The 45,000-nt window shown below is 55.6% G+C and carries 40 protein-coding genes (1 of these 40 only partly in view); 22 read left to right on the top strand and 18 right to left on the bottom strand.

Annotation, left to right across the window (positions count from 1 at the left end; all coding sequences use genetic code 11):
- On the top strand, positions 1 to 103 hold the 3' end of the coding sequence (locus JYB85_RS00200; protein WP_207380563.1) for a gamma carbonic anhydrase family protein. It extends 446 nt beyond the left edge of the window; 103 of the gene's 549 nt are visible here — the last part of the coding sequence; its start codon lies beyond the left edge, outside the window; its stop codon occupies positions 101 to 103.
- A gap of 2 nt (positions 104 to 105) precedes the next feature.
- On the opposite strand, the gene JYB85_RS00195 is transcribed toward JYB85_RS00200, so the two are convergent.
- Both JYB85_RS00195 and aroE read right to left on the bottom strand, forming a co-directional pair.
- Positions 106 to 363, bottom strand: coding sequence for a DUF1488 family protein (locus tag JYB85_RS00195; RefSeq protein WP_207380562.1), 258 nt, complete (start codon positions 361 to 363; stop codon positions 106 to 108).
- Positions 360 to 1,187 (bottom strand): shikimate dehydrogenase, encoded by an 828-nt coding sequence (gene aroE, locus JYB85_RS00190; protein WP_207380561.1) that lies wholly within the window; start codon positions 1,185 to 1,187, stop codon positions 360 to 362. The genes JYB85_RS00195 and aroE overlap by 4 nt, the downstream gene beginning before the upstream one ends.
- 130 nt (positions 1,188 to 1,317) lie before the next feature.
- On the opposite strand from aroE, the gene JYB85_RS00185 reads away from it, so the two are divergent.
- Positions 1,318 to 1,767 (top strand): group II truncated hemoglobin, encoded by a 450-nt coding sequence (locus tag JYB85_RS00185; protein WP_207380560.1) that lies wholly within the window; start codon positions 1,318 to 1,320, stop codon positions 1,765 to 1,767.
- Positions 1,768 to 1,772: 5 nt separating this feature from the next.
- On the opposite strand, the gene hemF is transcribed toward JYB85_RS00185, so the two are convergent.
- The 3 genes from hemF to JYB85_RS00170 form a co-directional block, all read right to left on the bottom strand.
- A complete protein-coding gene (gene hemF, locus JYB85_RS00180; RefSeq protein WP_207380559.1) occupies positions 1,773 to 2,690 on the bottom strand; it encodes an oxygen-dependent coproporphyrinogen oxidase in 918 nt (305 codons plus the stop codon).
- A 12-nt stretch (positions 2,691 to 2,702) separates the two neighbouring features.
- Positions 2,703 to 3,266 (bottom strand): L-threonylcarbamoyladenylate synthase, encoded by a 564-nt coding sequence (locus JYB85_RS00175; RefSeq protein ID WP_207380558.1) that lies wholly within the window; start codon positions 3,264 to 3,266, stop codon positions 2,703 to 2,705.
- Positions 3,267 to 3,368: 102 nt separating this feature from the next.
- The gene (locus tag JYB85_RS00170; RefSeq protein WP_207380557.1) at positions 3,369 to 3,932 is read right to left on the bottom strand and encodes a DNA topoisomerase family protein; all 564 of its coding nucleotides are present in this window, start codon (positions 3,930 to 3,932) and stop codon (positions 3,369 to 3,371) included.
- Between the two features lie 132 nt (positions 3,933 to 4,064).
- On the opposite strand from JYB85_RS00170, the gene JYB85_RS00165 reads away from it, so the two are divergent.
- Complete coding sequence (locus JYB85_RS00165) at positions 4,065 to 5,798, top strand: collagenase (RefSeq protein ID WP_207380556.1); 1,734 nt, start codon at positions 4,065 to 4,067, stop codon at positions 5,796 to 5,798.
- 58 nt (positions 5,799 to 5,856) lie between these two features.
- Here the strand turns inward: JYB85_RS00165 and JYB85_RS00160 are convergent, their stop codons facing one another.
- From JYB85_RS00160 to JYB85_RS00150, 3 genes are all read right to left on the bottom strand, one after another.
- Entirely contained in the window at positions 5,857 to 6,330 is a 474-nt protein-coding gene (locus JYB85_RS00160; protein WP_207325089.1) for a DUF494 family protein, read from the bottom strand.
- A 2-nt stretch (positions 6,331 to 6,332) separates the two neighbouring features.
- Complete coding sequence (gene dprA / locus JYB85_RS00155; RefSeq protein WP_207380555.1) at positions 6,333 to 7,349, bottom strand: DNA-processing protein DprA; 1,017 nt, start codon at positions 7,347 to 7,349, stop codon at positions 6,333 to 6,335.
- An 84-nt stretch (positions 7,350 to 7,433) separates the two neighbouring features.
- The gene (locus tag JYB85_RS00150) at positions 7,434 to 8,540 is read right to left on the bottom strand and encodes a LysM peptidoglycan-binding domain-containing protein (protein ID WP_207380554.1); all 1,107 of its coding nucleotides are present in this window, start codon (positions 8,538 to 8,540) and stop codon (positions 7,434 to 7,436) included.
- Between the two features lie 124 nt (positions 8,541 to 8,664).
- Between JYB85_RS00150 and def the strand changes: the two genes are divergently transcribed.
- From def to JYB85_RS00120, 6 genes are all read left to right on the top strand, one after another.
- The gene (gene def, locus JYB85_RS00145; RefSeq protein WP_207380553.1) at positions 8,665 to 9,168 is read left to right on the top strand and encodes a peptide deformylase; all 504 of its coding nucleotides are present in this window, start codon (positions 8,665 to 8,667) and stop codon (positions 9,166 to 9,168) included.
- Positions 9,169 to 9,183: 15 nt separating this feature from the next.
- Complete coding sequence (gene fmt / locus JYB85_RS00140; RefSeq protein WP_207380552.1) at positions 9,184 to 10,137, top strand: methionyl-tRNA formyltransferase; 954 nt, start codon at positions 9,184 to 9,186, stop codon at positions 10,135 to 10,137.
- Positions 10,134 to 11,414, top strand: coding sequence for a 16S rRNA (cytosine(967)-C(5))-methyltransferase RsmB (gene rsmB / locus JYB85_RS00135; protein ID WP_207380551.1), 1,281 nt, complete (start codon positions 10,134 to 10,136; stop codon positions 11,412 to 11,414). Before fmt ends, rsmB begins: the two co-directional genes overlap by 4 nt.
- A gap of 16 nt (positions 11,415 to 11,430) precedes the next feature.
- Positions 11,431 to 12,840, top strand: a complete 1,410-nt coding sequence (gene trkA / locus JYB85_RS00130; RefSeq protein ID WP_207380550.1) for a Trk system potassium transporter TrkA — start codon at positions 11,431 to 11,433, stop codon at positions 12,838 to 12,840.
- Positions 12,841 to 12,845: 5 nt separating this feature from the next.
- Positions 12,846 to 14,288 (top strand): TrkH family potassium uptake protein, encoded by a 1,443-nt coding sequence (locus JYB85_RS00125; protein WP_207380549.1) that lies wholly within the window; start codon positions 12,846 to 12,848, stop codon positions 14,286 to 14,288.
- A 72-nt stretch (positions 14,289 to 14,360) separates the two neighbouring features.
- On the top strand, positions 14,361 to 14,666 hold the full coding sequence (locus tag JYB85_RS00120; RefSeq protein ID WP_207321470.1) for an ArsR/SmtB family transcription factor: 306 nt from the start codon (positions 14,361 to 14,363) through the stop codon (positions 14,664 to 14,666).
- 162 nt (positions 14,667 to 14,828) lie between these two features.
- On the opposite strand, the gene hemG is transcribed toward JYB85_RS00120, so the two are convergent.
- The 4 genes from hemG to pepQ all read right to left on the bottom strand — a co-directional run bounded on the left by hemG (position 14,829) and on the right by pepQ (position 18,827).
- The gene (gene hemG, locus JYB85_RS00115) at positions 14,829 to 15,356 is read right to left on the bottom strand and encodes a menaquinone-dependent protoporphyrinogen IX dehydrogenase (RefSeq protein WP_207380548.1); all 528 of its coding nucleotides are present in this window, start codon (positions 15,354 to 15,356) and stop codon (positions 14,829 to 14,831) included.
- Entirely contained in the window at positions 15,356 to 16,813 is a 1,458-nt protein-coding gene (locus JYB85_RS00110; RefSeq protein WP_207380547.1) for a TrkH family potassium uptake protein, read from the bottom strand. Before JYB85_RS00110 ends, hemG begins: the two co-directional genes overlap by 1 nt.
- A 71-nt stretch (positions 16,814 to 16,884) precedes the next feature.
- Positions 16,885 to 17,505, bottom strand: coding sequence for a YigZ family protein (locus tag JYB85_RS00105; RefSeq protein ID WP_207380546.1), 621 nt, complete (start codon positions 17,503 to 17,505; stop codon positions 16,885 to 16,887).
- A gap of 2 nt (positions 17,506 to 17,507) precedes the next feature.
- The gene (pepQ, locus tag JYB85_RS00100) at positions 17,508 to 18,827 is read right to left on the bottom strand and encodes a Xaa-Pro dipeptidase (protein WP_207380545.1); all 1,320 of its coding nucleotides are present in this window, start codon (positions 18,825 to 18,827) and stop codon (positions 17,508 to 17,510) included.
- Between the two features lie 281 nt (positions 18,828 to 19,108).
- Here pepQ and fadB point away from each other — a divergent pair, with 281 nt between their 5' ends.
- From fadB to glyS, 7 genes are all read left to right on the top strand, one after another.
- On the top strand, positions 19,109 to 21,250 hold the full coding sequence (gene fadB / locus JYB85_RS00095) for a fatty acid oxidation complex subunit alpha FadB (protein WP_207380544.1): 2,142 nt from the start codon (positions 19,109 to 19,111) through the stop codon (positions 21,248 to 21,250).
- Positions 21,251 to 21,274: 24 nt separating this feature from the next.
- The gene (fadA, locus tag JYB85_RS00090; RefSeq protein ID WP_207380543.1) at positions 21,275 to 22,438 is read left to right on the top strand and encodes an acetyl-CoA C-acyltransferase FadA; all 1,164 of its coding nucleotides are present in this window, start codon (positions 21,275 to 21,277) and stop codon (positions 22,436 to 22,438) included.
- Between the two features lie 142 nt (positions 22,439 to 22,580).
- Positions 22,581 to 23,726 carry a GGDEF domain-containing protein gene (locus tag JYB85_RS00085; protein WP_207380542.1) on the top strand — a complete coding sequence of 382 codons (1,146 nt, stop codon included), beginning with the start codon at positions 22,581 to 22,583 and terminating at the stop codon, positions 23,724 to 23,726.
- Positions 23,727 to 23,820: 94 nt separating this feature from the next.
- A complete protein-coding gene (gene tusA / locus JYB85_RS00080) occupies positions 23,821 to 24,066 on the top strand; it encodes a sulfurtransferase TusA (RefSeq protein ID WP_207321462.1) in 246 nt (81 codons plus the stop codon).
- 169 nt (positions 24,067 to 24,235) lie between these two features.
- Entirely contained in the window at positions 24,236 to 27,421 is a 3,186-nt protein-coding gene (locus tag JYB85_RS00075; RefSeq protein WP_207380541.1) for an amidohydrolase family protein, read from the top strand.
- Between the two features lie 228 nt (positions 27,422 to 27,649).
- The gene (glyQ, locus tag JYB85_RS00070; RefSeq protein ID WP_207321460.1) at positions 27,650 to 28,555 is read left to right on the top strand and encodes a glycine--tRNA ligase subunit alpha; all 906 of its coding nucleotides are present in this window, start codon (positions 27,650 to 27,652) and stop codon (positions 28,553 to 28,555) included.
- Positions 28,556 to 28,568: 13 nt separating this feature from the next.
- Positions 28,569 to 30,638, top strand: a complete 2,070-nt coding sequence (gene glyS, locus JYB85_RS00065; protein WP_207380540.1) for a glycine--tRNA ligase subunit beta — start codon at positions 28,569 to 28,571, stop codon at positions 30,636 to 30,638.
- 41 nt (positions 30,639 to 30,679) lie between these two features.
- Here the strand turns inward: glyS and JYB85_RS00060 are convergent, their stop codons facing one another.
- Positions 30,680 to 31,732 carry an HDOD domain-containing protein gene (locus JYB85_RS00060; protein ID WP_207380539.1) on the bottom strand — a complete coding sequence of 351 codons (1,053 nt, stop codon included), beginning with the start codon at positions 31,730 to 31,732 and terminating at the stop codon, positions 30,680 to 30,682.
- A 240-nt stretch (positions 31,733 to 31,972) separates the two neighbouring features.
- Here JYB85_RS00060 and pxpB point away from each other — a divergent pair, with 240 nt between their 5' ends.
- Genes pxpB through pxpA form a run of 3 tightly spaced genes read left to right on the top strand, consistent with a single transcriptional unit; the run spans position 31,973 to position 34,250 of the window.
- Positions 31,973 to 32,617: a 5-oxoprolinase subunit PxpB gene (gene pxpB, locus JYB85_RS00055; RefSeq protein ID WP_207380538.1), complete on the top strand. Its 645-nt coding sequence runs from the start codon at positions 31,973 to 31,975 to the stop codon at positions 32,615 to 32,617.
- Positions 32,614 to 33,540, top strand: a complete 927-nt coding sequence (locus tag JYB85_RS00050) for a 5-oxoprolinase subunit C family protein (RefSeq protein WP_207380537.1) — start codon at positions 32,614 to 32,616, stop codon at positions 33,538 to 33,540. The genes pxpB and JYB85_RS00050 overlap by 4 nt, the downstream gene beginning before the upstream one ends.
- The gene (pxpA, locus tag JYB85_RS00045; protein WP_207380536.1) at positions 33,537 to 34,250 is read left to right on the top strand and encodes a 5-oxoprolinase subunit PxpA; all 714 of its coding nucleotides are present in this window, start codon (positions 33,537 to 33,539) and stop codon (positions 34,248 to 34,250) included. Before JYB85_RS00050 ends, pxpA begins: the two co-directional genes overlap by 4 nt.
- 50 nt (positions 34,251 to 34,300) lie before the next feature.
- Here pxpA and JYB85_RS00040 read toward each other — a convergent pair whose 3' ends face one another.
- On the bottom strand, positions 34,301 to 36,727 hold the full coding sequence (locus JYB85_RS00040; protein ID WP_207380535.1) for a choice-of-anchor B family protein: 2,427 nt from the start codon (positions 36,725 to 36,727) through the stop codon (positions 34,301 to 34,303).
- 1,039 nt (positions 36,728 to 37,766) lie between these two features.
- Here JYB85_RS00040 and JYB85_RS00035 point away from each other — a divergent pair.
- The 3 genes from JYB85_RS00035 to JYB85_RS00025 all read left to right on the top strand — a co-directional run bounded on the left by JYB85_RS00035 (position 37,767) and on the right by JYB85_RS00025 (position 38,817).
- Positions 37,767 to 38,198 (top strand): hypothetical protein, encoded by a 432-nt coding sequence (locus JYB85_RS00035; protein ID WP_207380534.1) that lies wholly within the window; start codon positions 37,767 to 37,769, stop codon positions 38,196 to 38,198.
- Between the two features lie 84 nt (positions 38,199 to 38,282).
- Positions 38,283 to 38,465 (top strand): hypothetical protein, encoded by a 183-nt coding sequence (locus JYB85_RS00030; protein ID WP_207380533.1) that lies wholly within the window; start codon positions 38,283 to 38,285, stop codon positions 38,463 to 38,465.
- On the top strand, positions 38,458 to 38,817 hold the full coding sequence (locus JYB85_RS00025) for a hypothetical protein (protein WP_207380532.1): 360 nt from the start codon (positions 38,458 to 38,460) through the stop codon (positions 38,815 to 38,817). The genes JYB85_RS00030 and JYB85_RS00025 overlap by 8 nt, the downstream gene beginning before the upstream one ends.
- 115 nt (positions 38,818 to 38,932) lie before the next feature.
- On the opposite strand, the gene gyrB is transcribed toward JYB85_RS00025, so the two are convergent.
- Genes gyrB through dnaA form a run of 4 tightly spaced genes read right to left on the bottom strand, consistent with a single transcriptional unit; the run spans position 38,933 to position 45,000 of the window.
- Positions 38,933 to 41,350, bottom strand: coding sequence for a DNA topoisomerase (ATP-hydrolyzing) subunit B (gyrB, locus tag JYB85_RS00020; RefSeq protein ID WP_207380531.1), 2,418 nt, complete (start codon positions 41,348 to 41,350; stop codon positions 38,933 to 38,935).
- A gap of 16 nt (positions 41,351 to 41,366) precedes the next feature.
- A complete protein-coding gene (gene recF, locus JYB85_RS00015) occupies positions 41,367 to 42,449 on the bottom strand; it encodes a DNA replication/repair protein RecF (protein WP_207380530.1) in 1,083 nt (360 codons plus the stop codon).
- A 47-nt stretch (positions 42,450 to 42,496) separates the two neighbouring features.
- Complete coding sequence (gene dnaN / locus JYB85_RS00010) at positions 42,497 to 43,597, bottom strand: DNA polymerase III subunit beta (RefSeq protein WP_207380529.1); 1,101 nt, start codon at positions 43,595 to 43,597, stop codon at positions 42,497 to 42,499.
- Between the two features lie 23 nt (positions 43,598 to 43,620).
- Entirely contained in the window at positions 43,621 to 45,000 is a 1,380-nt protein-coding gene (gene dnaA, locus JYB85_RS00005) for a chromosomal replication initiator protein DnaA (RefSeq protein ID WP_207321446.1), read from the bottom strand.

The raw sequence follows: 45,000 nt of genomic DNA, 5'->3' as shown, positions 1-45,000 counted from the left end.
GGCCCGCCCCTTGACCGAAGCCGAACTGGCGTTCCTGCCGCAATCAGCACTGAACTATGTGATCCTCAAAGACGAATACCTGGCAGAAACCCAACAGGCCTGAGATTAGAGCCTTATTTGCCCTTCCTCATCGAAGGCTTCGTCTTCGATGAGTGACTCGGCTTTATCTTCCAGATCAAAACGCACATCTTCAAACAGCTGCATTGCATTGGTTTCATCTGCCTGGGTCCCACTGAGTTTGGTTAATAGTGGCAGGCCAACCAAACAACCAATATTGACACCATTTTGTTGGGCAATGAATCTGACTTGCCGCTCGACAGGTAACCACTCAACCAAATCCGTGAAAATGATGCTTTGGTTCATTGTGCTTCTCCCTGATTGAGCTGTTGCCTGAGCAATGCCAGTACCGGCTCTACCTCAGGCCTGACACCGCGCCAAAGTTCAAAGCTTTCGGCCGCCTGCCCCACCAGCATGCCCAAGCCATCAATTACCTTTGCGGCACCTTGTTGTTTGGCCCAGCTATTAAAGCTGGTGCAGCCACTGCCATACATCATGTCATAACACACAGTTGCCGGACCTATGGCCGCTGGCGCCAGTGCCGGTACCGCCCCCTGCAAACTGGCGGAAGTGGAATTGATAACCAGGTCGAAAGCCCGGGTTGTCGCCATGGCATCGACAGCGACTATTGGCGAACCTGAAAACAAGGCTGCCAGCTCCAGCGCCTTGGCGTGGGTTCGGTTGCTGATGCTGATATGGGCGCCAGCCCTGAGCAGAGGCCCGAGCGCACCTCTGGCGGCACCACCGGCACCGAGCAACAACACCCTGGCTCCCTGTAAATCAACCTGCTGTCGACGCAGATCCGCTACCAGCCCCAAGCCATCGGTATTCTCACCCTGCAAACGCCCATCGGCACCAACAACCAGGGTATTAACGGCACCGGCCAGACGGGCATCGTCACTGAGGTCATCACACAGGGCAAAGGCCTGTTCCTTGAATGGCAGGGTGACATTGGCGCCCTGCCCCCCGGCGGCAATAAAACCGGCAAGGCAGTCCTTAAAGCCATCCTTAGGTGCCAGAATCGCTTGATAACTTATTTCTTCACCGGTTTGCTGTGCAAAGGCAGCGTGGATCTGCGGTGACTTGCTGTGGGCTATGGGATTGCCGAATACGGCGTATTTGTCTGTCATGAGCTGACTTGGGAATGGGTTCGTGCAGTCAGTCTACCGCGAGCCCGTTTACACGGGCAATGGCAGAACAAGGAGTAATTTTCATCGGCTTTTGGCTATACTGGGCGCCCATTTTTCGGTGAGTGTGTGAATGAACTGGTTTAAGAAATTGCTGCCCCAGAGGCCGGCATCCCAGACCGTCCATCAGGACGACAGGGATCCCAAGCAGTCCAATGCCTATGACATGATAGGCGGTGATAACACCTTAAAGGCCATTGCCCACAGTTTCTATCAGCGCATGCTGCAGGGAGACGATACCCGCGAGCTGTTGGCTGTGCATAGAGCCCCCCTGGCTCAGTCGGAGCAAAAACTATATGAATTCCTCAGCGGTTGGCTCGGCGGTCCACAACTGTTCCAACAAAAATATGGCCACCCCGCTCTGCGGGCCAGACACATGCCCTTTGCCATCGACGAGCAATTGCGGGATCAGTGGCTGATTTGCATGCGTTATGCGCTGGAGCAGCACATAACCAATCCCGATCACAGGCAGGTGATCTACCGGGCGATAGCTACCCTGGCAGATCACATGCGCAACCAGTAATAGGATCAGCCCAGGGCCAACCAATCTCTTGGTTTGAGATAATGCTCGTATAGCTTGGCTTCAGCCGTGCCAGCCTCGGGCACATAGGCATATTGCCAACGCACCAAGGGTGGCATGGACATCAGAATCGACTCGGTGCGGCCGCCGGTCTGCAGTCCGAACAGGGTGCCGCGATCGTATACCAGATTGAATTCCACATAACGGCCACGGCGGTACAACTGGAAGTCGCGCTCCCGTTCGCCAAATTCTGTGTGCTTACGCCTTTTGACTATCGGAGCATAGGCGGTGAGAAAACCCTTGCCAACAGCCTGCATAAAGTCAAAGCAGCGCTCAAAGCCCCACTCATTCAGATCATCGAAAAACAGTCCGCCGACACCACGGGTTTCATTGCGATGTGGCAGGAAGAAGTAGTCGTCGCACCATTTCTTGTATTTGGGGTAAACCTCATCTCCGAAGGGTTCGCACAGGGCTTTGGCATGTCTGTGCCACTCTATGACATCTTCCTCGAAGGGATAATAGGGCGTCAGATCGAAACCACCGCCAAACCACCATACGGGATCGGCCCCCTCTTTACGGGCAATAAAAAAACGCACATTGGCGTGGGTGGTAGGCACATAGGGATTGTTGGGGTGGATCACCAGGGAAACGCCCATGGCCTCAAAACTGCGACCCGCCAACTCGGGTCTGTGGGCCGTAGCCGATGCCGGCATGGCTGCGCCCGTCACATGGGAGAAGTTCACCCCGGCCTGTTCAAACACGGCCCCCTGGGTCAGCACCTTGCTGGTACCGCCACCGCCTTCGGCTCTCTGCCAACTGTCACTGACAAAAGTGGCCTTGCCATCCAACTTTTCCAGACCGGCACAAATGTCAGCCTGCAGCTGCAATAAAAACGCTTTTACCTCGTCGGCATTCGGAAGTCCCATGCTGTAATCCTTTTATCCTTGTCTGAAAATATGGCCGGTTTGAATATCAATGATGGTTGATGGCTGACGCGCTGTGCCCAGCTCCCCCAAGACCGCCGCCGCTATTTTACCGCTGAATTGAGTTTCCACTTCCGCCAGGGTCAGAGCAGGCTCCTCACCGGCAAGATTGGCACTGGTGGACACCAGAGGCTTGTCTATCGCATCACACATGGTTCTGACACCCGGATGGGCGCTGACCCGTACAGCTATGGCGCTGAAGCTGCCACGCAGCAAAGGGCTGACCTCGGCCTTTGCCGGAATGACAAAGGTGAAGGGGCCGGGCCATTTGGCTTGCGCTGCAATGAGTTGCTGCTCTGTCACTGCGGATAAATCCAGGTACGGAAGCAATTGCTCGAAGCGGCTGGCGATAAGGATCAGGCCTTTTTCCCAGGGCCTTTGCTTGACATCCAACAGCGCCTGAACGGCGCTCAGATTGTCAGGGTCGCATCCCAGTCCATACACAGCCTCTGTTGGATAGGCGATCACGCCGCCGGTGGCAATCACGTCAGCGATAGCCGACGGTTCGAGGTGAAGCATGTTATTACCTTGATTTTAAATTCAATATTGATAGAGATGCGACTTCATTATAGCGGCAAGCACTGTAAGCACCAGCATAAGCACCAGCGCAAAATAGACGGGCTAGAGTGGTCTTTTAAACTTGCACGGCTTATTGGGGCATTCCAACCTGAGTCCGGCGCTACCCTTGCGCTGCACCAGAATGCCGAAGCCACAATCGGGGCAGGACTCGGCAACAGGAGGGTAATTCACCAGGAACTTACATTTAGGGTAACAGCTACAGGCGTAAAAACCTTTGCCATACCTGTTGGTCCTGTGTTCCAGGGTCCCCAGCTTGCATTGGGGACAAGGCACAACCTCGGCCTCATCTGAATGATCCGGCTTTTCTATGTGATGGCACAGTGGATATTGGGTGCAACCGATAAAGATACCAAAACGACCGGATTTAACCGCCAACTCGTGGCCACATTCTGGACACTGGGATCCTTCAATGACTTGGGCCTCCATGGCTTCGTGTTGCACCAGGGGGCGGGTGTACTGGCAGTTGGGATAGTTGTTACAACCGATAAAGCTGCCATGTTTGCTGTGCCTGACCGACAGCTCACTGCCGCACTCGGGACAGAGCTCGTACTCTTTTTCCAGTGCGTGCTCGTGGGCACTGAAAAGGTCTGAATCAATTTTGGACATGGGAACCTCGCCACAGCAATAGCCGCTATTTTAGCAAGCTGTGCTGCTTCAGGGAAAGGTAAGCATTAACACTGGATCTCCCAACCGATGATGATATATTGCATGCAATATTCAAAAAGGAGATTGGATTGAATGAAAGGCAAGTTGCTTCTGCTTTTTTGTGGCACGTTCTGGCTGACGGCCTGTAGCCATCAAGGCTTAACCCACCAGCACCTCACAGCACCGGACCAACACCAAATCAAGTTGGCGCCTGACAGTCAACTATATTCCCGGACTAACTTCCAACAAGCCACAGCTGCCCTGGCTGATACCCGGGCCCCCGAGAAACTGCTCACTTATCTGCGGGCCTACAGCTATTTCGGCAACCCGGATCAGCTCACTGCTGCGGACTACCGCCAACTCGCGGCAGCCCTGCAGGCACTGAGCTACAGCCGACTGTTTCTAGACTCCCCCGGCAGCCAGGAACAACTGGCAGTGGTGAGCTATCGCTTCTTTGCCGATAAAGAACGCGGAGACGAGCTTGCCCCCATGCTTCCCATCTTGATAAACCAGTTGCGCCAGATTGCGCAGCAGGAGAGCTCGCTTGCCGGTGATTATGCCCTGTGGGAAACCCTGCGCGCCTTCGGCCTGTTGTTAAACGAAGCTCGCAAGCAGCCGGATAGCAGCCTGGCCAAAGTGTTGTTACAAGCCAAAGTCGACCAAGCCCTGCTCGACTTTGCCTCATCCACCCAAGCCATTGGCCGGGGTGAAGATTGGCCGTTGATGAACGCCTACTGGGCCCTTGGCCAATACCGCTTACTGCTGCCATCGGACCCGGAAGGAAAAGCGACCACAGAGGAGCTGCAACTGGACGCAGCCGTTGCCCAAATCGCCATGGCCGACGTGGCCAAGCGGGGCGATGCCGCCCGGGATGCTTATACCCTGGGATATCATGTCAATCGCTTCGGTGGTCGGCAGGCCTGTCTCGATAACGCCAGCCTGTGTCGTATTCCCGATCAGCAGACGGTATTACCCCAAAGGCATAACTGCTCTCCCCGACTCTATGTGCTGGCTCAGGATTTAAGTCAGGAAGAGTTTGAACTCAGTTGTCAGCGGCTGATTTCCCAAGAGGGAGACTTTCATGACTTGCTGACAACCGCCCACAGTCCCACGGCCAATGATGGCAATGACTCACTGCAGGTGGTCGCCTTTAAAAATTGGAGTCAGTACAACGCCTACGGCCAATTGCTGTTTGATATCAGTACGGATAATGGCGGCATGTATATCGAAGGCACCCCATCCAAACCGGGGAACCAGGCCAGCTTTTTTGCCTTCCGCCAATGGTGGATTGCACCTGAGTTTGCCGTCTGGAACCTTAACCACGAGTACGTGCATTATCTCGATGGTCGCTACGTGAAATACGGCGACTTTGGCCATTTCCCGGACAAACTGGTGTGGTGGTCCGAAGGACTGGCGGAATACATCAGCAAGGGGGCAGATAATGCAGAAGCGGAAACCCTGGCCGGCAAATCAACAAATGAGGCCCCCTCCCTGGCAGAGATTTTTGCCACCCGCTACAGTGACGGCCTGGAACGCACCTACAAGTGGAGTTATCTGGCGATCCGCTTTTTGGCCGAACAGCAGCCCCAAGCCCTGGTGCAACTCAGCCATTGGCTGAAACGGGATTACTTTGGCGGTTACGAGGAATTGCTGACACAAATTGCCACTGAGCAGCAGGAAGCATTCACCCTGTGGCTGGGAGCGTTGCGGCCACAAACCGAGGAAGAAGCGCCGGTTAGCTATCCACGCAAACAAAATCGTTATGCCTACCGTGACTATTTAAGACCTGCCCATTTAATTCAGGATGAGCAGCATTTTCACTACTGAGCCAAGCCCATAAACAACAAAGGAGACCTGATGGTCTCCTTTGATTTGGGTGTTGAGGTTAGGAATGTAACCTGCCCTCGGGTTGTTCAAACACCAGATCTTCCATTTGGGCGTAGGCCGACTCATGACCCGGCGCGTTAAACAGCACCATAAGGATGACCCATTTCAGATCTTCAAGCACCAACACAGACTCATCCAGCTCCATCACCCTGTCGATCACCATTTCACGGGTTTCGACGCTGAGCACGTTAATCTGCTCCAGGAACATCAGGAAACCCCGACATTCCACATCCAGCTTTTCCGTTTCCTCAGGAGTGTAAATACGGAAGGAATGTTGGTTGTGATCGCACAGATAAGGAGTGTCACTCTCGCGCAGATCGGCCAAATGTTCCAGCCAACTCAAAGCTTTAATGATCTCGGACTGATGAAACCCGGCGCGGGTCAATTCCTTGGTCAGTTGATCTTCATCGACCATCATCTCCACTTCGCTGTGAACATAGTTTTCGAATAGATACATGAGGATATCAAACATGGCTAGTTCCTCTTAAGTCTGACGTAACCACCGGGCACTTGCGCAACCCAACCCTGCAATTCAAGCTCAAGCAATTGTTCCAAAACAATATCTATTGGTTTTCCACTATGTTCCACCAGCCTGTCTAAGGATGTGGTTTCATAATCTACACTAGCCAACAGCGATGCAAATGGCAACTGGGAGCTGCGCTCGGCCCTTATCTGGGGGCTTGGCGGCAGCTTTTCAAGCTGGCATCGCAATAAAGTACTCAGCTCTTCCACTATATCGGCAGCGCAGGTGACAAGTTTTGCCCCCGATTGCAACAAATCATGACAGCCCAGATGCTGCTCATCCAAAATATGCCCCGGCACGGCAAACACCTCCCGCCCTTGCTCCAGGGCCATCCGGGCGGTAATCAAGGAGCCACTTTTGCGCGCAGCCTCCACCACCAGAGTCCCCAGGCTGATACCACTTATGATGCGGTTGCGACGGGGAAAATTACCGGCAAAGGCTTGAGTATCGGGCCAGTATTCGCTCATTACACAGCCCTTATCCACCAAGGCATGGTACAAGCGGCCATGACCTTTGGGGTAAATACAATCCACCCCGGTGCCAAGCACCGCCAGCGACAGTCCCTGAACATCCAGGGCACCGCAGTGGGCTGCACCATCGATGCCCGCCGCCATACCGCTGCTAATCACAAATCCCACCCGACTCAGCTCCGCAGCCAACCAGGATGCCGTCTGTAACCCGGTGGCGCTGGCATGACGGCTGCCGACCATGGCTATGGCTGGATAAAGGCAGGTTTCAGCCCGGCCTTTGACAAAAACCACAGGGGGCGGATCATGAATCAGCGTCAATAACGGGGGATAAAGGGGGTCACTGCAACAGAGGATATGATGATTGGCCTGGCGTTCTCGCCAGGCCAGAGCCTGTTCAACTTTTGCGGGATCGTAAGCAAGTCTGGACAGCTGGGCCTGTGGCAGAGGCAAAGAGGCCAAATCCCCTTGCAACCTCTGACTGAGCTCTACCACGTCCATGTGGGTGAGCAGTTGCCGGATCCGGGCCGGTCCCAACCCGGAGGTAGCGCCGACAACCAACCAGTCGACCAGGGTTTCTGCTATTTATTCGCTCCGCAGGTTGGCACTCTCAGGCACGGTCAGCTTGTCGTCGGCACGCACAGGTCTGTCATTGACCATGATAAGCCCCATGCTGACCTTATCGAACACTTTGAATACCATCAGGTTGCCATGATAGATGTCTGGCACCTTGATGGCCTGCTCCGAACCAAACTTGGCCAGGAGGTTTTCATAGGCGTTGCGATCTATGGTCGACACGGGCTTGCCTTCATCATCGATAACCACGGTTTCACCATCACGATAAATGGAGAACACATCACCAGGTTCAACCCCGGAACTGCTGCCCTGGCTGATGTAGACCACATCCAACTTGCCCACTTCCCGCAGTTTTTTCTCCGCCCCCAACACATAAGCTGGCTCAGTAATACGCGCAGGCTTGGGCATAAAGTAAGCCGACATCAGGGAGTCATCTTCAATGGCGATGGCGCGGAACCCGGCACGGGTTTCCTTAAGGTTGGTCAGCAACTCCACCTTGGAGATGGGACCGGACTCGACCACCCGACCGCTGGCACTGAGGATAATTTCCTGGCCAAGTACGCTGTCGTCCACCTTGCTGGTAAAAATTCGGCCCGCATCGTAGATACCCAACTTTTGGCCCTTGGGCAGTTCGGCATGCACATAAACAATGTTGTCGCTGACATGGAAGCGTGAGGGGCTTTCACCACCGAGCACCATGGCTTGCTGGCCGAACCAATCCGGGTCGACCACCCGATTATTGACCAGGTAAGGCTGGATCAAAGCCAGGTCTATGGCCGGAATAGCCCCATCTTTGGCCATCTTGCGACCTTCAGGGCTCTTTCTCAGCTGTGGCTTCACCACCAGTCTGGGTTCACCGTCAATGAACACCAGGGTCAGGCGGTCCCCCGGATAAATCAAATGGGGGTTGGCAATCTGGGGATTGGCTCCCCAAAGTTTGGGCCAACGCCAGGGGTCATTGAGGAACTGGGCAGAGATATCCCACAGGGTATCCCCCTTTTGCACTATATAGGAGTCCGGGTGGCCAGGCTTAAGAGTCAGGGTATCTGCCAACGCCAACGAACTTGTGACCGACATTAACGCGAATAAAATTAACCGTTTCATGGTAGCGTCCATGTTGTTTAGCTCTTATGACGAGCTTTTGCTGTTATTGATTGTCGCTACAGATTAAAATTGATCCAATAGCAAAGTCAGTATAACCAACTGGCATAGATTTGACAGAGTTGTTAAGAGTTTAACTATGGCATTATTGAAAGTATTACGCTTCCCAGACGAAAGACTGCGCACAATTGCAGCGCCGGTCACAGAATTCAACGAAGCGCTGCAAACCCAAATCGACAGTATGTTCGAGACCATGTATGAAGAAAAAGGCATAGGTCTGGCCGCCACCCAGGTGGATTTTCACCAACGCTTGATCGTGATGGATTTACAGGACGACATCGAGCGTCCAACCGTTTTTATCAATCCAGAAATCATCGATAAGCGCGGAGACTTCTGCAACGAAGAAGGCTGCCTGTCTGTTCCCGGCGTTTACGCCAAGGTAGACAGGGCCGAGTTTGTCACAGTGAAGGCTCTGGATCGTCACGGCAAAGAATTCACCGTCGAAGCCGATGAGCTGTTTGCCATCTGCCTTCAACACGAAATGGATCACCTGCAAGGGAAGCTGTTCGTTGACTACCTGTCTCCGCTCAAGCGCCAGCGCATACGCCAAAAGCTGGAAAAAGCCGCCCGTCTGGAAAAATAACCATCAGGAAACGTTTTGAAGCCTCTCAAAATTATCTTTGCCGGCACTCCGGATTTCGCTGCCCGCCATCTGCAGGCTCTGCTCAGCAGTGAGCATCAGGTTATTGCGGCCTATACCCAGCCGGATCGTCCCGCAGGACGTGGGCAAAAGTTGACCCCAAGCCCGGTCAAGTCTCTGGCTCTGGAACACAATATCCCTGTGTTCCAACCCAAGTCGCTGCGGAAAGAGGACGCACAACAAGAGTTGGCAGCCCTGGGGGCTGACATCATGGTGGTGGTAGCCTACGGCCTGATTTTGCCCAAGCTGGTACTCGATACCCCACGCCTGGGATGCATCAATGTCCATGGCTCCATCCTGCCCCGCTGGCGTGGTGCCGCTCCCATACAACGCGCCCTGTGGGCCGGTGATGCCGAAACCGGGGTCACCATAATGCAGATGGATGTGGGCCTCGATACCGGTGACATGCTGCTCAAGGCTCATTTACCCATAGCAGCGGAAGACACCTCTGCCTCTTTATACGAAAAACTCGCCGAGCTGGGGCCCGAGGCGCTGCTCAACGCGCTGGCAGCCATCAGCGAGGGCGGTTTGAACGCAGAGAAACAGGACGAGTCCCTGGCCAATTATGCCGAAAAGCTCAGCAAGGAAGAGGCTCGCCTCGACTTTGGTAAATCCGCCCGCCAACTGTGGCAGGAAGTTCGCGCCTTCAACCCCTGGCCGGTCAGCTATTTCGAACACCAGGGTCAAACCATCAAGGTCTGGCAAACCGAACCGCTGGCAGAGTCCGGCAACAAGGCTCCCGGCACAATAGTGGCCGCCGGCAAACAAGGTCTGGACATAGCAACGGCGGATGGCCTGCTGCGAATAAAGCAAATGCAACTGCCGGGTAAAAAGCCCATGGCAGTGGCCGACATACTCAATAGCCGCGGTGAATGGTTTACCCCTGGCACAGTGATCGGGAGCCAGGCATGAACCTGAGGGCCCTGGCTGCCAAAGCGGTCTTCGAGGTGCTGGAGCGCGGTGTATCTTTGTCGGTCGCCCTGCCGGAACAGCAAAAATTGCTCAGCGACGGTAAAGACAAGGCTCTGCTGGCAGAGTTGTGTTACGGCGTCATGCGTTTTCTGCCCCAATTGGACCATTGCGTCAGCCAGTTCATGAGCAAACCGCTCAAGGGCAAACAGCGGATAGTCCACCAGCTGTTGTTGGTGGGGGTATATCAGCTTTACTTCACCCGAGTTCCGGCACACGCCGCCATATCCGAAACCGCCGAGGCCTGTCGCAAACTCAAATTTGAAGGCTTGGTCAAGGTCGTCAACGGTGTGCTGCGCAATATCCAGCGGCAGATCCCGGCTCTGGCGGAAAGCAACGACACTCTCAAATACAACTATCCCGGTTGGCTGCTGAAACGCTTGAAAGCCGCCTATGAACAGTGGCCGCAGATAGTGGAAGCCAGCCACCAGCGGCCGCCCATGTGGCTGCGCAACAACCGGCGCCAACAAAGTCGCGACCAGTACATAGCCAAGCTGGTGGACGCCGAGATCAATTGCCGTCCCGGCCTCAGTGACGATGCCATTGAGCTGGAATTTGCCACCGATGTCAGCCGTCTGCCCGGCTTTGCCGAGGGCGCTGTCTCGGTTCAGGACGGCGCCGCCCAATGGGCAGCCACACTGCTGGCCCCCAAGGATGGTGAACTGGTACTCGATGCCTGTGCCGCGCCCGGCGGCAAGAGCTGCCACCTGCTGGAACTGGCGGATATCCAATTGCTGGCGGTGGATGCCGACAGCAAGCGCCTGGAGCGGGTACAGCAAAATCTCGATCGCCTGGCGCTCAACGCCAAGGTCATCCACGGCGATGCCGCCAATATCGACAGCTGGTGGAACGGCGAAAAGTTTGACCGCATCTTGCTGGATGCCCCCTGCTCGGCCACCGGCGTTATTCGCCGCCATCCGGACATCAAGTGGCTCAGGAAAGACTCGGATATTCAAGAACTGGCTGAGTTACAAAAACAAATTCTGGATCACTGCTGGCAGTGGCTGAAACCCGGTGGCACACTGCTGTATGCAACCTGTTCCATATTGCCGGACGAAAACAGCAAACAGGTCGCGGCGTTCCTGGCCCGCACCCCGGATGCCAGGCTGGACGCACTGCCACAGCAGGCAGATCCCCAGGCCATCGGCTGGCAGATTTTGCCGGGACAGGATGGCATGGACGGGTTCTTCTATGCCCGCCTGAAAAAAGCGACTCTTTAGGGATTAGGCAAAGGCCATGAAAATTATCATTCTGGGCGCCGGCCAAGTGGGCGGAACCCTGGCGGAAAACCTGGTCGGTGAAAACAACGACATCACCATAGTCGACAGCGACAAAAGCAAGCTGCGTAGCCTGCAGGACAAGTATGACCTGCGCGTAGTGGTGGGCCACGGCGCTCACCCGGGGGTGTTGCGTGAAGCCGGTGCCGAAGATGCCGATATGCTGATTGCCGTAACCAACAGCGACGAATGCAACATGGCCGCCTGTCAGATTGCCTATACCCTGTTCGGTACTCCCACCAAGATTGCCCGGATCCGCTCCGAGCAGTACCTGGGCATGCAGGAAAAGCTGTTTATCGACAGCGAAACCAAAAACAGCGACAACCGTACCCGCGGTGGCTTCATCATAGATGAGCTAATAGCCCCCGAGCAGTTAGTGACCGCTTACATTCAGCGTTTGGTTGAATATCCAGGTGCCCTGCAGGTACTTGAGTTTGCCGAGGGCAAACTCAGCCTGGTGGCGGTGCGGGCCTATTACGGCGGCCCCCTGGTAGGCAACGCCCTGGCGGCGCTGCGGGAACACATGCCCAATATCGATACCCGGGTGGCGGCAATCTTCCGTCAGGGCCGTCCTATCATGCCCCGCGGCACCACCATTATCGAAGCCGATGACGAGGTATTTTTCGTGGCCGACAGCCGCCACATCCGCGCCGTCATGAGCGAGATGCAGAAGCTCGACAACAGCTACCGCAATATCATGATCGCCGGCGGCGGCAACATAGGCATGGGTCTGGCCAAGAAGCTGGAGCGCAACCACTCGGTCAAGCTGATTGAGCACAGAGCTGAGCGTGCCGAGGCCCTGTCTGAAAAGCTGGAATACACCACGGTATTCTGCGGCGATGCCTCCGATCAGGAGCTGTTGCTGGAAGAACACATAGACCAAACCGACGTCTTTATCGCGGTGACCAACGATGACGAGGCCAACATCATGTCGGCACTGCTGGCCAAGCGCATGGGTGCCAAGAAGGTTATGGTGCTGATCCAACGCGAAGCCTATGTGGACATAGTGCAGGAAGCCAATATCGATATCGCCATATCGCCCCAACAGGCCACCATCTCGGCATTGTTGACCCATATACGGCAGGGCGATATCTGTAACGTTTACTCACTGCGCCGCGGCGCCGCGGAAGCCATAGAAGCCATAGCCCACGGCGATGCCAGCACCTCCAAGGTGGTTGGCAAACAGATTGGTGAAATCAAGCTACCACCCGGCACCACCATAGGGGCGATAGTGCGTGACGAAGAGGTGTTGATGGCCCACGACAAGACCGTCATAGAGCAAGGCGACCACGTGATCTTGTTTCTGGTAAACAAAAAGTTCGTGGGCGAAGTCGAACGCCTGTTCCAGCCCAGCGCCTTCTTCTTCTGATAACCATGCTCAACTTCAAGCCGCTGCTGTTCATACTCGGCACCTTCCTGTCGATGCTGGCCGGCTTTATGTTGGTGCCGCTGACCTTTGCCCTGATCTATGGCGAGGAGACAGTGGGCGCCTTCCTTATCGCCACAGTCACCACGGGCGTGGCGGCCAGCTTTTGTATCAGAAGCGGGCAACAGCAAAAGATTAAGCTCAATATCCGCGATATGTTCATGCTGACCAGCCTCACCTGGCTCATTGTCAGTTTGTTTGCGGCCATGCCCTTCACCCTGTACCACGGCATCAACTATACCGACGCCTTCTTTGAGACCATGTCGGGGATCACCACCACGGGCTCCACCGTACTCTCAGGCCTGGATACCCTGGACCACAGCATTCTGATCTGGCGTTCACTGCTGCAGTGGCTTGGCGGCATAGGCTTTATCGTGATGGCGGTGGCTGTTCTGCCCTTTCTCAACGTCGGTGGTATGAGGCTGTTCCGCACCGAATCGTCCGACTGGAGTGACAAGGCCACGCCCCGCACCCAGGATATGGCCAAGGAACTGTTCTTCATCTACATTTTGCTGACGATTCTCTGTGCCATCAGTTACCACCTGGCACAGATGAGCTGGTTTGAAGCCATCAACCACGCCATGACCACACTCTCGACCGGCGGTTACTCCACCTCGGATCAATCCATGGCCCATTTCAGCCCCTCGGCCCATTGGGTCGGTGTGGCCTTTATGGCCGCCGGCGGCCTGCCGCTATTGCTGTTTGTGCAGATGATCCGCAGCGGCAGTTTGCGGGTCTGGAACGATGCCCAGGTAAAAGGCTTTCTGGTATTTTTGCTGCTGACCAGCGTTGCCCTGGGTTATTGGCTCAGCATGGAAAAGCACCTGCCCTTTATCGATGCCCTGCGCCTGGCCAGTTTCAATGTGGTCTCTGTGGTCACCACCACGGGATACGGCCTCACCGATTACAGTAGTTGGGGTGCCTTGGCCAACGTGGCCTTCCTGTTTCTGATGTTCATTGGCAGTTGTTCGGGTTCCACTTCAGGTGGGATCAAGATTTTCCGGTTCCAAATCGCCGGTGCCATCATGCGCGAACAGTTGAAACAGCAATTCCACCCCAACGGTCTGTTCCGGGAGCGTTATAACAACCGCACCATCAGTGAAGACATTATCCGCTCACTGGTGACCTTCGTGCTCTTATTCATGACAGTGATTGCGGCTCTGAGCCTTATTCTGGTGTTAACCGGACTCGACCCCGTCACCAGCCTGACCGGCGCCATCACGGCGGTCACCAATGTGGGACCGGGTCTGGGCCCGGTCATAGGTCCTGCTGGAAATTTTGCCGGCCTACCCGACCTGGCCAAGTGGGCACTGTCCATTGGTATGCTGCTGGGACGTTTGGAAATTTTGACCGTGGCTGTGTTGTTCCACCCGGGATTCTGGCGCTATTGAACTGCACCGCTAAATTGCCGCGGTGGCCACTTTCAATTAGAATTATCTAATCATCAATGCTGTGAGTGAATCATGTCCGATACCATAGATGTCAATGCCATGGTGAACAATGCCGAGACGGCGGCCAAGTGGCTCAAAGCCATAGCCAATCCCTACCGCTTGATGATCCTTTGTCTGCTGTTGGATAACGAAATGAGCGTGACCGAACTCAATGCCAAGGTGCCGCTGAGTCAGTCCGCCCTGTCCCAGCATCTGGCGGTGCTCAGGGCAGAAGATTTGGTGGATACCCGCAAGAGTTCACAGATAGTCTATTACAAGCTCAAGGATGCCCAGGTCACCGAGATCATCTCCATCCTGCACCTACGCTATTGCAGTTAAGAACTCACAAGCTCAAGGATGCCTGGGTCACTGAGATCACCTGCTTGCTGCATCTGCGCTATTGCAGTTAAGAGCTACACAAGCTCAAGGATGCCTGGGTCACTGAGATCACCTGCTTGCTGCACCTGTGCTATTGCAGTTAAAAGCCGCAGCCAACTGAAGTTAACGGCGGGCAGCGAAGGCCTCACCAAAACGCTGTACCTGTTCCCAATCGGTAAACTCAAAGGTACCGGTCACATCGGTTGGCCCCTTGGTGAGCCACATGATGAAACGGATCATCTGTTTGTCGAAAAAACCGTAGGACGGATAGCTAATCTTGCCGGCAAAGACTTCCAGCTGCTGTGGTTGCCATTTGGACTGCAACAGGAATTTCTTCATATAGGGGTTGGTGTCAGGGGTGTTTTTCAGCGGCTTGCGAGCCACCACGTTGACGGTGAAAAAGGCATTAATCTTTGCCGCCAATCGATCGCAGTGTTGGTTCACAAAGGTCAGCAGCTCGGGCCTGTGTTTACCGTAACGAATGCTGGCGCCGATGAGCACCTTGTCAAAATCATCCAAAGACAGTTCACCAACCTTATCCAGGGACACCAGGCTTACCTGCTCACCGGCGGCCTGACAGCAGTTGCGGATGCGTTCACAAATGGACAGGGTCTGGCCATCGACGGTCGAATAAATGAGTAATGTTTTCATCAGGTCTTCCAGAAGGTCGGGGTAAACAACACCAGCAGGGTGAAGATTTCCAAACGGCCAAACAACATGGCCAGCAGTAATATCCACTTGGCACCGTCACCGACACCGGCATAGTTACTGGCCACTTCTCCCAGGCCGGGACCCAGGTTATTGAGACAGGCAGCCGTGGCGCTGAAGGCGGTAATATCGTCCATGCCCATGGCCATCAGGGCCAACATGCAGAACACAAACACCAGCGCATAGGCGGAAAAGAAGCCCCACACCGCATCCACTACCCGGTCAGACAAGGCAGTGTTACCGATCCGGATGGAAAACATGGCCCTGGGATGTACCAGGCGCTTAAGCTCCCGCGAGCCCTGCAATAACAACAGCAGCACCCGAATCACCTTGATACCGCCGGCAGTCGAGCCACCGCAGCCGCCGATAAAACTGGAAAAGATCAGCAGTATTGGCAGGAATAGGGGCCATTGATGGAAACTTTCGGTACCAAAGCCCGCGGTGGTGGAGATGGACACCGCCTGAAACAGAGCGTAGTCCAGGGTTTCCTCCGGCGAGTCGTAGATGCCTGAGTGATAAAGGGTTGCGAAGCAAATCAAGGCCAACACGAGCTGGATCGCCAACAGCAGTTTGAATTCGGTATCGCGGAAATACACCCGCAAATTAATGCCCCGGCGTGAAAACGCAGCAAAGTGCACACTGAAATTGACCGCCGCAACCAGCAGGAAAAACACGCAAATCATATTGATAGCCGGACTGTCAAAATAGCCCATGCTGGCGTCGTGGGTGGAGAAACCACCTATGGCTATGGTGGAAAACGCATGACAGAGCGCATCAAAGGCCGACATCCCCGCCAGCCAATAGGCACCGGCGCAGGCCAGGGTCAGCAGCAGGTAGATATACCACAGGGCCTTGGCGGTTTCGGCTATGCGGGGGGTCATCTTGCTGTCTTTCACCGGCCCGGGAATTTCCGCCCGATACAGCTGCATCCCCCCGATACCCAGCACGGGCAGAATGGCCACGGCCAGAACGATGATCCCCATGCCACCCAGCCATTGCAGCAAATGACGGTAAAAGAGAATCGCCTTGGGCAGGTCATCCAGACCGACAATCACGGTAGCGCCCGTGGTGGTCAGGGCAGAAAAGGACTCGAAAAAGCTGTCGGTCCAGCTCAGATCCGGTTCCTTGGAAAAGATAAAGGGCAAGGCCCCAATGGAACCCAGTACGGTCCAGAACAGCACTACAATCAGAAAGCCTTCACGGGTGCGCAGCTCGGCATGATGACGACGATTGGGGTACCAAAACAGGAAACCAAGGATCAGACACACCACGAAGGCCTGCAGAAACGCGGTACCACCGCCATCCTTGAACAGTATGGCCACCAGAGCCGGAGGCAGCATGGTCATGGAAAACAGTCCCATCAACAGGCCTGTGATTCGGGTTATGGTTCTAAAATGCATGCTGCCGCTTCTAAAGATCCCAACTCAGTGTATTCGGCGGCTATTCTCGCACAAATCTCGTTCATCGCCACTTATTTAGCGTCCTGATAACAAACCCGCAGCTGGCCCTTTGACTGGGTTGCCAGTGCCAACTCCAGCTCCCGCCGCTTATCCATGGCCAATAGAAAGTTCAGCTTAATAAGTTCAGCGAAACTTCGCTCGCAAATTTCGGCATCCAGCTGCTGCAGCAGAAATTCCACATCCTTAAGTTGCCCGTAACTACACTCGAGACTGGCGGGATAACGCAGTTGTCTTATGGCCTGGGGCATCTGGCGCAGCAACTGCTTAATGCCCGAGGTGTATGCCCGAACCAAGCCGCCGACACCCAGCTTGGTACCGCCATAGTAACGCACAACCACGGCGCCAATCTCACCCAGCTCGCTGCCACTCAGCACCGCCAACATGGGACGACCGGCGCAGCCAGCCGGTTCACCATCATCGCTGGAGCCAAGTCCGCTTTGTGCTCCGGGCGCGCCACAGGCCATGGCCCAACAATAATGACTTGCGCCGGGAAAGCGGCCTCTGACGTCAGTGAGTACTGACTTCAACCTTAATTCCGAGTCACAGTGAAACAACAGGGTGATAAAACGGCTCTGTTTTATCTCTTCCTCAAGTAGCAACTCGGCTGCAGGAATGGCGTATCTCTCGCTCACGCTCAGGCCAGACCCAGATCCCTAGTCATGTTCTCGTTTCTGTCCTGATGCACTATCACATTATCTTCGATGCGAATGCCGCCGTAGGGTCGCAGCTGATCCACCATATCCCAGTTCACCTGCTTGCCGCGGGCATCGGACTTAAGCTCGGCCAGCAACGAATCTATGATGTACAACCCGGGCTCCATGGTCAGCACCTGGCGCGGGGCCAATATGCGGGTACAACGCAGGAAGGGATGTTGCTCGGGGGCGGCGATATGGGTGCCACGTTCATCGTGGGAGAAACCACCGACATCGTGCACCTGTAATCCCAGCATATGACCCAAACCATGGGGGAAGAAGGCGCCGGTGATCCCCTGCTCCACCAATCCCGCGGCATCGCCGCTGGCCAGCTTGAAGTCGAGCAGCAGGGCCGCAATCCTGTCGTGGGTCGCCAGATGCAGATCGGTATAACGCACGCCCGGGCGCATTTTGGCGATAAGGTCCAGTTGCACTTGGTTAAGGGCCGCAATCAGCTCGTCGAATACGTTCTTCTCAAAGGCATAGGTGCGGGTAATGTCTGAAGCATAGCCAAAATAACTGGCACCGGCGTCAATCAGGAAAGACAGCCTTTGGGTCGGCACCTGATGTTCCAGCGCGGTGTAATGCAGTATGGCCGCGTTCTGGTTAAGGGCGACTATGTTGTCGTAGGGGACTTCGTTGGCTGTTTGCCCCACGGCACTTAAATAGGTTTGCTGGATCTCAAATTCGCTGGCGCCATTGAAAAAGGCGCTGCGGGCGGCCTGATGACCGCGAACCGCAATCTGGTTGGCACGGCGAAGACACTCCAGCTCATAGTCGGTTTTAAAGCTGCGGTGATAATGCAGATAGCTCATCACGGCTTCCGGATTACGGTGCTTGATGCCCAGCACGTCGGCCACATCAAGATGCTCACCCATATAGGCCCAGCGCGCCAGGCTGGCGGGCAGCAGCTCGGCCACCTTGTCGGCCTTGGTGAGCAATTTAATCTCGAAAAACTCGCTCCAGAAGGCATTGGGTGCATCGGCCACCTTGTGCCAGAAATCAACCGGGCGGTAAAAAATCAGTGTCGGCTTATCGCGGCCATTCACCAGCAACCAGCAATTGGGGTTGTCGAGCACAGGCAACCAGGCCTTGAAATGGGGATTGACCTTGAACGGGTAGTTCATGTCATCCAAAAACTGCCTGTGTGCCTGTCCCGAATGAATGATCAGTCCATCCAACTGTTCTCTGGCCAAAATATCGGCGTAGCGACGGTTGAGTTCTGCTATGTGGGTGGCGTAGAGCGGGGCCAGTTTGTCCATGATTGCGAGTCCTGTGATTGGTATTTTGTCGGGGCAGCTCTCAGAAAAAGAATATCCACAACAAGGCGCTGGCCGACTACTCTGAATGCTGGCAGTGTATCACAAAGGCGAAATTTCGCCCTAGCCGCCAAACAATTAAACAACCGTTTAAATTGGGTGTTGTAATTTTTATGGATTAGTCGCACACTGGGCGGCAAACTGGTCAAATGATGGCCGACATTGCTGTAAAAGGAGAGCCAGGACCCAGGCCCCGGCTCCTGACCAAGAAGGAAAGCAAGCACATGATCTACCAAAGCCCTACCATTGAGGTCGAACTGACCGATGACAAGATTGCCCGGCTGTGTTTCAACTCCAGCGGCTCGGTCAACAAGTTCGATCGCGAAACCCTGGCGTCCCTGGATGCCGCGCTGGACAGTGTCAAAGCCGCCGATGCCAAGGCGCTGCTGCTGACCACAGGCAAAGATGCCTTTATTGTCGGCGCCGACATTACCGAATTCCAAGGCTTGTTTGCCGAAGACGAGGCCACCCTGTTGACCTGGCTGGAACAGGCCAACCTGGTATTCAACAAGCTCGAAGACATGCCCTTTCCTACCGCCTCTGCCGTGAAGGGCTTTGCCCTGGGTGGTGGCTGTGAAGCCATACTGGCAACCGATTTCCGTATCGCCGACAGCAGTGCCAGGATTGGTCTGCCAGAAACCAAGCTGGGCCTGATCCCCGGCTTCGGCGGCACAGTACGCCTGCCACGCCTGATAGGCGCGGACAATGCCATGGAGTGGATCACCACTGGCAAAGATCAGCGTCCCGAAGATGCCCTCAAGGTCGGTGCCGTTGATGCAGTGACTGCTCCAGAGCAGCTGGAAGCCGCAGCCATTGCCATGCTCAAGGATGCCATCGCCGGCAAACTGGACTGGCAGGCCCGCCGTGCCCGTAAGCAAGCACCTCTGACCCTGCCCAAGCTGGAAGCCATGATGTCTTTCACCACGGCCAAGGGCATGGTGTTCGCGGTGGCAGGCAAGCATTACCCCGCCCCCATGGCGGCAGTCACTCTCATAGAACAAGTGGCCGGCCAAGGCCGTGCCGAAGCACTCAAGGCTGAACACCAGGCCTTTATCAAACTGGCCAAGACCGAGGTGGCTACCGCCCTTATCGGTATTTTCCTCAATGACCAATTGGTCAAGGGCAAGGCCAAGAAGGCCGGCAAGCAGGCCAAGGCCATCAATCAGGCCGCCGTACTCGGCGCCGGTATCATGGGTGGAGGCATTGCATACCAGAGCGCCAGCAAGGGCACTCCCATAGTCATGAAAGATATAGCCCAGGGCGCATTGGATCTGGGGCTCAATGAAGCGGCCAAACTGCTGACCGCCCAGGTTGAACGTGGTCGTCTGACCGCTGACAAGATGGCCAAGGTGCTGAACAACATCACCCCGGCCCTGGAATACGCCCCCATCAAGCACGCCGACATTGTGGTCGAAGCCGTAGTGGAAAACCCCAAGGTCAAGGCCATGGTACTGGCCGAAGTGGAGTCCCAGTTGGGCGATGAGGCCATCATTGCCTCCAATACTTCTACCATCTCCATCAATCATCTGGCCAAGAGTCTCAAGCATCCCGAGCGCTTCTGCGGTATGCACTTCTTTAACCCGGTACACAAGATGCCGCTGGTGGAAGTTATTCGCGGTGAGCACAGCAGCGACGAAACCATAGCCTCTGTGGTGGCCTACGCCAGCAAGATGGGTAAGACCCCGGTTGTGGTGAACGACTGCCCCGGCTTCTTCGTCAACCGGGTGCTGTTCCCCTACTTTGCCGGCTTCAGCGGTCTGTTGGCCGACGGCGCAGACTTCGCCGCCATCGATAAGGTGATGGAGAAGCAATTTGGCTGGCCAATGGGCCCTGCCTATCTGCTGGACGTGGTTGGTTTGGACACCGGTCACCATGCCCAGGCCGTGATGGCCGAAGGCTTCCCCGACCGTATGGGCAAGAATGGCAAAGATGCCATAGATGTTATGTACGAGGCCCAACGTCTGGGACAAAAGAACGGCAAGGGTTTCTATCAGTACAGCGTCGACAAGCGCGGCAAGCCCAAGAAGGAACGGGACGTTGTCGCATATGAGCTGCTGCAGGCCGCCTTCGGTGAGCAGAAGTCCTTTGAAGCCGACGAGATCATTGCCCGCACCATGATCCCCATGATCATTGAAACCGTGCGTTGTCTGGAGGAAGGCATCATTGCTTCTCCGGCCGAAGGCGATATGGGCCTGGTGTACGGTCTGGGCTTCCCTCCGTTCCGTGGCGGCGTCTTCCGTTACCTGGATACCATGGGCCTGGCTAACTTCGTTGCCCTGGCAGACAAGTATGCCCACCTGGGCGGCCTGTATCAGGTCACCGATGCCATGCGCGACCTCGCCGCCAACAACGGCAGCTACTACTAGGCCTATTAGGGAAGGAATTACACAATGAAACAAGCTGTTATCGTAGATTGCATCCGCACTCCCATGGGCAGATCCAAGGCAGGCGTATTCCGTAACGTTCGTGCCGAAACCCTGTCCGCCGAACTCATGAGGGGCCTGCTGCTCCGTAACCCGGCGCTGGATCCCAACACCATAGAAGACGTGATCTGGGGTTGTGTGCAACAGACCCTGGAGCAAGGCTTCAACATTGCCCGCAATGCGTCACTGTTGGCCGGTATCCCCAAAACCGCCGGCGCCGTTACCGTGAACCGCCTGTGCGGTTCCTCCATGGAAGCCCTGCATCAGGCCAGTCGCGCGATCATGACAGGCATGGGCGACACCTTCATCATTGGTGGTGTTGAACACATGGGACACGTGCCCATGACCCACGGAGTCGACTTTCACCCCGGCTTGGGCGCCAATGTCGCCAAGGCGTCCGGCATGATGGGTCTGACCGCGGAAATGCTTGGCAAGCTCCATGGCATCAGCCGTGAAATGCAGGACCAGTTCGCCGTGCGCTCACACCAGCGCGCCCATGCAGCCACGGTCGAAGGCCGTTTTGCCAAGGAAATCTATGCCATCGAAGGCCATGATGCCAATGGTGCCCTGTTCAAGGTTGACTACGATGAAGTGATCCGCCCCGAAACCACCCTGGAATCCCTGGCGGCCCTGCGTCCGGTGTTTGATCCTGCCAACGGCACAGTCACCGCCGGTACCTCTTCGGCCCTGTCCGACGGTGCTTCGGCCATGCTGGTAATGGAAGAGTCCAAGGCCCGCGCCCTGGGCTTACCGATCCGCGCCCGGGTACGCTCCATGGCGGTGGCCGGTTGTGACGCCGCCATCATGGGTTACGGCCCTGTGCCGGCAACCCAGAAGGCCCTGGCACGTGCCGGTTTGACCATCCAGGATATGGATGTAATCGAACTGAACGAAGCCTTTGCCGCCCAGTCTCTGCCCTGCGTGAAAGACCTGGGATTGATGGATGTAGTCGAAGACAAGGTTAACCTCAATGGCGGCGCCATTGCCCTGGGACACCCGCTGGGTTGCTCCGGAGCCCGTATTTCCACCACGCTGATCAACCTGATGGAACACAAGGACGCCACCCTGGGTCTGGCCACCATGTGCATTGGTTTGGGCCAGGGCATAGCCACTGTGTTCGAACGCGTCTGATCCTGAGGCATCAACTTAAACAGCCGGGCTTTTGCCCGGCTGTTTTATTTGGGTATCTGTTTGATTTTGGAGAAACTCTCGCCTTTACTTAAGTTCGCCACCATGCCCCAAAAGTGAAGTACTGCGAACAGGATGTCCAGAGATGCTGCCTACCGAACAATCACTTATCGAACAGATGCGGATCACCGAGCTTGAAATAGAGCACAGAAAACATCTGTTTGGCTTCACCGCCACCGATGAAACCATACTGAAACAAGCCAGCGTGGCCATAGCCGCCCACATAGATGACATAGTGGACGCCTTTTATCGTCAGCAAACCTCGGAGGCCGATATCGCCCTGCTGATCGGTGACTCGGACACCTTGAAACGGCTGCGGGCCTCCCAACGGCGCTATATTCTCGACCTGTTCAATGGCAGTTATGACATAGAGTACATCAACAACCGGCTGCGAATTGGTCTGGTCCATAAGCGCATTGGGGTTGAACCCAAGCTGTATCTGTCGGCTGTACATACCCTGAAGGAACTGATCTTCCACACCCTGGCTCGACTGATGGATGAGGAAGAATATCAACTCAGCATTAAGGCGCTGGATAAGTTAATCCTGTTCGATGTCAGCCTGGTGTTTGATACCTATATCCGCAGCATGCTGTCCGAAATTGAAAACGCCAAGGACAAGGCAGAACTCTATGCCCTCAGCATGGAGAACAAGGTCAAGGAACGCACCCAGCAATTGGAAGAAATGTCGCGCACCGATCCGCTCACCGGCTTGCTCAATGTGCGTCACATAGTAGAAACCGCCACCAAGGTGTTGCGGGCGGCGGAGCGCCGCACCGAATCCGTCACCGGCATCTATATGGATATAGACAATTTCAAACACTTTAATGACTCCCAGGGCCACAGGGCCGGTGACGATGTGCTGCGTGCCGTTGCCAATGCCCTGAAAGAGGCAACCCGCCCGGAAGACAGCTGCTTTCGCTATGGCGGTGATGAATTTTTCGTGTTGCTGCCAAGCTGCACCGCCCAGGAAGCCAGCAATACCTTTTTACAGCGGTTTGAGGAATGCCTGAAGCGGGATACCAAGGGAATACGTCTCAGCATCGGCATGGCAGAAACCGGTCCCCGGCATTTTATGGAACCCGCAGAGTTTATCGATGCCGCCGACGCGCGCATGTATGATGAAAAGCAGAAACACAGATTGATGCTCGGTGCGCAGCCAGAAGCCACAGTCGGGCAAGAAACCGAATTGCAACTTATCAACACGCCGAGCCAGGTACACAAGATACGTTAATGTGTTCCACGTGGAACATTCGGGCTGCAAGGCTTGGCGCTTAAGCCAGAACGGAGTAAGATTAGCGCCGTCTTCAGCAATTCGAACCAAGGCAATGAGCGATATTTACACCCAAGCACAACATCAACTGGATGCCCTCGGACTGCGCTGTCCCGAGCCTGTGATGATGGTGCGTAAGGCCGTGCGACACATGGCCGAAGGTGAGACCCTGCTGATCATTGCCGACGATCCGGCCACCGCCCGCGACATTCCCAGCTTTTGCCAATTTATGGACCATACCCTGGTTGCCAGCGACACCAACGGCAGCCCTTTCCGCTTCCTGATCAAGAAAGGCCTCTGAGCGCAAGCTTTCAGCCCGCTCGTCCAAGGTCATCATTTGAAACAGATATCGGGTTTTCCTGAGCGCCAATTTGTGAGATAAAAGAGGCTCTTTGAACCAACTGTATACAAAATAACTATACGCAGTTGCTCATGGTTCTCAACATCGCAATAATCAGGACGACACCCCTATGTTTAAATCACCGCTCACTCCCCTGTGTCTGGCGTTAGGCCTGGCCCTGGGCCTTCCCAGCCATGCGGAAAGTCAGGACAAGCCAGAATGGCAGGTTAATGCGCCGGCCAATGCCCCACTGGAAAAAGTGAATATTGATGTCCAGGAAGGTACCTGGATGAACGTCAGCATCAGCCCGGACGGCAAATACATAGTCTTTGATCTGCTCGGTGATATTTATCGGATCCCGGCCAAGGGCGGTGAAGCCGAAGTGCTGGCCAAGGGCATAGCCTGGCAAATGCAGCCTGTGTACAGCCCCGACGGCAAATACATAGCCTTCACCTCTGATGAAGATGGCGGTGACAATATATGGGTGATGAATGCCGACGGCAGCAACCCACGCCCGGTGACCAAAGAAACCTTCCGCCTGTTGAACAGCCCGGCCTGGAGCCCAGACTCCCAATACCTGGTAGCCCGCAAGCATTTTACCGCCAGCCGCAGCCTGGGGGCCGGTGAAGTCTGGCTGTACCATATTGCCGGTGGTGAGGGCGTGAAACTGACCGAACGCCCCAACGATCAAAAAGACCTGGGTGAGCCCGCCTATTCTCCCGATGGTCGCTACATCTACTTCAGCCAGGATGATACCCCCGGCAAAACATTCCACTATTCGAAAGACTCGGTTGCCGGCATTTACAAGATTAAGCGTTACGACACCCAAACCGGTGAAATCGAAGTGCTGATTGAAGGTACAGGTGGCGCCATCCGCCCCACGCCAAGCCCCGACGGTAAAAAACTCGCTTACATCAAGCGTGATGGCTTCCAGTCCAGTTTGTACCTGCTGGATCTTAAGTCCGGAGCCAGCGAAAAACTCTATGGCGAACTCGACCGCGACATGCAGGAAACCTGGGCCATCCATGGCGTGTACCCCATGATGAGCTGGACCTCGGATAACAAGGAGCTGTTGTTCTGGGCCAAGGGTAAGATCCAACGCCTGAACGTCAACAACAAGCAGGTGGCTGAAGTACCGTTTTCGGTCAAGACTCAGCTGGACGTGCAGCCCTCGGTGCGTTTTGCCCAGAATATCGACCAGGATGAATTTGACGTTAAGATGCTGCGCATGGCGCATGTGTCACCGGACGGCAAGCAGGTGGTTTATGAAGCTCTGGGTAAACTGTGGCTCAAGTCCCTGCCCGATGGCAAGGTCAGCCGTCTGACCAAGCTTGAAGAGGATATCGAAGAGCTCTATCCGCAGTGGTCAAGGGATGGCAAACAACTGGTGTTCACCACCTGGAACGACAAGGAACAGGGCTCGGTCAGGGTCATCAGTCTGAGCGGCCGCAAGGTCACCACCCTAAGCAATGAACCGGGAAAATACGTTGAGCCCGTGTTTTCACCCTCGGGCGATCTGGTGGTTTATCGCCGTGCCAAGGGTGGCTATATCACACCCAGAACCTGGTCACAGGAACCGGGGCTGTATAAGGTGGACCTGAAGTCCAAGACCAACAGCAAACTCAGTGCCGATGGTTTCCAACCTCAGTTTGGTGCCAACGATGACCGGGTATTTTTTATGGAGTCCGGTGAAACACCGCAACTGTCCTCCATGAATCTCGATGGCTTTGACAAGCGGGTGCATTACACCAGCAAGCACGCTACCGAGTTTCGCATCTCCCCCGATGGCGAACAGTTGGCCTTCGCCGAACGCTTCCGGGTTTGGGTTACCCCCTTCGCCAAGCACGGTGAAACCATAGAGATAGGCCCCAAGGCCGGTAATCTGCCCGTGACCCAACTGAGCGCGCGCGCCGGTGAGAACCTGAGTTGGAACAAACAGAGCAATCAGCTCTATTGGACCCTGGGCCCCGATTTGTACCAGATACCGGTCGATACCGGCTACGGTAAAAAGGCCGATAAAGATGCCAAGGTAGAACCCACTGTCACCGGCATTGGTTTCAAACACAAGGCTGATGTTCCACGTGGAACAGTGGCCTTTGTTGGCGGCAAGGTCATCACCATGGAAGAGGACAAGGTCATTGAAGATGGCGTTGTCATAGTGAAGGACAACCACATTGTTGCCGTCGGCAGCAGAGCTGATGTGCAGATCCCCAAAGATGCCCAGCTCATAGATATCAAGGGCAAAACCCTGATGCCAGGCCTCTTTGATGCCCATGCCCATGGCTCTCAAGCTGAAGATGAGATCATCCCACAGCAAAACTGGAACCTGTACGCCGGTCTGGCTTTTGGGGTGACAACAATCCACGACCCATCCAACGACACCACGGAGATCTTTGCTGCTTCGGAACAGCAAAAGGCCGGTGACATAGTTGGTCCACGGATTTTCTCCACCGGTACCATTTTGTACGGCGCCAACCTGCCCGGCTACACCAGTCACGTGGATTCATTGGACGATGCCAAGTTCCATCTGGAACGCCTGAAGAAGGTCGGCGCCTTCAGCGTCAAGAGCTATAACCAGCCCCGCCGCAACCAGAGGCAGCAGATCATAGCCGCCGCCCGCGAGTTGGAAATGATGGTGGTCCCCGAAGGTGGCAGCCTGCTGCAACACAACCTGACCATGGTCGCCGATGGCCATACCACGGTTGAGCACTCGCTGCCGGCCGCCGCCATCTATAGCGACATCAAGCAGTTCTGGAGTCAAACCAAGGTTGGCTACACACCGACCCTGGTTGTCGCCTACGGCGGTATATCCGGAGAAAACTATTGGTATGACAAGACAGATGTTTGGGCTCACCCACGCCTGTCCAAATATGTACCAGGTGACATTTTGCAGGCCCGCGCCATGCGTCGCCCACACGCGCCCGATGGCCACTACAACCACTTTAACGTGGCCAAGGTGGCCAAGGAGCTCAATGACATAGGTGTGCACCCCAACATAGGTGCCCATGGTCAACGGGAAGGCCTGGCGGCACACTGGGAGATGTGGATGTTTGCCCAAGGCGGCATGAGTAATCTGGACGTACTCAAGACGGCCACCATCAACCCGGCGCGCACCTTTGGTATGGAGCAGCAACTGGGCTCCATCAAGGCTGGCAAGCTTGCGGATCTGATAGTAATTGATGGCGACCCGTTGGCAGATATACGTGTCACCGACAAGGTTCATTACACCATGGTCAACGGCAAGCTCTATGACGCCGAGACCATGAATCAACTCAACGGTGCCAAGCGTCAACGTCAGCCGTTCTTCTTCGAGTAACGGCCTGTCTCGACTCAAAGGGGGTGTTCCACGTGGAACACCCCTTTTTCTTTCCCCCGTGGCGGCCCCCTACTGCAAACAGCACTGTGTGCTGAATCCTGCCTGACGCCTCAATCCCCGGGAAAAACCCCGGTTTCATGCAAAATACGATAAAAATTAGCCTACATAAGCCCGGATCTACAGGGTATAATCGAAACCATTTTCTATTTCAGCCTGACAGCAGTAGACATGACGACGAAACACGACGTAAAGACTTTTCAGGGATTTATCCTGACCCTGCAGGATTACTGGGCACAGCAGGGCTGCGCCATTGTTCAACCGCTGGACATGGAAGTGGGTGCCGGTACTTTCCACCCGCAAACCTTCCTACGCTCCCTCGGTCCCGAGCCCATGAGCAGCGCCTATGTGCAGCCATCACGCCGCCCAACCGACGGTCGCTACGGTGAAAACCCCAACCGTCTGCAGCACTATTACCAGTTCCAGGTGGTTCTGAAGCCCTCTCCGGCCAATATTCAGGAACTCTACCTGGGTTCGCTGCGCGCCCTGGGCATAGACACTCAAATCCATGATATACGTTTCGTCGAAGACAACTGGGAATCGCCCACCCTGGGCGCCTGGGGCCTGGGCTGGGAAGTCTGGCTCAACGGCATGGAAGTGACCCAATTTACCTACTTCCAGCAAGTGGGTGGCCTGGAGTGCAGCCCGGTCACGGGTGAAATCACCTACGGTCTGGAGCGTCTGGCCATGTATATTCAAGGCGTCGACAGCGTCTATGACCTGGTATGGACCGATGGCCCCCTGGGTCGTATCACCTATGGCGATGTATTCCATCAAAACGAAGTAGAGCAATCTACCTACAACTTTGAACACGCGGATGTGGACTTCCTGTTCGGCATGTTCAACCAATGCGAAAAAGCCTGTCAGCATCTTCTGTCACTGGAAACCCCTCTGCCTCTGCCCGCTTACGAGCAAGTGATGAAGGCCTCCCATGCATTCAACCTGCTGGATGCCCGTCACGCCATCTCGGTCACTGAGCGTCAGCGCTATATCCTGCGCGTACGCACCATGGCCAAGGCGGTTGCCGAAGCCTACTACAAGGCCCGCGAAGCCCTGGGCTTCCCAATGTGTAAGTAAGAGGTAAACACAGATGAATTTTGAAAACTTACTCATAGAAATCGGCACCGAAGAGCTGCCGCCGAAGGCCCTGCGCAACCTGGCCGAATCCTTTGCCGCCAACTTTACCGACGAGCTGGCCAAGGCCGAACTGAGCCATGGCGCCGTTGAATGGTATGCGGCCCCTCGCCGCCTGGCACTGTCGGTCAAGCAACTGGCCACTGCCCAGCAGGATAAAATGGTCGAGAAACGCGGTCCGGCCGTGGCTTCCGCCTTCGATGCCGATGGCAAGCCCACCAAGGCTGCCGAGGGTTGGGCCCGCGGTAACGGTATCAGCGTCGACCAGGCCGAGCGCCTCAAGACCGACAAGGGCGAGTGGCTGGTCCATAACGCCAAGGTCGAAGGTGTGGCCACCGAGACCCTGATTGCCGCCATGACCCAGAAAGCCCTGGATAAGCTGCCGATCCCCAAGCCCATGCGCTGGGGCGCCGGCAGTACCCAGTTTATCCGCCCCGTGCACACTGTCACCCTGCTGCTCGGCAGTGAACTGGTTGCCGGCGAAGTGCTGGGCATCAACTCAGACCGCATCATCCGCGGCCATCGCTTTATGGGCGAAGCCAGCTTCAGCCTGGATCACGCCGACAATTACCTGAGCGCCCTCAAGGAGCGCGGCAAGGTCATTGCCGACTATCAGGAGCGTAAGGCACTGATCAAGCGTGATGCCGAAAAGGCTGCCGCGGTTATCGGTGGCAACGCCGACATCGAAGAAGCCCTGCTGGAGGAAGTGACCTCGCTGGTGGAATGGCCAGTGGTGCTGACCGCCAGTTTTGAAGAGAAGTTCCTGGCAGTACCAGCCGAAGCCCTGGTGTACACCATGAAGGGTGACCAGAAGTATTTCCCTGTGTTCTCTGACGACGGCAAGCTGCTGCCCAACTTTATTTTCGTCGCCAACATAGAATCCAAGGATCCGGCCCAAATCATCGCCGGTAACGAGAAGGTGGTGCGTCCGCGTTTGGCCGATGCCGAATTCTTCTTCAATACCGACAAGAAGCACAGCCTGGAAAGTCGTCTGCCAAGCCTGGAAACTGTGGTATTCCAACAGCAACTCGGCACCCTCAAGGCCCGGGTTGAGCGCATCTCCACCCTTGCCGGTTTTATTGCCGAGCACATGGGTGCCAACAGTTTCGACGCCGCCCGTGCCGGTCTGCTGTCCAAGACAGATCTGATGACCAACATGGTGATGGAGTTTACCGATACCCAGGGCACCATGGGCATGCACTACGCCCGCCTGGACGGTGAAACCGAGGCCGTGGCCCTGGCGTTGGAAGAACAATACAAACCCAAGTTCAGCGGTGATACAGTGCCCGTGGCCCCCGTATCCTGCGCCGTGGCCCTGGCCGAGAAGCTGGATACCCTTAGCGGTATCTTCGGCATAGGTCAGGCCCCCAAGGGCGCCGCCGACCCATTTGCCCTGCGCCGTGCTGCCATCGGCGTTTTGCGCATCATAGTGGAAAACAAGCTGCCACTGGATCTGGTTGATTTGATTGCCAAAGCCGTTGAATTGCACGGCAGCAATCTCAGCAATGCCAATGCCGCCGACGAGGTATTGGAGTTCCTGATGGCCCGCTTCCGCGCCTGGTACCAGGACAAGGGCATCAGCACAGATGTGATCCTCGCGGTACTGGCCCGTCGTCCAACCCGCCCAGCGGATTTTGATGACCGTATCCTGGCCGTGGCCCATTTCCGCACCTTGGAACAGGCGACCGCCCTGGCCGCCGCCAACAAGCGGGTGTCCAACATTCTAGCCAAGGTAGACGGCGAGCTGCCATCCAAGGTTGATAACGCCCTGTTGCAAGAATCTGCCGAGCAACAACTGGCGGCTAAACTGGCCGAAACCGCGCCGGTAATAGCGCCACTGTTTGCCGCCGGTAACTATCAGCAGGCCCTGACCGAACTGGCCGCCCTGCGCGACAGCGTCGACAACTTCTTCGAAGATGTGATGGTGATGGCCGATGATCAGGCCCTGCGCAACAACCGTCTGGCACTGCTGACGCAATTGCGCGATCAGTTCCTGCACGTGGCCGACATATCCCTGCTGCAATAAGCGCGGGGAAAAAGAAGAAGCGCGCCATTGGCGCGCTTTTTTTATTTAAAATTCAGTAACTTTTCATGCAGGGCGTCAAAGCTGGCCCTATCCACTTCCAGTCGCTGCAATAACTGCTGCAGCATGGGCTCACTGAGCCGCCCCGCCTGCCACAACATGGAACACTCACTGAGCCAATTTGCCCGCCAAATGGCCCGGGCCACATCGGATTCCGGAACCGCATCACTCTGAGCCAGGACCGCCAACACCCTGGAGAACGGCGGCGGCAACTGCCAGCATTTCACCAGCAGCGCACTCAGTACCAGCGACTTGCTGGTCATGATCTGCCTGAACAACCAGGACTTGGGCTGCTCACTGGGATCGGCCTTAACAAATTCTGCCACCAACATCTGGAATATGGCTATCTTGCCCACGTCATGCAACAAGCCGAGTATAAAGGCAGTGTCCTTATCTTCATTGGCCAGCTCACTGGCCAAAAAGGCCACCTGCATCGAGTGACGCCAAATCTCAGCCCCGAAACGTCTGAAATAAATGGGTTTAATCTCAATCATGTCTCTAAGCAGGACGCTGCTGACAAAGCGTCTTAACTGGGCCCGCCCCAGCACCACCACGGCCTGCTGCAAACTGGTAATGTGCTTCTCTCCCCGATGAAAGGCCGGCGAATTGCACAGCTTGAGTACCTCGGCACAGAGCACAGGATCCTGCTGAATGGTGGCTATCACCTCAGCGGTTTCCACCGCAGGATCGGCCAACATTCGGTCGAGCTCCAACACCTTGCCCGGCAATCTGAGCACGTCAACCGCCACCTTTTGCGGATCCGCCAGGCCCTGCTCAACATCGTCTATGACCCGCCGCTCCAGATTGTTGGCCACCCCACTGGTGTCCTTACTGGTGACGGCGAACAACAGGCTGTAAAACAAGGCCGCCACATCCAGGGTCACGTCCGTGACCTCGGTTTGCTGCTGTTGTTGGCGGCTGCTGGCCCGTTGCACGTCCTGTTGATATTTCTGGGCTACGGCCGGCTCACTGAAGCTGACCGGCCGCTCCACCACGGTTTTTTCCCTGAGGTTGAACAATTTGCTGAAGAATTTCATCGATACCCTTATATCGCCAAGCCGCGCCCATCATTACTGCCAAAATCAGTTGATATTCAGAAGGTTGATTTAGGTTCATCACCTGGACAGCAACTTTAATATTAACCCCTGTACCTGTATCCGCCAGCCATCTCCCGGGCTTATTTCACCCATGACCGGCGGCTGTCATTGACAGCGGCAATATCCTTTTTTAGCTTCAAATAACAGCCTAGCAGAAGCGGCAGCCAAGGGAGCGGAGCTATGTCAGACTTTCAGCTTATGCCCATCGGAGAGCGTGGCATGCAACTATGGTTGCCCACTCCCAGGGACAGCGCCATGGGTCTGCTGCAACAACAGCAAATTTGGCGCCTGGCCGAACAATGCCGCGACGACCCCGACTTTGCCGAGGTGGTTCCCGGGATGAATAACCTTACCCTGCTGCTGGCCGAAGCCAACCCAACCTTTGACTGGCAGCGCACGCTGAGGGACTGTTGGCAACTGTGTGGTACTCACAAACTTGTCGGTCGCCACCATAAAATTCCCGTTTGCTACGATGGTCCTGACCTTGGCTTTATCGCCCAGTACCACGGGCTCAGCGAGCAGAAAGTTATCCGGCTCCACAGCCAAGGCCGCTATAACGTGTTTTTTCTCGGATTCCTGCCGGGTTTTGCCTATCTGGGGGGCCTGCCGGATGCGCTCGCAACCCCAAGACGGGAAAATCCCAGACTGCAAGTCCCCGCCGGCAGTGTCGGTATAGGCGGTCAGCAGACCGGCATCTACCCCTGCAGCGCACCCGGTGGCTGGCAGTTGCTGGGCCACACCTCTGTTCCCTTGCTCGACAGCGAGCACTGCCTGCTGCAACCCGGTGACAGCCTGGAGTTTGTCATCAGCGAGACCGGCGCATGATAGAGGTCATCCAGGGGGGCGTGCTTGCCAGCGTGCAGGATCTTGGCCGCCGTGGCGTGGCGCATTTTGGGGTACCGATCAGCGGCGCCCTCGACCGCCAGGCCCTGATGCTGGGCAACCTATTGCTTGGCAATGAACCCGGGGCAGCCGCCATTGAGATCACCCTGGGGCGTGCCAGCTTTCGCTTTCTCCGGGATGGGTGGATAGCCCTCACAGGTGCCGATGCCGATGCCAGATTGGATAACCAGGCCCTGTGGTGCGGTTGGCGCGTCCCGGTGCACGCAGGACAACAGCTGAGCCTCAACAGTCCCAAACAGGGAATGCGCAGCTATCTTTGCGTCGCCGGCGGCCTGGACTGCCCGCTGTGGTTCGGTGCCATGGCAACAGACCTCAGCAGTGGTATGGGAGGCTTGGCAGGCCGCGCCCTACAGCCGGGTGACAGGCTGAATTGGCTCCCTGGCAAAGAGATAAACCGGATTGCCGGGCTGCGCCAGCCGGAATGGAACACGCGTATTCGGGTGCTACCGGGTCCACAGTTCGGTCTCCTGGCCAATAATGGCGAAGCCCTGTGGAGACAGGAGTGGCAGCTCGGCAGCGACAGTAATCGCATGGGCCTGAGGTTGCAGGGGCGAGCGCTACAGAAAACCGCCGAGCTGGAGATGGCCTCACACGGGGTATTCCCCGGTGTGGTGCAGCTGCCACCTTCGGGGCAGCCGATCATCTTGCTGGCCGATGCCCAGACCACCGGCGGCTACCCTGTGATAGCCACAGTCATTGAGGCGGATTTGTGGAAACTGGCCCAGGCCAGACCCGGGCAGAAACTGCAATTACAGCAGGTCGATCGCGCCGACGCCCTCAGCGCAAGCAAACACTGGCAAGCCTATCTTTATCAAGTGCAACTGGGCCTCGGAGGCTTTACATGATGCTGCTTAACGCCGATGTTGGTGAAGGCTATACCCTGGATGCCGACATCATCCCCTTGATGGATATGGTCAATATCGCCTGTGGCGGCCATTGCGGGGACGACACCAGCATGACCAGAACCGTGGCGCTGGCCAAGGTGGCCGGGGCCAGGATAGGCGCCCACCCAAGCTATCCTGATCCGCAGCACTTTGGCCGCCAATCCATGAGTCTGGCTCCGGCGGCGTTAACCCGCACCATTGAGCAGCAAATTCTTGCCCTGCTCAGAGTATGCGAGGCGCAACAGGTCCCCATGTTCCACGTGAAACCCCATGGTGCCCTGTACAATACCGCCGCCCGGGATCAACAGACGGGCCAATGCCTTATCGACGCCATCAAGGCGGTCGACCCCAAGCTGACCCTGGTGGCCCTGGCCGGCAGTCCCCTGCTAACCCAAGCCAAACAGCAGGGCCTGAACACCCTGGCCGAGGTGTTCGCCGACCGGGCCTATTTGGACGATGGCAGCTTGATGCCAAGAAGTGACAGGGGCGCAGTGTTAACCGAGGAAGCAGGCATGTTGGAGCAGGTAAAGAAGCTACTCGGCGGTCAGGTCACAAGCCACAGCGGCAAGGCAATACCATTGCAGGCACACACCCTGTGCCTGCACGGCGACAACCTTAAGGCGCTGGACTTTGCCCGCCAAATTCGTGCTCTGCTGCCGCGCCCTGTTTAGCCTGATGATGGAACCAGCACCAAAGAAAACGCCCCTCACGGGGCGTTTGCTCAGACTTGGCGGCGTTTCAGCCCCAAAAGCAGTAGCAGGCTCAGCCAGCCCAAACTACCACCTCCAGAGGAACCACCGGTATCTGGGCCGGGATTGCTTGGCGCCTGATCGTTATCCTGTATTTGCACGGCTATACTGTCGCCGCTGATTTCGCTGCCATCCAGGCTTAGCAGTCGCACTGTGAAGCTCTCTTCGGTTTCCACCTGGCTGTCATCAATGGCGTTCAGAGTGATATAGCGCAAACTGGTGTCACCCTCATCCCATTGCAGCTCGCCGCTGTTATCCGTCACATCGCTGCCCACTGTAGCACTGCCGCTCTCCAGTCGGAAACCCACCCGCACAGTGCCACTGCTGCCGCCGCTGCGACGAACTGGCAGTTGCAATTGCGCGCCCTCCTGCATAATGGGTGGGCTGATGTCGAAGCCGACCTTGCCCGGCATAAGCGGGTTCTCACCCATAACCAGGGTGTGGTAGCTGGGCGATTCCAGGGTCAGGCCGCCGCGGGGATCATACAGGCGCACAAAGGCCTGCAGCTGGTGGCCCTTACCGCTATCGAGGGTTTGCACGCTGATCTGCTTGGGAGCGTTGTCAAGCTCGGCCCATTGCAGTGTGCCGCGACCCGGCTCAAAATCGCTGCCGGCAATGGCGGAACCGCCAAGGGTTTCCCAGCTGACGCTGACGGTACCTGTGCCGGTCGGACGGGCCACGCTGACACTGATGTTGTCGCCGGGGTTGGCCTGGGTCTGCGCTACACTGAAACCCACACTGCCGCGAGTATTGCTCTGGGTTTTGTCCCTCAAAATATAGAGGCCACTGTTGATATCGCTGGCAATGATCAGACCCGACGGCAGATAGGGATATATGCCCCAGACACCGTTAAAGGCATTGCCATCCGAGGCCGGGAAGGTATCAAAGTAGCCCGCCTCAACCGGCACCCTGGCATTGGTGATATCCAGCACGGTCACACCGCGCTGGTAGTTGGACATATAGTAACGGTTGCCGCGCACATAGCCGTTGTGATCTATGGCCTTGGAGGGCCCGCTCCAGGTCCCCACATGCTGAGGTGCTTCCAGGTTATCCAGACCAAAGATCCTCAGGGTTGTGTTGAATCCCAAGCGCTGTTCGTCCAGTTCATCGTGGACAAACACATATTGCTTGTCTTCGCTCCACCAGCCCGAATGCACATACTGGGCATTGGCGTAACTGACCTCGGACAATTGTTTTGAGTTGGCCAGATCGCTGATATTCCACAGCCGCATGCTGTTTTCGTTGAAATCCATCAGTACAGTGCATTCACTGGTCTGGCAGTTGCCCTGGGCCCGCGCATCGTCGACCACCATGGAGGTGGCGTCGTGGGTATAGTCAGCGCGGGTCGCCCCGGCATGACTGAAGCGGGCCACCAGCTTGTCTGGATTGCTTAGGCTGTAACTGCGAAAGGCGCCGCCACCGCTGCCCTGACCCACTATGTGCAACGCCGGTTGCAAGCCATCGAGCGCCGTATTGGTGCTGTAATCCACCTGGCTGATGTAAATGTTGTGGGCCGAGGCCGCGGCAGCGTCGCTGGCCACCAGGGATACTGAGGCAGGCAATTGGCTGAGGTCGATGATCTGTATGTTATCCGCGCCCTCGGACGACACATAGGCGTGTGCCCGCCAGCGTAGCTGCTGCTCATCAAACCATTGGTATACCTTGATATCACGCCAGCTGGTGTGACTGCCGGCGATCAACCCCACCTGCACCGGATTGGCAGGATCCGCCAGGCTCACAACGGCAGTACCGTTAACCAGGCCGATAATGGCGTACTCAGTGCCGGTGTTGAGATCCACATGGCCCCAGATATCATTGGCCGCAGAAGGTATGGGCGAGAAGGCCGACAGCGCCATATGGGCCACCAGGTTGAGCTTGTTACAGCTGAAATTACCGGCCTTGCCATTGACGCAATCGCTGCTGCCCTGGCTTTGTTGCAGCGACTGATGCACCTCCAGCAGGGAGTTCAGCTCGCTGCCGTACTGGCTGATGCCGTCGCTTATTACCCGAAAGCCCTGGGCCGCCAACTCGGGGGCAAACTCAGCAGGCACCCCGGTCAGCACTGTCTGGAAACGCTCCGGTGCCTGGGTCTGGTACTTGGCATCAAAGCCCCCTTTTACCGGCACCAGATCGCTTATCAATAGAAACAGCGAATCCACATCCGGGATCTTGTAGTTGCCACCGGCCACCAGCACCCGGTCACCCTTATTGGCATGGCTGATGGCATAGCCCAGGGTCAAACAGGGCTGGGCGGCATCATCACACAGTCCCTGATCCACGCCCTGAACCGCCACATAGCGGGCCTTATCATGCTCAGCATGGGCCATAGCCGGAGACGCCGGCAGCCATTGAGCTGCAATCAACAAAGCCAATCCAGTTAATTTACCGCCGTATTCCATGCACCCGACTCCTTATCCGTCCCAACTATCCATTGTTATCACTTTGTGAACCTAACACAGAGATGATTTAACTGGCTACTGGTGCAGCAGTCCCTGTGGCTGCTTTCATAAAGGTTTTCCACAACTGGATATGAATACGGATGCCGGATGATTGCACCAGTACTGTCTCCCATCAGGAGCCGCCGAGGACGATGTGCTTGGGCGCGTAGCCGAGGGAGGGAACCCGAGGCTGCTTCGGTCGAGCAGGGCGAGTGTCGCGTAGCGACGTGCACACGAGCGCGAGGCAGGGAGCCGAGCTGGATTGGATTTAAATGGATGTAAATCCTAGAGTCCGAAGCTGTAGCAAGACCAAGCTCAAGAGGCCGAGGGGCCTTCGGCTCCGTCTGGGGGCGGCAGGGTGATCCAAGAGGGCGAAGGTCACGCAGTGACATTCTCCTGAGCGCGAGCCTGGGATTGGCGAGCTGGCCGTTAAACAGGGACGTTATTATTGCTGATGAGCCCCTCTTGGCCGGGTGTGGGTCGGAGACCCACGACTTTGTGCCGCTGGCACAGCGGCTATCTTGTGCTTTTGTGCAACTTCCAGCACAGAAAGTACTAAATCACCGCGTGGCGGCCAGAGGCCTTCGGGGAACGCTAGCGAGATGAAACTGTTCATCTCGCTGTCTGACGACACGCTTATCCCCCTGCGGTGCGCTTTCGCACTGCCACACCCGTGACACGGCGTGAATCCCTCCATGGAGCCTCCCCTCGCCATCCATGGCTCGGACGGTCACTGGTGCGGCAGTGCTTGATTCAAGGTGTATAATTCCGGCATTTGTGAATCCCATAGACATGGCACTGATTTACATCATTTTTTACTTGCCTGGCAATTGAACAGTCTGCCAATATACTGATTAAAAACAATACTAATGCCAGGGACGAGTAGCCTTGTCTTCACAACCCTAACGATGGCAATTATCGGTTGTAACGCCGGTCAATGTGGATAGAAAAAGCACCGGCGTACTAATCCAATTGATAGCACATGGAATAGCTTAGAGATATGGAAGTTATAATCGAGATAATCGCGGTATTTATATTTTTTGGCTTAATCGCCACTGTTGCGGTCTTGGCGAAAAGATTGTGTGTCCATTTATACAAATTAATTTTTGGAATCTATGAAAAACAACAAACTCAAGAAATATTAGAAAGAAATAAATTACAGAGTCCACAGTGGCTAAACTATGAGAAATATCTCGGAAGGAGAATTCCTCAAGAGTTTAAAGACTTTTACCAGCTCGTGGCACAAAGAAGCCCTCCTGTTTTTAAAATTGATGAAACTGAAGATCTGGCAATAGCATGGAGTGAATTGGGCGAGCCTGCATTTTTTAAACGAGGCCAAAGTGTTGACAACTCACTCTATCTCTTTGATGGTACAACCAATGAAGTTATCATTGAAGACACAGCTAATTCAGATATTTACAAATTTTGCTGACAAAGCCGGTTACTTGGCCAAGGGAAATAAAATGGGCAAGGCTGATTTATTTAGTATTACTCGTGAAATAGCAAGGATGCGTAAATGATTATTTTCAGATTTTTCCTTTATGGTTCCGCGGCGTTCTTTGTTTTGGCCAAGTGTTTACAGGGGCCTATTGAGACAGCCCTGTATTTAGCGGCTGCTGGTGGGGTGACCTCGACACTCTCCTGCTTAGCCGTACTTGGGATGGTTCGCATCTGCAAGGAACTGAGCCATTATGAATGACCTAATCGCCTTGATTGCAATACCTATTTCGATGGCAATGCCCTTTTGGTATGGCAGGCGCTATGATGTTAAGAACCAACTGCTATTTTTTGCGGCAACTATCGGCTTGGTCGCTATTTTTTACTTTTTGACTCTCGTAGCTTTATTGCCTTTTTACCTGTTGAAGTTTTTTATCGTGCCACAGTTGGAAGAGTTAGGTGTTACAGACAATGTGTCTTGGCTTATCGAGCTGGGCCACTGGATAGCAGATTACGTTTACATATTGCTCATCCCACTGACCTTTTGGTTAAGCAGGCAACTCCACAAGAAATATCCTGTTTTTCAGCAAAATACATACAAAACTCAGGATTAACCAAGAGTATCAGATTGAATATGCAAAGCTGATTTTGCCCACGCAATTGCGAAGCAACAAAAAAGGGAAAGCAGTGCTTTCCCTTTTTTAATCGGCTGAGGCCGAAGATTATGCCTTACACATCCAGGTTCGCCACATTGAGTGCGTTGGACTCAATGAACTCCCTCCGGGGTTCCACCTGATCACCCATCAGACAGGTGAACAGTTGGTCGGCGGCAATGGCGTCCTCGATGGTCACCTGCAGCATGCGGCGACTCTCGGGATCCATGGTGGTTTCCCACAGCTGCTCTGGGTTCATCTCACCCAGACCCTTATAACGCTGGATGTAGAGGCCGCGCTTGGACTCACCGATCAACCAGTCAAGGGCCTCGACGAAGCTGGCCACTTCTTTGACCTTCTCGCCGCGCTGCACGTAACCGCCCTCTTCAATCAAACCGTCGAGAGCCTTGGCCAGGGCACCCAGCTTGTGGCAGTCGGAAGACTGGAAGAAGTCGTAGGTGAACACATAATGGGTGTCGATACCGTGCTTGCGTACAGTCACCTTGGGCACATACACCTGACGCTCGGGATCCAGTTGCGCCACGGCACTGTAGAGCACGCCACTGCTTTCACGCTCGGTCAGATCGGCCACAAAGGCCTCACACCAGGCATTCATCCGGCTCTGGTCCGCCAACATGGCATTGTCTATCACGGGATGATAGAGCATACGGTTGGTCAGGTTGGAGGGATAACGCTGATCCAGACGGGCAATAATGGCTTCCACTTCGCGATACTGGTTCACCAGACGTTCCAGCGGCTCACCGCTCATGCCGGGGGCACCCTGGGATGGATGCACGCTGGCACCATCGAGGGCCTGGGTGGTCAGGTATTCGGTCAGGGCGCTGTCGTCCTTAAGGTATTGCTCCTGCTTGCCCTTCTTCACCTTGTACAGTGGTGGCTGGGCAATGTAGACATAACCGCGTTCGATCAGCTCAGGCATCTGGCGGAAGAAGAAGGTCAACAGCAAGGTACGGATGTGCGAGCCGTCGACGTCAGCATCCGTCATGATGATGATGTAGTGGTAACGGGTCTTGTCCGGGTTGTACTCGTCGCGGCCAATACCACAGCCCAGGGCGGTGATCAGGGTCGCTACTTCCTGGGAAGACAGCATCTTGTCGAAGCGGGCCTTCTCCACGTTAAGGATCTTACCCTTAAGCGGCAGAATCGCCTGATTCTTACGGTTTCGGCCTTGTTTGGCGGAGCCGCCGGCCGAGTCACCTTCCACTATGTAAATTTCGGATAAACCTGGGTCTTTTTCCTGACAGTCGGCCAGTTTGCCCGGCAGACCACCCAGATCGAGGGCGCCCTTACGGCGGGTCATTTCCCGGGCCTTACGGGCCGCTTCACGGGCACGAGCGGCATCGATGATCTTGCCGACAATCAGCTTGGCATCGGTGGGGTTTTCCAGCAGGTAGTCATTGAGTTTTTCACCCATGGTCTGCTCAACCGCGGCCTTCACTTCGCTGGAAACCAGCTTGTCCTTGGTCTGGGAGCTGAACTTGGGATCGGGCACCTTGACCGAAATCACCGCCGTCAGACCTTCACGGGCATCATCACCCGTGGCATTGGTCTTGTTTTTCTTGTTGTAACCCTCAGCTTCCATGTAGTTGTTGAGGTTACGGGTCAGGGCGCCGCGGAAACCGGCCAGGTGGGTACCGCCGTCGCGCTGGGGAATGTTGTTGGTAAAACAGAAGATGTTTTCCTGGAAGCCATCGTTCCACTGCATGGCGACTTCCACGGTAATGCCGTCTTCACGCTCTTGGGCAAAGTGGAATACATCTTTGTTGACCGGAGTCTTGTTGCGGTTCAGGTAGTTAACGAAGGCGCTGATGCCGCCCTCGTACTTGAAGAACTCGTCCTTGTTGTCACGCTCGTCAACCAGGCGGATACCCACACCGGAGTTGAGGAACGACAGTTCACGAACCCGCTTGGCCAGGATATCGAAGTGGAATTCCACGTCGGAGAAGGTTTCTTCGCTGGGCCAGAAACGGATTTCGGTACCTGTCTTGCTGGCCTCGCCCACCACCTTGATGGGGGCATCTGGCACACCATGGGTGTAAAACTGCTCGTGGACCTTGCCTTCTCGGCGAATGGTCAGCTGCAGCTTCTTGGACAGGGCGTTCACCACGGACACACCCACACCGTGCAAACCGCCGGATACCTTGTAGGAGTTGTCGTCGAACTTACCGCCGGCGTGCAGTACCGTCATGATCACTTCGGCAGCAGACACCCCTTCTTCAGGGTGAATGGCCACGGGAATGCCACGGCCGTCATCTTTGACCGAAACAGAGCCATCCACATGAATGGTAATGGTGATATCGCTACAGTGACCGGCCAGGGCTTCGTCGATGGAGTTGTCGACCACTTCGAAGACCATGTGATGCAGACCTGTACCGTCGTCCGTGTCACCTATGTACATCCCCGGTCTTTTACGTACTGCATCAAGGCCTTTAAGTACCTTAATACTCGACGAATCGTAACTATTCTCTGACATATTATTCTCTCGTCGGTTATTCAATCTGAGTCACCCGCCCCTGTTCCACATGAAACATCCTGTCGGGCGGTGCGGGTAATAAATCCACTATTGCTGCCGGCTCGATGGCGGTCACAAACAGCTGGGCGCCGGTATCGAGCAATTGTTGCAGCAACTGTTGTCTGTGCCCGGCATCCAGCTCCGAGGGCAAGTCATCCACCAGATAGATGCTGTGTTTATCTATCTGCTGTTTCAGCAACTTACCTTGGGCAATCCGCAGTGCACAGACCAGCAATTTCAGTTGTCCACGGGACAGCGCATCCTGGACAGGCAAAGTGCCTACCCTGAGTCGCAGATCCGCTTTATGGGGGCCATTGACAGTGTGACCTGTGGCCAGATCCCTGGGATATTGGGCCTCAAGCAGCTCAGCAAGTTCACTCTTGCTGTCCCAGCCGCGGGTGAAAGACACCCGGATATCCACCTCGGGTAAAAACTCCCCGATTATACCCTTAAGCACGTCATTTAACGAGTGGACATATTGGTTTCTTATCTCTGTGACTTCAAGGGCATAGCGCACCAGCTCCTGATCCCAGAATCGGATCTGCTGATAGGGTGCGCCATTTCTAAGAAGCTGATTTCGCTGCTTTAAAATCCGGCGACTTGCCATCCAGGCCTGATGGAACTGGGGCGAGGAGTGAAAGGCGCCCCAATCGATAAACTGGCGCCTGGCCTTGGGGCCCTCAAACAGCAGCGCAAAACTCTCGGGGGTGATGACCTGGATGGGCAAGGCCTCGGCCAATTCCGACAGCCGCTTGACCCGCTCGCCATCAATGCGCACCTCGGTATCACCGCTGCGAAAGCGCCTGAGCCCCAGCTTGCTGTCACCGCTTTCGAGCTTGAGCAGGGCAAACAGGGTCAGCTTGTCGGCTTCCTGGTTGATAACCCGCTGTGACAAATGGCTGCGAAACGACCGCCCCATTCCGAGGAAATAAATGGCTTCCAATATGCTGGTCTTGCCGCTGCCATTCTGGCCGTATATCAGGTTCAGACCCGGGCCGGGCAACAATTGGGCGGATTGGATATTGCGAAAGGCGTCTATGCTGAGGCGAGTGAGGCTCATCGGGGAAGTTCAAGGGGCTGGCCGGCCCCAAAGGCCGGCCGAGTCCGTTAGAGTCTCATCGGCATCACCACGTACATTGAGTCTTCCTCGACGTGGTTTTCAATAAGGGCACTGGAGTTGCCATCAATGAGGGTGATACGCACCTCATCGGACTTGAGGCTGTTAAGCACATCCAGCAGATAGGAGACGTTGAAGCCGATTTCCAGCGGCTGGGACTGGTAATCCACGTCGATGATCTCTTCCGCCTCTTCCTGCTCCGGGTTATTGGCGGTGATCTTCAGCAGGCTGTCTTCCAGCTGGATCCGCACGCCACGGAATTTTTCATTCGAGAGAATGGAAGCCCGCAGCAGCGCCTGTTTAAGATGGTTACGGCTGGCGATCACTATCTTGTCGCCGCCCTTGGGCAGCACCCGGCGGTAATCGGGGAATCGACCGTCCACCAGCTTGCTGGTAAAGACTGCGTTGGCCGTGGTGGCGCGAATGGCACTCTCGCCGATGGCGATGCTGATGTCCTGATCTTCGGCATCCAGCAAACGCGCCAGCTCCATCACCCCTTTGCGCGGCACTATCACCTGCTTTTCGGGCAGGGAATCGGCAATCATTCTGTGGCTCAGGGCCAGACGATGACCGTCGGTGGCGATGGCGCGCAGCACGTTACCTTCGGTCTCCAGCAACAGGCCGTTGAGGTAATAACGCACGTCCTGGTTGGCCATGGAAAACTGGGTCGAATCGATAATGGACTTGAGCATGCCTTGCTTGATGCTGAATTCGATATCGGCCTGGAAGGCTTCCACATTGGGATACTCTTCCGCCGGCAGGGTCGCCAGTGAGAAGCGGCTGCGGCCACTGCGCAGCAACCACTTGTTGTCCTGTTGTTCTATCTTGAGCTCTGTCTGTTCCGGCAGGGATTTGACTATGTCCAGCAGCTTCTTGGCCGGCACCGTGGTGCGGCCTTCCTGGATGTCGCCGTGGATGGCGGCCTGGCCCACCAGCTCAACTTCCAGATCTGTGCCTGTCAGTCTGAGTGAGTGACCGCTTACTTCTACGAGGAGGTTAGCCAGAATAGGCAAGTTATGGCGTCTTTCTACCGCGCCGCTCACCAGCTGCAACGGCTTTAATAGGGCATCCCTATCAATCGAAAATTTCATCTTGTCCAATTCCCTGTCAAAAATTAAGAAGATAAGGTGCGGATCAGGTTCGCGTAATCTTCTTTAATATCGTGACTCTCTTCCCGCAGCTGGGCAATCTTACGGCAGGCATGCAGCACTGTGGTATGGTCACGCCCCCCAAAAGCATCGCCGATTTCCGGCAAGCTCTGGTTGGTTAATTCTTTGGATAAGGCCATGGCCACCTGTCTTGGGCGCGCCACACTGCGGGAGCGGCGCTTGGACAGCATATCGGCCATCTTTATCTTGTAGTATTCAGCCACCGTCTTCTGAATGTTGTCTATAGTGACCAATTTTTCCTGCAGAGCCAAGAGGTCTCGCAGCGCTTCGCGCACAAAATCTATGGTGATCGGACGACCGGTAAAGTTGGCGTTGGCAATCACCCGGTTCAGGGCGCCTTCCAGCTCACGGACGTTGGAACGCAAGCGCTTGGCAATAAAGAAGGCCACTTCATCGGGCAGATTGATACCGCTTTCCTGGGCCTTGCGCATCAAAATCGCCACCCGGGTTTCCAGCTCCGGTGGCTCGATGGCCACGGTCAGACCCCAGCCGAAGCGGGACTTGAGCCTGTCCTCTACCCCGTCGATTTCCTTGGGATAGCGATCCGAAGTCAGGATGATCTGATGATTACCTTCCAGCAGGGCGTTGAAGGTGTGGAAAAATTCTTCCTGGGACCTGTCCTTGTTGGCAAAGAACTGGATGTCATCGATAAACAGGGCATCGACGCTGCGGTAATAGCGCTTGAACTCTTCGATGGCGTTGTTCTGCAGCGCCTTGACCATGTCCTGCACAAAGCGCTCCGAATGCATATAGACCACTTTGGCATTGGGATTGTTCTTTATTATGCCATTACCCACGGCATGCAGCAGATGGGTCTTACCCAGACCCGTGCCACCATAAAGGAACAAGGGGTTGTAGGCGCCACCGGGATTCTCCGCCACCTGCAAGGCCGCAGCCTTACCCAGTTGGTTCGATTTACCCTCTACGAAGTTATCGAACTGGTAGGTGGGATTGATGTTGCTGCGATGATTGCTGACGGCAGCAGGCTCGGGTGCCTGGGCAAAGTGATTGATCCCGGCCTTGGCGGCAGGGGCGGCCACCTTGCTGGCTGCGGGAGCCACAGTCTGGGTTTTGGCAGAAGGACGGCTGCCGATATCAAATCTGAGCTTGGGGGCGTCGGATCCCATCTGTTCGGTGAAGAACTGATTGATGATGTTGATGTACTTGTCGCGCACCCAGTCGAGTACGAAGCGATTCGGGGCATAAAGCACCAAGGTGTCACCATCCATTTCGGCTTGTAACGGTCTGATCCACATACTGAACTGCTGAGCAGAAAGCTCGTCCTGCAGTCTTCCGATACATTGTTGCCAAAGTGAAACCGCCAC

Source organism: Shewanella sedimentimangrovi, assembly GCF_017354965.1.
Classification (GTDB): Bacteria; Pseudomonadota; Gammaproteobacteria; order Enterobacterales; family Shewanellaceae; genus Shewanella; species Shewanella cyperi.
Note: the sequence above shows the minus strand (reverse complement) of the source record. Positions and strands in the feature narration are given on the sequence as shown.

What these genes read in the sequence shown, in the direction of transcription:
- hemF (WP_207380559.1), bottom strand. Translation starts at nt 2,690, where the DNA reads ATGGGACTTCCGAATGCCGACGAGGTAAAAGCGTTTTTATTGCAGCTG.
- JYB85_RS00170 (WP_207380557.1), bottom strand. Translation starts at nt 3,932, where the DNA reads ATGTCCAAAATTGATTCAGACCTTTTCAGTGCCCACGAGCACGCACTG.
- JYB85_RS00060 (WP_207380539.1), bottom strand. Translation starts at nt 31,732, where the DNA reads ATGAAATTCTTCAGCAAATTGTTCAACCTCAGGGAAAAAACCGTGGTG.
- def (WP_207380553.1), top strand. Translation starts at nt 8,665, where the DNA reads ATGGCATTATTGAAAGTATTACGCTTCCCAGACGAAAGACTGCGCACA.
- recF (WP_207380530.1), bottom strand. Translation starts at nt 42,449, where the DNA reads ATGAGCCTCACTCGCCTCAGCATAGACGCCTTTCGCAATATCCAATCC.
- JYB85_RS00030 (WP_207380533.1), top strand. Translation starts at nt 38,283, where the DNA reads ATGATTATTTTCAGATTTTTCCTTTATGGTTCCGCGGCGTTCTTTGTT.
- JYB85_RS00160 (WP_207325089.1), bottom strand. Translation starts at nt 6,330, where the DNA reads ATGTTTGATATCCTCATGTATCTATTCGAAAACTATGTTCACAGCGAA.
- glyS (WP_207380540.1), top strand. Translation starts at nt 28,569, where the DNA reads ATGAATTTTGAAAACTTACTCATAGAAATCGGCACCGAAGAGCTGCCG.
- JYB85_RS00035 (WP_207380534.1), top strand. Translation starts at nt 37,767, where the DNA reads ATGGAAGTTATAATCGAGATAATCGCGGTATTTATATTTTTTGGCTTA.
- JYB85_RS00165 (WP_207380556.1), top strand. Translation starts at nt 4,065, where the DNA reads ATGAAAGGCAAGTTGCTTCTGCTTTTTTGTGGCACGTTCTGGCTGACG.
- JYB85_RS00085 (WP_207380542.1), top strand. Translation starts at nt 22,581, where the DNA reads ATGCTGCCTACCGAACAATCACTTATCGAACAGATGCGGATCACCGAG.
- pxpA (WP_207380536.1), top strand. Translation starts at nt 33,537, where the DNA reads ATGATGCTGCTTAACGCCGATGTTGGTGAAGGCTATACCCTGGATGCC.
- JYB85_RS00125 (WP_207380549.1), top strand. Translation starts at nt 12,846, where the DNA reads ATGCTCAACTTCAAGCCGCTGCTGTTCATACTCGGCACCTTCCTGTCG.
- JYB85_RS00075 (WP_207380541.1), top strand. Translation starts at nt 24,236, where the DNA reads ATGTTTAAATCACCGCTCACTCCCCTGTGTCTGGCGTTAGGCCTGGCC.
- JYB85_RS00050 (WP_207380537.1), top strand. Translation starts at nt 32,614, where the DNA reads ATGATAGAGGTCATCCAGGGGGGCGTGCTTGCCAGCGTGCAGGATCTT.
- rsmB (WP_207380551.1), top strand. Translation starts at nt 10,134, where the DNA reads ATGAACCTGAGGGCCCTGGCTGCCAAAGCGGTCTTCGAGGTGCTGGAG.
- JYB85_RS00195 (WP_207380562.1), bottom strand. Translation starts at nt 363, where the DNA reads ATGAACCAAAGCATCATTTTCACGGATTTGGTTGAGTGGTTACCTGTC.
- aroE (WP_207380561.1), bottom strand. Translation starts at nt 1,187, where the DNA reads ATGACAGACAAATACGCCGTATTCGGCAATCCCATAGCCCACAGCAAG.
- glyQ (WP_207321460.1), top strand. Translation starts at nt 27,650, where the DNA reads ATGACGACGAAACACGACGTAAAGACTTTTCAGGGATTTATCCTGACC.
- JYB85_RS00040 (WP_207380535.1), bottom strand. Translation starts at nt 36,727, where the DNA reads ATGGAATACGGCGGTAAATTAACTGGATTGGCTTTGTTGATTGCAGCT.
- dprA (WP_207380555.1), bottom strand. Translation starts at nt 7,349, where the DNA reads ATGGACGTGGTAGAGCTCAGTCAGAGGTTGCAAGGGGATTTGGCCTCT.
- trkA (WP_207380550.1), top strand. Translation starts at nt 11,431, where the DNA reads ATGAAAATTATCATTCTGGGCGCCGGCCAAGTGGGCGGAACCCTGGCG.
- JYB85_RS00185 (WP_207380560.1), top strand. Translation starts at nt 1,318, where the DNA reads ATGAACTGGTTTAAGAAATTGCTGCCCCAGAGGCCGGCATCCCAGACC.
- JYB85_RS00110 (WP_207380547.1), bottom strand. Translation starts at nt 16,813, where the DNA reads ATGCATTTTAGAACCATAACCCGAATCACAGGCCTGTTGATGGGACTG.
- tusA (WP_207321462.1), top strand. Translation starts at nt 23,821, where the DNA reads ATGAGCGATATTTACACCCAAGCACAACATCAACTGGATGCCCTCGGA.
- gyrB (WP_207380531.1), bottom strand. Translation starts at nt 41,350, where the DNA reads ATGTCAGAGAATAGTTACGATTCGTCGAGTATTAAGGTACTTAAAGGC.
- hemG (WP_207380548.1), bottom strand. Translation starts at nt 15,356, where the DNA reads ATGAAAACATTACTCATTTATTCGACCGTCGATGGCCAGACCCTGTCC.
- JYB85_RS00150 (WP_207380554.1), bottom strand. Translation starts at nt 8,540, where the DNA reads ATGGACGCTACCATGAAACGGTTAATTTTATTCGCGTTAATGTCGGTC.
- dnaN (WP_207380529.1), bottom strand. Translation starts at nt 43,597, where the DNA reads ATGAAATTTTCGATTGATAGGGATGCCCTATTAAAGCCGTTGCAGCTG.
- pxpB (WP_207380538.1), top strand. Translation starts at nt 31,973, where the DNA reads ATGTCAGACTTTCAGCTTATGCCCATCGGAGAGCGTGGCATGCAACTA.
- pepQ (WP_207380545.1), bottom strand. Translation starts at nt 18,827, where the DNA reads ATGGACAAACTGGCCCCGCTCTACGCCACCCACATAGCAGAACTCAAC.
- fadA (WP_207380543.1), top strand. Translation starts at nt 21,275, where the DNA reads ATGAAACAAGCTGTTATCGTAGATTGCATCCGCACTCCCATGGGCAGA.
- fadB (WP_207380544.1), top strand. Translation starts at nt 19,109, where the DNA reads ATGATCTACCAAAGCCCTACCATTGAGGTCGAACTGACCGATGACAAG.
- JYB85_RS00025 (WP_207380532.1), top strand. Translation starts at nt 38,458, where the DNA reads ATGAATGACCTAATCGCCTTGATTGCAATACCTATTTCGATGGCAATG.
- JYB85_RS00175 (WP_207380558.1), bottom strand. Translation starts at nt 3,266, where the DNA reads ATGCTTCACCTCGAACCGTCGGCTATCGCTGACGTGATTGCCACCGGC.
- JYB85_RS00120 (WP_207321470.1), top strand. Translation starts at nt 14,361, where the DNA reads ATGTCCGATACCATAGATGTCAATGCCATGGTGAACAATGCCGAGACG.